The organism is Vibrio sp. MOR3, from assembly GCF_001557775.1.
Lineage (GTDB): Bacteria > Pseudomonadota > Gammaproteobacteria > Enterobacterales > Vibrionaceae > Vibrio > Vibrio jasicida.
In genome coordinates, this window is sequence record NZ_LNRD01000001.1 from 975,150 (window position 1) to 1,031,405 (window position 56,256).

46 protein-coding genes and 6 tRNA genes (1 of these 52 cut by a window edge) are annotated in these 56,256 nt (G+C 44.9%); 16 read left to right on the forward strand and 36 right to left on the reverse strand.

The window, feature by feature from the left end:
• A protein-coding gene (locus tag ATB76_RS04340; protein ID WP_045405367.1) for a DUF2955 domain-containing protein crosses the window boundary here: on the reverse strand, window positions 1–448 show its beginning. 566 nt of this gene lie to the left of the window's left edge; 448 of the gene's 1,014 nt are visible here — the first part of the coding sequence; the start codon lies at window positions 446–448; its stop codon lies beyond the left edge, outside the window.
• Complete coding sequence (locus ATB76_RS04345) at window positions 438–1,559, reverse strand: HlyD family secretion protein (RefSeq protein ID WP_054755327.1); 1,122 nt, start codon at window positions 1,557–1,559, stop codon at window positions 438–440. Before ATB76_RS04345 ends, ATB76_RS04340 begins: the two co-directional genes overlap by 11 nt.
• 148 nt (window positions 1,560–1,707) lie before the next feature.
• On the opposite strand from ATB76_RS04345, the gene ATB76_RS04350 reads away from it, so the two are divergent.
• Window positions 1,708–2,721 carry an AraC family transcriptional regulator gene (locus ATB76_RS04350; RefSeq protein WP_042601467.1) on the forward strand — a complete coding sequence of 338 codons (1,014 nt, stop codon included), beginning with the start codon at window positions 1,708–1,710 and terminating at the stop codon, window positions 2,719–2,721.
• Window positions 2,722–3,261: 540 nt separating this feature from the next.
• On the forward strand, window positions 3,262–4,524 hold the full coding sequence (locus ATB76_RS04355) for a hydroxymethylglutaryl-CoA reductase (protein ID WP_061034716.1): 1,263 nt from the start codon (window positions 3,262–3,264) through the stop codon (window positions 4,522–4,524).
• A gap of 125 nt (window positions 4,525–4,649) precedes the next feature.
• Here ATB76_RS04355 and ATB76_RS04360 read toward each other — a convergent pair whose 3' ends face one another.
• The gene (locus ATB76_RS04360) at window positions 4,650–7,118 is read right to left on the reverse strand and encodes a hypothetical protein (protein WP_061034717.1); all 2,469 of its coding nucleotides are present in this window, start codon (window positions 7,116–7,118) and stop codon (window positions 4,650–4,652) included.
• Window positions 7,119–7,699: 581 nt separating this feature from the next.
• Here ATB76_RS04360 and ATB76_RS04365 point away from each other — a divergent pair.
• Together ATB76_RS04365 and ATB76_RS04370 are read left to right on the forward strand one after the other, a co-directional pair.
• On the forward strand, window positions 7,700–9,262 hold the full coding sequence (locus tag ATB76_RS04365) for a DUF1800 domain-containing protein (protein ID WP_061034718.1): 1,563 nt from the start codon (window positions 7,700–7,702) through the stop codon (window positions 9,260–9,262).
• A gap of 9 nt (window positions 9,263–9,271) precedes the next feature.
• A complete protein-coding gene (locus ATB76_RS04370) occupies window positions 9,272–10,597 on the forward strand; it encodes a DUF1501 domain-containing protein (RefSeq protein WP_061034719.1) in 1,326 nt (441 codons plus the stop codon).
• An 87-nt stretch (window positions 10,598–10,684) separates the two neighbouring features.
• Here the strand turns inward: ATB76_RS04370 and ATB76_RS04375 are convergent, their stop codons facing one another.
• Window positions 10,685–11,782, reverse strand: coding sequence for a ketoacyl-ACP synthase III (locus ATB76_RS04375; protein ID WP_061034720.1), 1,098 nt, complete (start codon window positions 11,780–11,782; stop codon window positions 10,685–10,687).
• A gap of 165 nt (window positions 11,783–11,947) precedes the next feature.
• Between ATB76_RS04375 and trxC the strand changes: the two genes are divergently transcribed.
• Entirely contained in the window at window positions 11,948–12,382 is a 435-nt protein-coding gene (gene trxC, locus ATB76_RS04380; protein WP_061034721.1) for a thioredoxin TrxC, read from the forward strand.
• Window positions 12,383–12,558: 176 nt separating this feature from the next.
• A complete protein-coding gene (locus ATB76_RS04385; RefSeq protein WP_042603343.1) occupies window positions 12,559–13,719 on the forward strand; it encodes an MFS transporter in 1,161 nt (386 codons plus the stop codon).
• Between the two features lie 111 nt (window positions 13,720–13,830).
• Here the strand turns inward: ATB76_RS04385 and ATB76_RS04390 are convergent, their stop codons facing one another.
• On the reverse strand, window positions 13,831–14,730 hold the full coding sequence (locus ATB76_RS04390) for an AraC family transcriptional regulator (RefSeq protein WP_042604242.1): 900 nt from the start codon (window positions 14,728–14,730) through the stop codon (window positions 13,831–13,833).
• Between the two features lie 52 nt (window positions 14,731–14,782).
• Here ATB76_RS04390 and ATB76_RS04395 point away from each other — a divergent pair, with 52 nt between their 5' ends.
• On the forward strand, window positions 14,783–16,168 hold the full coding sequence (locus tag ATB76_RS04395) for an MATE family efflux transporter (protein WP_061034722.1): 1,386 nt from the start codon (window positions 14,783–14,785) through the stop codon (window positions 16,166–16,168).
• Between the two features lie 12 nt (window positions 16,169–16,180).
• Here ATB76_RS04395 and ATB76_RS04400 read toward each other — a convergent pair whose 3' ends face one another.
• A complete protein-coding gene (locus tag ATB76_RS04400; RefSeq protein WP_039976558.1) occupies window positions 16,181–16,576 on the reverse strand; it encodes a nitrous oxide-stimulated promoter family protein in 396 nt (131 codons plus the stop codon).
• A gap of 14 nt (window positions 16,577–16,590) precedes the next feature.
• A complete protein-coding gene (locus ATB76_RS04405; RefSeq protein WP_061034723.1) occupies window positions 16,591–17,100 on the reverse strand; it encodes a GNAT family N-acetyltransferase in 510 nt (169 codons plus the stop codon).
• 72 nt (window positions 17,101–17,172) lie between these two features.
• Between ATB76_RS04405 and ATB76_RS04410 the strand changes: the two genes are divergently transcribed.
• Window positions 17,173–17,367, forward strand: a complete 195-nt coding sequence (locus ATB76_RS04410; protein WP_045420274.1) for a DUF2986 domain-containing protein — start codon at window positions 17,173–17,175, stop codon at window positions 17,365–17,367.
• A gap of 72 nt (window positions 17,368–17,439) precedes the next feature.
• Here ATB76_RS04410 and ATB76_RS04415 read toward each other — a convergent pair whose 3' ends face one another.
• On the reverse strand, window positions 17,440–19,608 hold the full coding sequence (locus tag ATB76_RS04415; protein ID WP_061034724.1) for a TonB-dependent receptor: 2,169 nt from the start codon (window positions 19,606–19,608) through the stop codon (window positions 17,440–17,442).
• Between the two features lie 89 nt (window positions 19,609–19,697).
• Window positions 19,698–20,438: a siderophore ferric iron reductase gene (locus ATB76_RS04420; protein WP_061034762.1), complete on the reverse strand. Its 741-nt coding sequence runs from the start codon at window positions 20,436–20,438 to the stop codon at window positions 19,698–19,700.
• A 418-nt stretch (window positions 20,439–20,856) separates the two neighbouring features.
• On the opposite strand from ATB76_RS04420, the gene ATB76_RS04425 reads away from it, so the two are divergent.
• Window positions 20,857–22,188, forward strand: coding sequence for an anaerobic C4-dicarboxylate transporter (locus tag ATB76_RS04425; protein WP_038877310.1), 1,332 nt, complete (start codon window positions 20,857–20,859; stop codon window positions 22,186–22,188).
• A gap of 101 nt (window positions 22,189–22,289) precedes the next feature.
• On the opposite strand, the gene ATB76_RS04430 is transcribed toward ATB76_RS04425, so the two are convergent.
• On the reverse strand, window positions 22,290–22,778 hold the full coding sequence (locus tag ATB76_RS04430) for an NYN domain-containing protein (RefSeq protein WP_038865790.1): 489 nt from the start codon (window positions 22,776–22,778) through the stop codon (window positions 22,290–22,292).
• A gap of 127 nt (window positions 22,779–22,905) precedes the next feature.
• On the opposite strand from ATB76_RS04430, the gene ATB76_RS04435 reads away from it, so the two are divergent.
• Window positions 22,906–23,346 carry a DUF4174 domain-containing protein gene (locus tag ATB76_RS04435; RefSeq protein ID WP_042604246.1) on the forward strand — a complete coding sequence of 147 codons (441 nt, stop codon included), beginning with the start codon at window positions 22,906–22,908 and terminating at the stop codon, window positions 23,344–23,346.
• Window positions 23,347–23,367: 21 nt separating this feature from the next.
• Here the strand turns inward: ATB76_RS04435 and cobA are convergent, their stop codons facing one another.
• From cobA to ATB76_RS04485, 10 genes are all read right to left on the reverse strand, one after another.
• Window positions 23,368–24,126, reverse strand: coding sequence for a uroporphyrinogen-III C-methyltransferase (gene cobA / locus ATB76_RS04440; protein WP_061034725.1), 759 nt, complete (start codon window positions 24,124–24,126; stop codon window positions 23,368–23,370).
• A gap of 206 nt (window positions 24,127–24,332) precedes the next feature.
• Window positions 24,333–25,181: a formate/nitrite transporter family protein gene (locus tag ATB76_RS04445; protein ID WP_038865796.1), complete on the reverse strand. Its 849-nt coding sequence runs from the start codon at window positions 25,179–25,181 to the stop codon at window positions 24,333–24,335.
• Between the two features lie 184 nt (window positions 25,182–25,365).
• Complete coding sequence (gene nirD / locus ATB76_RS04450; protein ID WP_038877303.1) at window positions 25,366–25,689, reverse strand: nitrite reductase small subunit NirD; 324 nt, start codon at window positions 25,687–25,689, stop codon at window positions 25,366–25,368.
• Window positions 25,690–25,702: 13 nt separating this feature from the next.
• Entirely contained in the window at window positions 25,703–28,267 is a 2,565-nt protein-coding gene (gene nirB, locus ATB76_RS04455; protein ID WP_061034726.1) for a nitrite reductase large subunit NirB, read from the reverse strand.
• Between the two features lie 276 nt (window positions 28,268–28,543).
• A complete protein-coding gene (locus ATB76_RS04460; protein ID WP_061034727.1) occupies window positions 28,544–30,025 on the reverse strand; it encodes a nucleoside hydrolase in 1,482 nt (493 codons plus the stop codon).
• 77 nt (window positions 30,026–30,102) lie between these two features.
• Complete coding sequence (locus ATB76_RS04465; RefSeq protein WP_235860689.1) at window positions 30,103–31,455, reverse strand: diguanylate cyclase; 1,353 nt, start codon at window positions 31,453–31,455, stop codon at window positions 30,103–30,105.
• A 128-nt stretch (window positions 31,456–31,583) separates the two neighbouring features.
• On the reverse strand, window positions 31,584–32,078 hold the full coding sequence (locus ATB76_RS04470; protein ID WP_039976568.1) for a hypothetical protein: 495 nt from the start codon (window positions 32,076–32,078) through the stop codon (window positions 31,584–31,586).
• A gap of 351 nt (window positions 32,079–32,429) precedes the next feature.
• A tRNA-Cys gene (locus tag ATB76_RS04475) sits at window positions 32,430–32,503 on the reverse strand.
• Window positions 32,504–32,679: 176 nt separating this feature from the next.
• Window positions 32,680–32,753, reverse strand: a tRNA-Cys gene (locus tag ATB76_RS04480).
• A 135-nt stretch (window positions 32,754–32,888) separates the two neighbouring features.
• Window positions 32,889–32,975, reverse strand: a tRNA-Leu gene (locus ATB76_RS04485).
• A gap of 384 nt (window positions 32,976–33,359) precedes the next feature.
• Between ATB76_RS04485 and ATB76_RS04490 the strand changes: the two genes are divergently transcribed.
• On the forward strand, window positions 33,360–34,148 hold the full coding sequence (locus ATB76_RS04490) for a lipase (RefSeq protein WP_038874049.1): 789 nt from the start codon (window positions 33,360–33,362) through the stop codon (window positions 34,146–34,148).
• An 82-nt stretch (window positions 34,149–34,230) separates the two neighbouring features.
• Here the strand turns inward: ATB76_RS04490 and ATB76_RS04495 are convergent, their stop codons facing one another.
• From ATB76_RS04495 to ATB76_RS04540, 10 genes are all read right to left on the reverse strand, one after another.
• On the reverse strand, window positions 34,231–34,476 hold the full coding sequence (locus tag ATB76_RS04495) for a hypothetical protein (RefSeq protein WP_045422511.1): 246 nt from the start codon (window positions 34,474–34,476) through the stop codon (window positions 34,231–34,233).
• Window positions 34,477–34,613: 137 nt separating this feature from the next.
• Window positions 34,614–36,137, reverse strand: coding sequence for an alpha-amylase (gene amyS / locus ATB76_RS04500; protein ID WP_061034729.1), 1,524 nt, complete (start codon window positions 36,135–36,137; stop codon window positions 34,614–34,616).
• 319 nt (window positions 36,138–36,456) lie between these two features.
• Window positions 36,457–36,530: transfer RNA gene (locus tag ATB76_RS04505), tRNA-Cys, on the reverse strand.
• A 134-nt stretch (window positions 36,531–36,664) separates the two neighbouring features.
• Window positions 36,665–36,751, reverse strand: a tRNA-Leu gene (locus tag ATB76_RS04510).
• Window positions 36,752–37,000: 249 nt separating this feature from the next.
• Complete coding sequence (gene dld / locus ATB76_RS04515) at window positions 37,001–38,707, reverse strand: D-lactate dehydrogenase (RefSeq protein WP_038867630.1); 1,707 nt, start codon at window positions 38,705–38,707, stop codon at window positions 37,001–37,003.
• A gap of 446 nt (window positions 38,708–39,153) precedes the next feature.
• Window positions 39,154–40,056 carry a LysR family transcriptional regulator gene (locus tag ATB76_RS04520; RefSeq protein ID WP_045405391.1) on the reverse strand — a complete coding sequence of 301 codons (903 nt, stop codon included), beginning with the start codon at window positions 40,054–40,056 and terminating at the stop codon, window positions 39,154–39,156.
• Between the two features lie 166 nt (window positions 40,057–40,222).
• Window positions 40,223–43,510 carry a glycoside hydrolase family 3 protein gene (locus ATB76_RS04525; protein ID WP_061034730.1) on the reverse strand — a complete coding sequence of 1,096 codons (3,288 nt, stop codon included), beginning with the start codon at window positions 43,508–43,510 and terminating at the stop codon, window positions 40,223–40,225.
• 654 nt (window positions 43,511–44,164) lie between these two features.
• Window positions 44,165–44,238 (reverse strand) — tRNA-Cys (locus ATB76_RS04530).
• Window positions 44,239–44,482: 244 nt separating this feature from the next.
• Window positions 44,483–45,937 carry an ATPase RavA stimulator ViaA gene (viaA, locus tag ATB76_RS04535; protein WP_061034731.1) on the reverse strand — a complete coding sequence of 485 codons (1,455 nt, stop codon included), beginning with the start codon at window positions 45,935–45,937 and terminating at the stop codon, window positions 44,483–44,485.
• A gap of 9 nt (window positions 45,938–45,946) precedes the next feature.
• Window positions 45,947–47,608, reverse strand: a complete 1,662-nt coding sequence (locus ATB76_RS04540; protein WP_042601511.1) for an ATPase RavA domain-containing protein — start codon at window positions 47,606–47,608, stop codon at window positions 45,947–45,949.
• A gap of 271 nt (window positions 47,609–47,879) precedes the next feature.
• On the opposite strand from ATB76_RS04540, the gene ATB76_RS04545 reads away from it, so the two are divergent.
• From ATB76_RS04545 to ATB76_RS04565, 5 genes are all read left to right on the forward strand, one after another.
• Window positions 47,880–48,395, forward strand: a complete 516-nt coding sequence (locus ATB76_RS04545) for an NUDIX hydrolase (RefSeq protein ID WP_061034732.1) — start codon at window positions 47,880–47,882, stop codon at window positions 48,393–48,395.
• Window positions 48,396–48,419: 24 nt separating this feature from the next.
• The gene (gene ltaE, locus ATB76_RS04550) at window positions 48,420–49,424 is read left to right on the forward strand and encodes a low-specificity L-threonine aldolase (protein ID WP_009696116.1); all 1,005 of its coding nucleotides are present in this window, start codon (window positions 48,420–48,422) and stop codon (window positions 49,422–49,424) included.
• Between the two features lie 78 nt (window positions 49,425–49,502).
• The gene (locus ATB76_RS04555) at window positions 49,503–49,829 is read left to right on the forward strand and encodes a cytochrome c (RefSeq protein ID WP_061034733.1); all 327 of its coding nucleotides are present in this window, start codon (window positions 49,503–49,505) and stop codon (window positions 49,827–49,829) included.
• A 218-nt stretch (window positions 49,830–50,047) separates the two neighbouring features.
• Entirely contained in the window at window positions 50,048–51,580 is a 1,533-nt protein-coding gene (gene yfcC, locus ATB76_RS04560; protein WP_081094888.1) for a putative basic amino acid antiporter YfcC, read from the forward strand.
• 145 nt (window positions 51,581–51,725) lie between these two features.
• A complete protein-coding gene (locus tag ATB76_RS04565) occupies window positions 51,726–52,721 on the forward strand; it encodes a succinylglutamate desuccinylase/aspartoacylase family protein (RefSeq protein ID WP_038867648.1) in 996 nt (331 codons plus the stop codon).
• A 65-nt stretch (window positions 52,722–52,786) separates the two neighbouring features.
• Here the strand turns inward: ATB76_RS04565 and ATB76_RS04570 are convergent, their stop codons facing one another.
• From ATB76_RS04570 to ATB76_RS04595, 6 genes are all read right to left on the reverse strand, one after another.
• Window positions 52,787–53,308: a lipocalin family protein gene (locus tag ATB76_RS04570; RefSeq protein ID WP_042601520.1), complete on the reverse strand. Its 522-nt coding sequence runs from the start codon at window positions 53,306–53,308 to the stop codon at window positions 52,787–52,789.
• 56 nt (window positions 53,309–53,364) lie between these two features.
• The gene (locus ATB76_RS04575; RefSeq protein ID WP_061034735.1) at window positions 53,365–53,892 is read right to left on the reverse strand and encodes a histidine phosphatase family protein; all 528 of its coding nucleotides are present in this window, start codon (window positions 53,890–53,892) and stop codon (window positions 53,365–53,367) included.
• A gap of 27 nt (window positions 53,893–53,919) precedes the next feature.
• Window positions 53,920–54,348: a hypothetical protein gene (locus ATB76_RS04580; protein WP_061034736.1), complete on the reverse strand. Its 429-nt coding sequence runs from the start codon at window positions 54,346–54,348 to the stop codon at window positions 53,920–53,922.
• Complete coding sequence (locus tag ATB76_RS04585) at window positions 54,335–54,988, reverse strand: aspartate/glutamate racemase family protein (protein WP_061034737.1); 654 nt, start codon at window positions 54,986–54,988, stop codon at window positions 54,335–54,337. Before ATB76_RS04585 ends, ATB76_RS04580 begins: the two co-directional genes overlap by 14 nt.
• A 70-nt stretch (window positions 54,989–55,058) precedes the next feature.
• Window positions 55,059–55,304, reverse strand: a complete 246-nt coding sequence (locus tag ATB76_RS04590; RefSeq protein WP_061034738.1) for a hypothetical protein — start codon at window positions 55,302–55,304, stop codon at window positions 55,059–55,061.
• Window positions 55,305–55,421: 117 nt separating this feature from the next.
• Window positions 55,422–55,964 (reverse strand): (d)CMP kinase, encoded by a 543-nt coding sequence (locus tag ATB76_RS04595; protein WP_061034739.1) that lies wholly within the window; start codon window positions 55,962–55,964, stop codon window positions 55,422–55,424.
• Window positions 55,965–56,256 lie beyond the last annotated feature (292 nt).

The following is a 56,256-nucleotide window of genomic DNA, read 5'->3' on the forward strand; positions in this document are numbered from 1 at the left end:
AAATCGCCACCGATACCGCTCCAGAAATCGCCAAGCCACTCGCGAGAACCAAGGAAACCGCTGGATTGTTTATTGCCATAAACGGCAACATCAACACCGCAATCAACAAAATGGTCGCGAACAGATTCCATTTGGGGTCAGTAAACAAGTAGTAACCCCATGCCATCATCAAACCGACGGCAATCAGCAGAACAATTGGGTACTGAGTAATGCCTCCTGAAAGAAGCAGTCCCAATCCCATGGTGGCAATCAATGCCAGCAGCAACTCGTAAATCGTTTCTCTATGAAGGTTGGGCTTGTCGACCAAGAACTTCGCGGTAAATACCGGCGCAACAAACGCCAGTTGCCAATTAATCCAAGCAGCGAGAAACACCGCCAGACCGACACCAATGGTGAAGCGCAAAATCCGGCGTTGAGTTGCGTTATCAATGCTCAGATTATCGGACATAAGACAGTACGCTCAGTAGACGAATCCAAAGTTTGCCAAGGGTGTTAAACACGAAGTTGTCACCGCTGTAGACAATCACGTCTGCTTGCCCGCCAACGCGTAGCATTCCTGTTACCTCTTCACGATCAAACTCGATAGCGATTGGTAGCATTTGCGTTTGGCGTAACCAGCCTGTTTGTTGGTTGGCTTGCGCGAGCTTGCCCGCTTGTTGGTTTTGTCCCCAATCAACACCCCAGTCGATGCTGCTGACTTTGCCTTTGATGACTTTGCCAGGAACAAAATCGAGGGCGATTTCTACTTCATCACCAATGCTGACGTTGCCTAAACTGTTTTCACGGAAGTACGCTTCAATCCAGATGTCTTCTGTCGACACAAACGTCATGATTGGCTGACCTGCAGAAGCGTAAAAGCCTTCGGTCAAACTGAAGTTCGAAACACCGCCTTGAGTTGGCGCACGAATAACAGTACGTTCTAAGTTCAACTGAGCTTGCTCAAGTGCCAGCAATGCCGCTTTTACTTGGCTGTTATCTTCGCCTTCGGCACCCAGTTGTTGCTTCGCTTTTTCAAGATCCGCTTCCGCATTTACTACGTTCGCTCTTGCGGTTGCCAGTGATGCTCTCGCTTTGTCTGCATCCGATTTCGACACTACGCCTTTCTCTGCCATGGCAAGAACACGGTTGGCTTGCGCTTCTGTGTTTTGGCGTTCAACAATCGCTGAAGTTAACCTTGCTTGTGCCGAAGCGATTGACGCGGTTTGCGCTCCAACGTTTTGCCCTGCGATTTCAAGATTCTCTTCGGCTTGCTTCACTGCAATTTCATAATCTGACTTGTCGAGAACGGCGAGCTCATCACCTTCTTCAACAAGTTGGTTCGGACGAACCTTAATATCTAAAACGTTGCCAGAAACCTGAGGTTTTATCGGCACGATATAGCCTTTAACGCGCGCATTGTCAGTCACTGGAATGATGCGGTCTGACACAATGCTGAACCCGAGCATGACGACAATGAACAAAAGCAAATAGTTGGTGACCATCTTTACTTTGTCTTTTTTATTCGTCTCTTTGTTTTCCGCCACTTCCGTTGGCTGTTTTTGTTTTTCGTTCTCGGACATGTTATCCCCTTGCCATTGAATAGATTGAACATTTTAATAATATACCGTCCTGCCCGACCTTCAATTAATTGAATAATAAATAGCGAGCTGTATCAAAAACCGTCCGTTATGCGCTAAGATTAGTCGTTGATAAAGGAGTATCACCACAATGCCAAATCAAACGTTTCATTTACCTGTCATTCAGACTAACTATGCTCGTATTCTGGTCGAAGTCTTTGCCGACTATGGCTTGGACAAGCATAAGCTCCTTAGTGACGCTGGCTTACCTGCGGACTTATTCCAAACCGAGAGCGACTACATTCCGTCTGAATCAATAAAACGTTTGATTCATCTTACTTCTTCCCAACTTGGCGTAACGAAATTCACAGACTTATTGGTGTTAGTCTTTCGTCGCCGCGTTATACCCAATGTCTTGCATCAGTTTTTGCCATTTCAAACCATCGGTGAGTCAATGCAGCACATTGATGAAATCTTCAGTTTAGACTCGCCTGGCAGTAACGTTTCTTTCGAAACCCATCATGGCCATGCCTGGTTCTGTCGATATTCGGAACAAAAAGACACACAAATTGCTAACTGGTCTGAAGCATTTGCTGTGATTTACATCATTGAGCTCATCAGCATTTTGACCAAAACCGCTTGGTATCCAAGCAAGGTACGCCTGCAAGGCAGCAACAGCGATATCGTAAAAAGTGTTGTTCCTAGCCAGTGCCAAATATTTGTGGGTCAAGAGAAGACCGGTGTTTACATTCCCGCGGACATTCTTAACGTACCAATCCAAATATCGGACTCACAGTTAGGCGCTGAACCAAGTCAGATCCAGTGGCATACAAGTTTTACCGATAGTGTGTTTGAACTCCTGCGCCCTTATGTGCGAGAGCGTAATTTGTCGATAGAAGAAGCGGCTCAGTTGCTGAGTTATTCTGTTCGAACCTTTCAAAGAAAGTTAAAGAATGAAGGCACTTCTTTTCGGCATATTAAAGAGTCATTGATGTTCTCTGTTTCTTGCGAATTGATGGAAGAAGGACACTCTCTCACTTATATATCCAATCAACTTGGCTACACCAGCATTTCGCACTTTTCGCGCGCCTTTAAAAGAGTGTCCGGGTTATCTCCTAAAGTGTATAAACAGTCTATTGCGCTGAACGCATCCAGCACTTCGTGACGTTATACTGCTCAGTCCATTTGAGGCTTGGTAGTTGGTAATTGTTTGAGCTTGGCTTGCATTAGTGTTGCGAGGTCTATTTCATCACATAACACTTCTACGTCCTGAACTCGAAAGTAAACAATCATACGTTACCCTCAATTGAAAACGTGGGGCTATTATGCCGTGGCGCAAACCAAGTTATTTACCATTTTACGCCACCCGACCACATTCCAATCTCATTATTTGAAGTCTCAAATTAGAGTAGTTCGCCCACTTTGCACAATTTTTACAGAAAGAAGGAATTTCTATTTAATCTCTTCATTGCTCGATTTTAACCTTTCAAATCAGTCCATTCTTTCTATTCTTTTCAAGAATATAGAGAAAAAAGGCGAAAAACCAGACGCTTTATACCAAGCATTTAAACGGCTATTTATTCGCCAAATAAGATTTCAGTGAGTTTGAAGTTAAGCAGCCTTTTGTTGCAAAACGTATACGCGGGATTGTAATCACGTTTTGTATCACTACAATTCCAAACCAAATGAATAAAGAAACGTTTGTATGCCGAAATTAAATTTAGACAGCGCAAGGAATAGCTCTGCACTCTCTGATAATGAAACCTGCGAAAAAGTACAATCGGCATTAGAACCGAAATACCACAAGCCAGAAAAGAAACTTTGCCTCAGTGCGGGTCTGACGGAAAAGCACATTGAACGCCGTTGGAAAGTACTCGAATCCATGACGGACAAAGATCTTCTGCTGGATCCTTTCACACAATCGCATTACGACCAATACGCCAACAACATTGAACACTTTATTGGTACCGTTAACGTCCCTGTCGGTGTTGCTGGGCCTCTTCGCATTAACGGCTTGTTCGCGAATGACGACTACTTAGTACCACTCGCAACAACAGAAGCCGCTCTCGTTGCCTCTTATAACCGAGGCGCGAACTTGATTACCGCAGCTGGTGGCGCAAGTACGCTTTTGATCAGCGAAGGCGTGAGTCGTACTCCGGTGTTTGGTTTCCAATCACTTGCAGAAGCAGCGCAGTTCGTCAGTTGGGTGGTCACTCAATACGATATCTTCCGTAAAGAAGCAGAATCCACCACCACGCACGGTAAGCTTAAAGACATCAACGTCAACATCGAAGGCAATCATGTTTACTTGGTGTTTGAATACGTGACGGGCGACGCATCTGGTCAGAACATGGTGACCATCGCGACACACAAAGTCTTCCATTACATTCTTAAACACAGTCCAGTCGCGCCGGTTGATGCTTACCTTGACGGCAACTTATCTGGTGATAAGAAAGCCAACGTCCACACTTTACGCTCTGTTCGCGGTAAAAAAGTCTCAGCTGAAGTGACGATTCCTGCAGCTTTAGTCGAGAAATACCTGCACACCACACCAGATGCGATGGTGAAGTTTGGCAAAATGAATACTGTAGGTGGATTACTAAGCGGCACTATCGGTATTAACGCGCACTACGCCAATGCCCTCACCGCTCTGTACATCGCCTGCGGACAAGATGCAGCGTGCGTTGCAGAATCTGCGGTTGGTATTACTAGAATGGATGTGGATTCTCATGGCAACCTGTATACCTCTGTCACTTTGCCAAACATCATGGTTGGCACCGTTGGTGGCGGTACTGGCCTACCAACTCAGAAAGCGTGTTTGGATATCCTTGGTTTGCACGGCAACGGCAAAGCAAAAGCGTTAGCAGAAGTCGCTGCCGGTTTATGCTTGGCAGGTGAGCTTTCCATTGTTGGCGCATTCTGTGCCGATCATTTTTCTAGAGCGCATCATAAGCTAGCGAGAAAATAAACCGTTCAGCCTAAACCGTTAAAACAAAAAGCCGCGCACTCGTGTTAATACAATGAGTGAGCGGCTTTTTTAGTTTAAGCTCTTGTGTTTATTTCGTTATTGATGCTACAAACACCTTTGCTTTTTTACTCTGGTTGCGGTGGTATGTATAAATCCACAGTATCGACAAAATACGTACTCCACATCTCGTTCATACTTGTATCTGAGTACTCGTCAAAGATAATAACTGCAGCGCCATATTCACCTTTGAAGTAAGGCGCAATCAAACGGACAAAATCGTCTCCTTTGCTTAACCTTAAGTAACCTTCTGAGGTGATACTCCAATCCCAACCGAGGTTTTCAGTATTACCATCGGCTTTCCAAGTCTCGCGATCGGCCATACCGCCTTCATAGATGTCCCAGAAACGAACTTCGACTCCGTTTCCTTTGCGTCTCGTCAGCCTTGAATCGACAACGTCATCCGCCGTTAATGGTTGAAGGCCACCACAGTTTGTCAGCTCTGTCGCCAACAAAGCGGCATTAACTGATGCACCAGTTGCATTGACCTCGCAGTAATCGTAACCCTCACTGCGACTCACGCCACGGATAGACTCACCAATGACTCGCAACCATATCGCTTGTTCGGACAGTCCTTCTTCGATCCAGCCGTCGACCTGTTCGCCTAAGTCTTCAATATAAGGACCAACGTACTCAGGATAACCGGTGTAATTGTCGTTGATTAGAGTGCTGTATTTTTGTCCACCATCATTAAAGGTGTAGTCATACCCTTCAATTGCAAAGTGTTGCCATTCAACATGAGTACGAATATCTGTCTCTGACCAATAGGTTTTCACTTCGTCCCAACGGTTGAACATCATACCATCGCCACTTTCATCAACTTTCTTGACCGCGTTAGCTTCATCGAGAATATATTTGCCGCCGACACTCGTTTCGATTTTCTGACTGTCGTCGTTGACACCCTTGGTATAGGTATATTCTTCCCAATAATTGACTTGGTATTCGAAGCTAACTGAACCATCCCAGTTCCTAACCGGACCTGCTTTCGTGTATGATTCAGAGCCATCGGCATTATTCATACTTGTTGTCGTTTCATTAACTGAACCGTCTGCATCCCAATCATGCATGATGACTTCTTTGTTACCACCATCCACATAGTCCCATCGTTCACGAACTTGCGCATAGGTAGCCGCTTCTAGAGGTACTGCAGCGTCTAGGTCGTACTCTTTAAATTCACGAGATTCGTAATCGTATTCAGTCGTTGTTTCTCCCCCCTCAACCATGGTCTGCAACAGGTCTACACCGGACATTTCACCCGCCATGATGGCTTCTGCGAACAAATCAACCGTGCTGTAGCTTAACTCTCGCTCTGGGTCATCGGTAGTGACGCTGTCACCACCAGAGTCTGCGGGGTTAGATTCATCAACGTAACGGGTAAATTCCCACTGACCGCGAGTATCCCCCTCATCTGCGACACCGACATCATATACGTGGCTGGTAAAATCAAACTCGCCATCGAAGTTCAAGTCTGCTTTAAACGTTATCTTGGCCGTGAAAGTACCGTCATCGAGGTTCTGCACCGCTTGCTCTGTGAGTGTACTGAACACCGTTTTTACGCCAGCTCGTTGATAATATTCTGTAGCCGTGGCTTGATAGGTCAATGTGTTCGCGGTTTCATCGACAATTTCCGTTTCACTGCCTTCGACCGTGAAGTCTAATGAGATATCCATGTTGTCCGGCGTACCGTAGTAACTGTCTGTATACGAGTAATGGGTCACCTTACCGTCGGGGTATTCATCTTCTAGCTCTTCGGCAACTCGCTCATCCGATACGCGCTCGTCGACTTTACTTTCAGCTAGTTCGAGAATTTCGCCTGTGTCGCCTTCAGCGATAAAATCCCCCATCAAACGGTATTTAAGTTCTTCATCGGTCAAGGTGCTGTCTTCGAGCTCTTCTTTTAACTCGTCGACTGCATCGTCAATTGCTTGGTTCACTAGGCTTCCAAGCGCAACAAGCAGCGCTGCTATTTCCTCATCACTCAACTCATCGAGGTTTTGATCTTCCAGAACGGCGCTTACTCGAGATGTCAGCTCTTCATGAACTTGGGTAGTAAAAGGGTTGATGACCTGACCATCGAGTTCACCGTCTTCAAGATCATCAAAGTCGGCTTGTGTTAAGGGTGGCATCCCAAGAACAATGGCGTGTCCTTCTTCAGCATCTTCAAAAACTTTCTCTGCTTCATTGGCAGCAATTTTCTGCTCTAACTCTTCCATCGTGGTTGGGGGTTCAGTCCCCACATCGACAGAGTCGTTTGTTAACTGAGCCAAAATTGGCACACCTACTAAGGCGTCCTTTTGTGCTTCTGAAATTTGAAATGAATATGTACCATCAAGACCAGTGTTTGCCTGAGGTTCATCGGCACCTGGTTCACCATCTCTATCGATGTCCATCCAGACTAAAGCGTTATAGATGTACCCATCTACGACGGTACCATTAAGTGTGTACGTTTGACTGGCGCTCTCATCATTGTCATCACTGCCACACGCAGCGACCGTAGATGCAATAACAACAGCGAGCATAGTTTTGCGAGCTTCCATGTGTGCTCTCCTATCCAACATTTATGGTGCAGCTATTACCTCTCCTCTTTACTAGCTGCGGATTGAATTGTGTCGAACTCATCGACCCGGTAAATGTTAGCTATTGGTCGCATTTATTTGTGCAATTTATGTACAATCGTGAGCTTATTCACGCTTTATGCAACTTAATTAATAAATCGATCAGTAAAGTAATCACTCTGGCATGTTTTTTATAGATCCAATTGTCTTAAAAGCTCACAATCATCAAACTAACTGTTATATCAGTATGAAGTCAGACTTGATCTCTGACATGTTACCCCGTCCAATATTTCTACGTATTCAAAAAAGTTTCACATTTTATTTGAGTTCGATCACAACGGATTGGTAGCAATACTATTCAGTCACTTATCCGTTTTTTCTTATCTTAAATTAAGACCTAGCCAGACTATTTTCTGTAATTGATAGCTTTGATAGTGATTTTTACCGTCTATAATCCGTCTTGCAGCTGCTTGATTTCACTAAATTTATTAATTAGCTCATTTAGAGCTTCATGACTCCCGTTAAATGGATTTAAGTCGTTCCTTTGGGTAAGCGAGTTAACTATGAGACGTCAGAAACAAAACGAAATTTCTTGTTGGGTGCTTGGGTTTGTCGCAATGCTGCTGTTCTTTGTTGGTCCGGTTTCAGCTGATGAAGATGACCCAGATTTAGCCGATGCCCGCTTTATCTATCAAACCACATTTGGTCCTACTCCTGCTTTAATCGACCAAATAAACCAAACCAATTACGAGGATTGGATTACAGAACAAATACTTCTCCCTCCTACTTATCACAGTGATCTTTACTTCACGCCTTTTAGTAAAGGTGCGCAAGCTAATCGAGAAAATGCGTGGTATCAAACCGTTCTCACCGCGGATGATCAGTTGAGACAGCGAATGGCATACGCACTTAGTCAAATTTTGGTCGTGTCCCGCTATGGAGGAATTCTTTCTAGCAAACCCGATGGTTTAATCAATTATTACGATTTGTTGGTTGAGCATGCATTTGGCAACTATCGAGATTTGCTTTTACATACGGCGAAACATCCAGTGATGGGCAACTATCTCTCAATGATGGGCAGTGCAAAAGAAAATACCGTGACAGGCGCCCTACCTGATGAAAACTTTGCTCGCGAATTGATGCAGCTTTTCACTATTGGGTTATACCAACTCAACCTTGATGGTAGTGTTAGATTTGACCAAGAAACCGGACAACCGCTTGCAACATATTCGCAAGCAGACATACAAGAATTGGCTCGTGCCCTTACAGGTTGGAACAAGTCAGATACTTTGTTTGTGAAGCCAATGCGCGTCATTAACGGCCGTCACGATACGGGCGAAAAAACGGTATTGGGCACCATCATCCCAGCCGGATTGACAGCAGAGGAAGAACTAAATCGAGTTGTTGATCTCTTGATGGCGCACGACAACATTGCGCCATTTGTGTCTAAGTTGTTGATTCAACGATTTGTGACTTCCAACCCAACGCCAGAATACATCGCAAGAGTCGCCTCAGTGTTTAACAACAATGGTAAAGGAGTGAAAGGCGACTTGAATGCCGTGATCAAAGCCGTTTTGCTCGATGACGAAGCCAGAGGTTTAACCGCTCATCGCCCCATGAAAGTCAAAGAACCAATCCTCGTACTTACTAATTTTCATCGCGCTGCGGGGTTCACCCTAACCGCCACGCGATACGATGGCGCAGTGACATTAATGAACATTGCAAACCAAGGACCTTTGCGTTCTCCTTCTGTATTCAACTTTTATTCTCCCAATTACCAACCTTCATCGGATTTCGTCTTTACAGGTATGGTCTCACCCGAATATGAACTGTTTGACTGGTCTGTCTACAGTGAACTGGTCAATTTTATGCTCTATAGCGTACGCAAAGAATCCGGCGCCACTTATACGCTTGATATGGACGAGCTCTACAGCTTGTTAGACAACCACCCCGCGCTAGTAGACGCGATTGATGCGCGTTTCTTTGCTAACACAGCGTCTACTGGATTGAAGCAAGTAATGCTCGATGTCCTCGACAACTATCAAACCAACTATGTACCCAAAACCAAACTTGCCTTGGTGATATTCACTGCGGTATCTGGCAATGAATTTTATATTCAAGATTAGGAGCGAATTATGGATACTTCACGTCGAAACTTTATCAAAGGAACCGCTTCTCTTGGTGCATTGGCAACGGTTGGGCTACCAGGTTACACACTTGCCTCACCAAACAACGATTTTCGAGCGTTAATCTGTGTTTATTTAGCGGGTGGTAATGATGCGATTAACACCATATTACCATTGTCTGATTTTCATTATGACCAATATGCGAATGTCAGAGGCAAACTGTCTGTCGCTAAAAATACGATCATTCCGATTGGCCTCAATGCAAAAGACAACCAAGGTAATACCGTCCCTTTAGGAATGCACCCTAAACTTGCACGACTATCTGAGATGTTTGATAACGGTGACGCCACCGTCGTGCTCAATAGCGGAATTCTAGAACAACCAATGACGAAACAGGCGATCGAATCTGGTGATGTCCCGTTACCAGATCAACTGTTCTCACATAATTCTCAAACAAACTCTTGGTTGCGCGGTGGCATGGACGAATTTACCAACCTTGGCTGGGCAGGCAGAATGTTGGATGTAATGAGCCCTTCTTCTGAAATAACGCCTCTTTATAGCGTGCATGGTGATTCACTTTGGCTGCGAGGATTAGAACAACGTCAAACGGTATTGAAAAAAGACCGAGCAGTACAGCTAAGTGCCTTGAGCAATCCTTTATACAAAGAGATTTACGACCAACTTCAATCGACACCGACAAACAATCCATTCAGTGGCCATTTCAATCTCATGGTGGATGAGTCGATGACCATGAGCGGTGTTTTATCTCAACAGTTAAATGATGTCGATAACGCCCCTCTGTTTACGTCCAGTACATTGGGGAAACAAATGCAGACAGTCTATAAATTGATTGCTAGCCAAGGAGTGTTGAATCAACAACGCCAAGTCTTCTTTGTTAAGCACACCGGTTATGACGTCCATGATTCACAGTTGTCTAAGCACCCTGCATTACTTGGCGATCTCGCCACAAACCTCTTTGCTATGTATCGAGCTATCGAACGCTTGGGATTGAGTGACAATGTCACGACATTTACGATGTCTGACTTTGGGCGAAGAATGACAAATAATGGTAACGGTACCGACCATGGCTGGGGCGGGCATCAGTTATTAATTGGCGGAGCCGTAAAAGCTTCCCAACCTATTGGAACTTGGCCTGAGCTGGTCTTAGGTGGCGAAGATGACTATTCCAAAGGTCGTTTGATTCCGAAAATAGCAGCGGACCAAGTTGGCGCTACACTCGCACAATGGATGGGGATTGGTGACAATGCAGCGTTAGATTATGTGTTCCCAAACATTCGAAGCTTCTCTTCATCAAATCTTGGTTTTATGTCTTAACGCCTGCGAAGAAATAGGTACAAAAAAGGGAGCCTTGTGCTCCCTTTCGCTTATTGCTTGTTTTGACCAGTTAACCGCGAGCGCTAGTTATGCGTCTTCACCACGTGGGCGTGCGTTACAAAGCTTAATAGCACGCTCTAGTAACTCAAGTGCAGACTTGTCACTTTCAGGTAACACAGCGTCGCTTTCTGCAATTGGCGTTACGCGGTCACCCCACTTCAGCACCGCAGCGCCCCATGTTAGGCCAGCACCGAACGCTGCTAATAGCATGTTGTTACCTGGCTTAACACGGCCTTGTTCTAGCGCTTCACATAATGCGATTGGCACCGTCGCTGCCGAAGTGTTGCCGTAGTTTTGGATGTTCACAAACGCTTTTTCTTGCGGGATACCAGAAAGGTCACACAGTGTTTGGATGATACGAATGTTTGCTTGGTGCGGGATTACCACGTCGATTTGATCTGTGGTTAGTTCTGAAGCTTTCAAAACCGTTTTCGCCGCTAGACCCATGCCTTTTACGGCACGTTTGAAGATCTCTTGACCTACAAAGTTGAAGTCCCAGTAACCGTTGTCTTCCGCAAAGCGATCCATGCATGTACCAAACTTAGGCACGGAAAGGATGTCGCGCCCTTTTGCATCACAACCAATTTGCGATTGCAGTAGACCTGTTTCTTGCTCTGTACGGGTCAGAACAACTGCCCCGGCACCATCGCCGAACAACACAGCAGTGTCACGCATTGCCCAGTCAATGTAAAAAGAAAGACGCTCAGCACCAATAATGATTGCGTTTCGGTAGTTGCCCGATTGAATCAAACGTGTGCCTGTTTCAAGGCCGTATACGAACCCAGTACATGCCGCGTTTAAATCGAATGCAGCAGCAGAGCGAATACCAAGGTTTTGCTGAACCTTAGAAGCAATGTTTGGAATAAGAGAGTCAGGAGAGCATGTCGCAACAATGATCAGGTCGATGTCACTCGCTTCTACACCTGCACGAGCCATCGCGTGTTGCGCGGCTACCGTTGCCATGTCAGACGTGTTTACGTGGCTGATGCGACGGTTTTCAATACCAGTACGGGTGCGAATCCATTCATCTGAAGTTTCAAGGAAAGTGCTAAGGTCATCGTTAGAGAGCGTGGCTGGTGGAAGACATTTTCCCCAACCGGTAATTTCAGCGTAGTAATTTGTCATCGCAGACCTATTTATTGTTGTATTTTAATGAAATTTCTTAGAACCTGTTCAGGTCCAAATACAGACTTGCCGTCTTATAATTCGGCAGGCTAAAAAATAAGTATACAAATTATGAGGCTGACTGGTAAGTCATGTTTTCATCAAGTTGTCATAAAGGAAGAAGTCATGTCATCGTTTAAAACTCGTTGCCCGTCTTGTGGCGGTTTAAATCGTGTCCCTAATGAGCGAGTTGCAGAACCTGCAAGTTGCGGCAAATGCAAAAACGCTCTATTTGATGGTGCACCGATAGAAGGCACTGTCGATAACTTCTCGGCGCTGCTAGAAAGTAACACGCCAGTTGTGGTGGATTTTTGGGCACCATGGTGCAATCCATGTGTTGGTTTTGCGCCTGTTTTCTCGGATGTGGCACAAGAACAGACCGGAAACGCTCGTTTTGTCAAGATTGATACCGAAGCGCAACAGCAGCTTGCCGCTCAATTTGGTATTCGTAGCATCCCAACCATTATGGTTTTCAAGAATGGCCAGCGCGTTGACATGATCAACGGAGCACTACCGAAAACTGAATTCGATCAGTGGTTAAATCAAGCACTTAGTAAATAATCCACTTCGCCAGCCTCGTTTACAGGCTGGCGTTTTTATGCAGCATTTCTTCATAGAATTTCGATAAATATCTTTTATCGAAACGACTGAAATATATCGTTTTACTTGCCTATTAATTAGCCTCATATTCGCGCCGAATAACCCCTTAAATTTACTTAACTAATAGGCGCAAAACATTGGAAAACACAGTCGTTCCCGCAGCATCACCACGAGTCACAGTTCCGGTCGTAGCACTGTCTCTTTATGCAGTGGCATCAGGCTATTTGATGAGCTTGATTCCCCTCATGCTTGGTGAGTACAACATCTCTGCTGATTACGCGAGTTGGTTGGCGAGTGTGTTCTATGGCGGCCTATTAGTTGGTGCGATTTTCTTTGAGCGTGTCGTGCGATCCGTTGGGCACCGCAAAGCGTTTGTTGGATGTTTGGCGACCTTTTCTTTAACGATTATGGCAATGCCTATTCTTCCAAACGGTATGGTGTGGCTTGTTGCCCGCTTTATCGCAGGTATGGCGGTCGCTGGCGTGTTTGTGATTGTTGAATCATGGCTGATGTCTGGTGATGAATCGTCTCGTGCGAAACGTTTAAGCCTGTACATGCTTTCTTTGTACGGTGGTTCTGCACTTGGTCAGTTCGGTATTGGTATCCTTGGTGTAAGCGGCGGTGTACCTTTTATCGCAATCACAACGTTGATCCTAATGGCAATGCTAGTATTGCTGTTCATCGATTGTGAACAACCAAACAGCCACGAATCAACCGCACTATCGTTTAAACAAATTTCTAAGCTAAGCCACGCTGCAATCATTGGTTGTATTGTTTCTGGCTTAACCTTGGGTGCAATCTACGGTTTAATGCCTGTAGAGCTAGCAAACCGTAAAATTAGTCACCAAGATATTGGTACCCTAATGGCACTTGTCATCCTTGGCGGCATGTTGGTTCAACCTATGGTGACCACATTAAACAAATACATGGCTCGTACAGTCTTGATGGCGTTCTTCTGTATTTTGGGTATTTTCTCTATTGGTCTGACGTTTGTTTCTACCTCAGCGGTGGTTCTAGCAGTAGCGCTGTTCCTATTGGGAATGGCAACATTTGCACTGTATCCAATTGCAATCAACTTGGGTTGTGAAGGTTTAGAAGAGCGTTTCATTGTATCCGCAACACAAGTGATGTTGTTTAGCTACAGCATCGGCTCAGTTGCTGGTCCTGTAGTTGCTGATAAGTTCATGGGCCAAATGCACGGCTTGTTGGGCTACCTATTTGCAGCTTTGCTTGCGACTTGCATCTACATGCTCATCGCTGCAACAAAATCAAAGCATCAAATGGCTGCAGGTTTGTAATTCAAACCTCTGCAAAAAGACAAACAAGAACGAGGGTCAATGCCCTCGTTTTTTTGTTTCTGAATTCTCTACTTTATCGATCATTAGGTGATCATTAGAAATCAAAACGACTCATTGGTTTTGATTCTCCAGTAACCTCTTGCGATAACGTGTTGGCGAAGTGCCGTAGAACTTTTTAAATCGATGAGTGAAATTGTAAGGGTCACGATACCCCAAACGGTTGGCAATCATTGCGACTGACCAAGCTGGATACTGCAATAAGTCTGCGGCCTTGTGCATACGAAGCTCAATTAACTTGCTTCTCGGACTCATATTGAAAAGCTGTTTAGATAAACGGTTGAACTGTTCTTCACTGATAAAACACTGCTTGGCCATTTCGGCAATGGTCCACGGCAAGTGTAACTGACCTTCAACTTCGTTAAAGAGTGTTTGAACGCGCGATAGCGATGTACTGATTGGGGTTTCAACACTTTTTACCAATCGTTGCACTTCACTGATCAACAACTGACGAAACCCCGTTCGTCCCCCTATTTCGTTGTAGAGTAAGGTCATCAGTGACCATACCTGCTCAGAGCCCCTAAACGGCACCACGGTTTGCCCCAAGTCAGAGAGATACTGCCAAGCCTCTGTATTTTGGGGCAGAAGCCAAACCATCTTCCAGAGTCCTTTGCTTGGATTCATTTCAAATCGAAAACACGTATCTACGGGCAAAATAGTCAGCGTATAAGGCTCAATTTCTTTAACAAAATCCGGTGTAATCAAAACACCGCCACCTTCAATGGTAAACAGCAAGGTATGAACGCCCACTTTGTCTCGCTCGACATGGTAACCATCGCGCAGTTCAGCAAGCCCCGCCATAAAGATATCGGCTCGTTTCCATTCGGGGATTTCAGTTAGAGTCAGGAATCGTTCTTTACATGCGGGTGCTAAATGCACATCGTCGTGCCACTCTGTTTTGATGGCAAATTGTTCGATGACGGATTTGCACAGGTTTTGTGGTTTTTCGCACATGTATTTCTGTCCCTATTGGCTTTATATTCCTCACAAATTTCGAGGAGTAACTATGACGAACAATATTGGCATCAAAAACAGCGACAACTCTTTATCTAGCGGACTACTTAAGCAGATCGTCCGCTTGGGTTTCCCTGTCGCGATCCAGAGTGCGTTGGTGGCTATTCTCGCCTTGGCTGATGTTCTCATGGTTAGTGACTTTGGTAAAGAAGCAACCGCCGCTGTGGGAATTGCCTCAAAATGGTACTTTGTTGCAATCATGATTATGGCTGGCTTAGCATCGGCAAACGGCACACTCGTTGCTCAATATTGGGGACGTGAAGACGCGGTAAGCGCCAAAACCGTTACTGGTATAGCGATTCGGTTTGGTTTAAAAGTCTTGATTCCTGTTACCCTGATAATCACAGTCGGTAGCGAACTTATCATGCGTCTACAAACCAACGATACGCAAGTCATCGAACTCGGCTCCACTTACCTTTGGTATGCATTTCCTGTTCTGTTACTCACTCATATCATCATTGTTTTAGAAGCGAGCATGCGCTCTTCTGGTGACACCGTCACTCCTTTACTTTTGGGGGCGGTGACGATTGTTCTCAATATCGCACTTAACTTCTGGCTCATCAAAGGTGGTTTCGGTGTACCAGCAATGGGCGTTGCAGGTGCGGCTTTGGCGACAACGATTTCTCGCCTGTTCCAAGTGCTTGCAATGGTTGGTTACATGCGTTGGCGTAAGCATTGGTTATTGGAAGTGAAAGAAGGTTCTGAGCGCCCTTCTTTGTGGCTCTCTTATCGCCGTTTGGCGCTTCCAATGACGTTAGGTGCATTGCTTTGGGCAATTGGCACTATGGTGTATCAAATGATCTTTGGGCATATGGGCACAACAGAACTGGCGGTATTCAGCATGTTAGGCCCGTTTGAGTCGCTATGTTATTCCATCTTCTTTGGTATTTCGGTGGCGTGCTCTGTGATGATTGGCCAGTCGTTAGGGCGTGATGCTTTTGAACAAGCTCAGTACATGGCAAGCTTCTTCATTAAAGCGGTTTTTGTGTTTGGTATTTCGATTGGTGCGTTACTGCTACTAAACCGAGAATTAATCATTGCTGCTTTGAACTTAGACAACCCTGAGCTCTACCCACTTGCAGCACCTGCGGTGGTGATTTTATGCAGCGCGATTTGGCTACGCATGCTTAACATGATTATCATCAACGGTATTATCCGAGCTGGCGGAGACAATGTATTTTGTTTGCGTATGGACTTTATCGCGATGTGGATGACAGGCTTACCTTTGTGTGCGGTTGCTGCGTTTGCACTAGGTTGGGAATTCAAATACGTTTACGCGCTGATGATCACCGAAGAAGTGGTGAAATTAGCATTGTGTTATCGCAGATACACGCAAAAGTATTGGATTAAGAATTTAACGGTAGTGACAACTTCTTAATTCTTATGTTGGCTAGGATTTCTTACCCTCGCGCTCTGCACTCATCCGTTTGTGGCGATTCGACGCATTGGCAGCAGGTTTTTCAGGCACCTCGCGTTTCTCATGCATCAAGTGTCGAATTGCCAAGATTGGGTGTTTAAGCAACATTCTCGGCCCCGAATAACGCATCACTAGGCGCATTTGTTCTTTAGGCTCTGGCTTGTAACAGTGAATCGGACATTTGTTGCAAGTCGGCTTGTCTTCTCCGTAAGGACAACGATCAAGGCGCACTTCTGCATATTCTAATAATTCACGACATTCTGTACACAACTCACCTTTCGTACCATGGTGATCTTTGCAATAGACCTCAACCATAGCTTTAACGGTTTTAAATTCAGTGGCGAGTTTGCCCAGTAAAATGTCGCTCATTGTTCACCCTTTGATTACAGCGTCATGGTGTAGAGTTGTAAAGTTCGGCCATTATCGTAAGTCTGCTCAATACGTTCAAACTGAAAGCCCAATTTTTCTAGCAAACTTATACTACGATTATTGTCATTATTGGTGATGGCGACCAAGTTTTCTATTTTCATCTCGCCCCGAGCAAAATCAACCACGACACTCGCCGCTTCTTTTGCGTAACCTTTGCCATAAGCGCTAGGTAGATAACCGTAACCAATATCAAACGCCGTTAATGTGTCGCGTTTGACCAAACCACAAATGCCTATAGGTTGTCTATCATGATTGGTTTCTACCACCAGCAAACTGACGCCCTTGAGTTCTTGCATCCTTAACATGTTGTCTTGAATGTAGCGTTTTGCTTCTTCTAAGGTGCGAATCTGCTTGTCACCGACGAAACGATAAAAGTCAGGTTGATTGTAGAGTTCTAAAATAAAAGACGCATCTTCTACACTAACAAGGCGAAGTGTCAGGCGTTCTGTAATAAGTGTTTTCATAAGGAATCCATTAGGCTTGTAACTTGGTGGAAAAATCACTATCCTGCCCCGCTAAATTAAAGGACCAACACCATGAACCGCAAGAAGAAAATCAACTCGATCTTAAAAGCGAAGTTGAAAAAACAAAATGCAAAGCTTCATAAGAGCAACAAGCCTCGCTACATCTCAAAAGCAGAGCGTGCGAAGATGGAAGCCGAAGAGCAAAACCAGACGGCAGAACAAACGTCTGAAAATGTGGTTGAAACGCAAACCACTGATGAAGCTTAAATAAGAAAAGCCGCATAATGCGGCTTTTTTATCCAAATTTAACGTGCTTATTTGTATTTCGAATACTGACGTCTAGTACTCAAGGCTGTAGTTAAGCGTGAACGTACGACCTCTTCCCTTGTAGTCATAAGCAGAAGACTCATAGTGAGTCGCATACAGGATTTGCGCACGTTGTCCCCACACCGTGGTGTAATCCTCGTTAAATAAGTTTTGGATTCCGAATCCTAACTGCCCCATAGGTAGCGTCACGTTACCCAATAGATCAAACGTTGTGTAGCCGTCTAACTTGTTATTGGCATCATCTTCATAATCAAACATGGTTTGGCTCTGTAGGCGTAACGCGTAGTCGTTTTGATACCAGGCCGCCCAAGCATTCGCCTTTGATGAACTTGCTTTGCCTGCATTTAAATCTTCCCATTTGCCGTCAGTTTTTAGCTCAGACACCACATAGTGACCAGATGCACCGACGAGAACATCGCTAGTCACCCAGTAGTTGATGTTCGCTTCAGCACCGTAGACGCGTTGTTCATCATCGACATTCGTAATCAAAAGTGTGTTACGGTCGTATTTGATTGAGTTGTCGGATAATGAATAGTAACCCGCGGCTTGTAATGAGAGCGCATCTTTATCCAGTCTGTAACCAATCTCATAACTGTCCGTTTTAATACCAGACATTTTTGAATCAGAGACGTTAATACTGTCTTGCAATACATAATGACCATTTGCATCGACCGCTTCATATGTCCCTTGACCATAATACTTCGCGGGGTCTGCTAATTGGAAACCTTGCGAGAAGTTCGCCCAAACTTGCGATTCATTATTGATCTGATAAATCGTGCCTAGGTTAAACAGACTTACCGAATAATCAGTACTGCCACCCGGTACGGAATCAGCAGATGCTCCTACGCCCGCCGCAATTTTCTTTTGCACGCTGTATGCGACAAAATCATCAATCTGGTTATCTATATATTGGTAGCGATAACCAGCTTGCACAGACCAATCGTGGTTAATTTGGTAATCACCTTGAACAAACAACGCATAAGAAGACACATCGACACCAGGGTAACGACCGACTTGAGCGTATGTTTTATTTACTAGGTTGCCAGAGTCATTTGCAATGGTGGGATTAAACAGTGCTTGGTTGCTGTCAAATCGGTCTAGGTAGGCATCTACCCCATAAACTAAATTGAATGACTGCCAAGCCTTCGCTAACGCTAAGCGACCAGAAAAGACTTCGGTTTCTTGTTGAGATGCACTTTGGAAATAGGGAGTAAACGTCTGGTCTTCACTACGGTAAGAAACCTCACCAATTAATTGATGACCAAATACCGCGTCATGGCTGTAGCTGGCGCTTAAGAGCAAACGCTCTGTGCCGTGTTCACGATCTGAATCAAACCCTTTACGTACATCCACAAAGTCGCGCCCGACAATGTACAAACCATACGGCGAATCTTGCTGGCTATCGTAATACTGGGCAACAAGATTAAGTTGGCTGGTTTCAGACGTTTGAATTTCTGTTGACCCCATGACATCGAGCGTTGAATTATACTGAAGTGATCCTTGAGAGATATCTGGTGTGACAATGTGACCGTTCCCATCGTAAAAACCTTGCGTTTCACTGTACACGACGGCGCCACGTGCTGTGACTTTTTCGGTGCCATCAGAAATAGACTGTGCGACTTTGTAATCGAAGTCTTCACTGCTGTTAAAACCCGATGTACCACTAACAAAAGACTCAAATGCAAGATCTTCAGAAGCCGCTTTCTTAGTTACGATATTAATCACACCACCTGTCGCGCCAGCACCATAAATCGATGTGGCTCCTGAAAGCACTTCAATTCGTTCAATATTAAATGGGTCTATGGCTTCAAGTTGACGGCTGATGGGGCGAGAAGATTGCAGCGATACCCCATCTATCATCACAAGCATGGCTCGGCCGCGTAAGTTTTGACCGTAGTTGGTTCTTCCGCCGGTACCAACGTCCAATGACGGAATTGTCGCAGAGAGAATATCACCCAGCGTTTTACCCGCTCGATATTGTTGAGAAATTTGTTCTTGATCGACAAACCAAACGGAGCCGGGTATATCCGAAATGGATTTAGGAACAACGCTACCTACGACCACCATTTGCTCGTCGGCATTTTTCTGTTGAAGAATAGATTGGTCAGCGAGGGCCTGTGCTGCATAGCCACTGCTCATCGCGAGCACGATGAGATTAAGAGAAAACTTCCTTTTTATCATTGTCTTTATCTTTTTATAAACTTAAAGAGATGACAATAATACTCATTCGCACTCACATATCGAGCATTGTTACATATGTTATCAATATGTTAGCCCTGCATATTTCTCGATCTGATTAACTGTTTATTTTTATCCGTTCTTGGGCAGTCTTCGCAGAGTTGTCTTCCTTCACATTTGTAAACCAGACAACAGCTCTTGCGTACTAATTTTAGTGGCTGCTCTTCGCCTACATTATACAAAGACGAGACGTTGGTCGTATTCAATCCAAGCGCCTCTAACCACAAATTGGCTTGGGCTTGAATCATCTCATTAGTAAATTGCGGAAAGTTTTGTTGTAGTCGTAGTAAGCAAGACATAACGCCATCAGACATCAATTGTTGAGTAAACCCGGGGCGAATTCTTGTCCATTCGCTCATTTGAATTTGGTAAAAGTCGTAAACCTCACGTATTTGCCCACCCGCTTCTTTTATTAAGTCCTCAATTTCCCCGTGAACATGTTGTTCATCAGGGAAACGGTAACCCGTGACAAAACCAGAGTGAACGTACTGTCCCATGCCTCTTAGGTTAGGTAGCGTGTGAAAGCCATAAATAGAAATGAATACCACAAACATCGGTTGCCAACACAGTAAGTCCCATGTTCGAGTAAGCCAATAGGCTTTACCGGCCTCTGGATGCACCTTTGAGAGCGTTTGATAGAGTTCTTGAACAATTGGATTGATGTCATTATCGAGATGGATAGCACCCGGTTCAATTACACCAATACTGCCATGTAAATAAGGCGTGACCTCTTTAGAGTAATGAAATAGTTGTTGGAAAAATTGTTCAGACATGGCTGTACTTACTGACGCTATCATTTGCAAGCAGTTATACTCAAGCATCAAGGCGAATGCAAATGGTTATCAGTATGATTTATTCCTTTGCACTAATAATCAAATAACGATCAACAGAAAAAACTCGCTGCTTTTATTGAGTCCAAACTCAAGCCAACAAGCATATAGAGCAAAATTCAAACAGAAATAACTCCAATCAGTGCACCAAAATGGACAGGTTTAACCTTAGACACGGACGATTCAAACATTCCAACAACACCCTTTCAATGCATCATTAACACTGACACGGCTCAGCGTGAGTTATTCCCAATTATTGGACATTGCTGTTTCCTATAAAACAGAATGTGAACAAAGCTAAGTATTTTTTCCTTGAATACCGAAACAATAGAAGTCCCTGTTTCTAATAAGGAAATTAAACATGTTGTATCTTGAGTTTCTATTTTTGCTCGTGATGCTGTATATCGGCTCACGGTATGGCGGCATTGGTCTTGGTGTCGTTTCTGGTATTGGTTTGGTCATTGAGGTTTTCATCTTCAAAATGCCTCCAACCTCTCCGCCAGTGACCGTAATGCTGATCATCCTCGCGGTGGTCACTTGTGCCTCCATTCTTGAAGCCGCAGGTGGCTTAAAATACATGTTGCAGGTGGCAGAGCGCGTATTACGTAAGAACCCTAAACGCGTCACGCTTATTGCGCCGTTCGTGACTTACTTTATGACTTTCCTACTTGGTACTGGTCACGCGGTTTACTCTATCATGCCAATCATTGGCGACGTTGCGCTTAAAAACGGCATTCGTCCTGAGCGCCCTATGGCAGCAGCATCGGTTGCTTCTCAAATCGCCATTACTGCATCACCAATTTCAGCAGCAGTGGTTTACTACCTTGCACAATTGTCTGATATCCAACACGAGATCACCCTACTTTCTATTTTACTCGTTACTGTGCCTGCCACATTGTTCGGTACTTTGCTGATGTCCCTTTACAGCTTAAAACGCGGTAAAGAACTTGAAGACGATGAAGAATACCAAGAACGTCTAAAAGATCCGGTTTGGAGAGACAAGATCCTGAATACAACCGCAACTTCGCTCGATGAAATATTGCCCGTAAGCGCACGTAATTCAGTATTGCTATTCATTCTATCGATTCTCGTGATTGTAGTGATTGCTATGTGGCCGGAAGTTCGAACTATTGTCGACGGCGGCAAACCAATCAGTATGGCGGTGGTTATCCAAATGATGATGCTCTGCTTCGGCGGTATCATTCTGCTTGCGACAAAAACCGATCCACGTGATGTTCCAAACGGCGTGGTCTTCAAATCCGGTATGGTGGCGGCGATTGCGATCTTCGGTATCGCATGGATGTCAGACACCTACTTCCAATACGCAATGCCTCAATTTAAATCCGGCATCGTAGAGATGGTAACTAGCTACCCTTGGACCTTCGCTCTTGCACTATTCATCGTATCGGTTGTGGTGAACTCTCAAGCAGCGACAGCGCGTATGATGTTGCCAGTCGGTTTAGGTCTAGGCTTGGAGCCAGCATTGCTTATCGGCTTGATGCCAGCGGTTTACGGCTACTTCTTTATTCCAAACTACCCTTCGGATATCGCAACTGTGAACTTCGATACCTCAGGTACAACTAAGATTGGTAAGTGGTACTTCAACCACTCATTCATGTCTGTGGGTTTAATCGGCGTGATTGGTGCGTGTTGTTTGGGTTACTTACTAGGACAAATGATCATTCCTTCGTAAATCATCTGAATCAGAATAAGGGGCGAGTCATTGTACGTTTGCGTACAGCCTGAAGTGACTCGCCCTTTCTTTGATTCTCGAAGCTATACAGCTAGGCGAGATTAGAGAAGAAAGTCTTCATCGATAGCGACGAAGTTATCGGCACAATCGATCAAGGTTTGAGACGTAAGCCTAGGTACGCCATACACTGTGACTCTCTTATTGAAGCGCTGCTGAATTCGCTCAACCAGCAAGCAAAAGTCACCATCACCAGAGACCAATACGACTTCATCTACGTCTTGTGCTACTTCGATGGCATCAAGTGTAATACCCACATCCCAATCGCCTTTTGCACTACCGTCACGTCGCTGAATAAACGGTTTAAGCATGACTTCGAAGCCTACACCACGCAGGATATGATGAAATTGACGCTGCTTCGGGTCATTACTCGCAATCGCATAAGCTTTTGCACTCGCCACTTCTTTCCCTTGTGTCGCAACATACCAAAACTGGTTGTAATCAAAATTGCTGCGGTACGCTTCGCGGCAGGTGTAATACACATTCTGCACATCAACCAAGATGGCGATCTTTTGTTTGCTTTCCGAATTCATCAAGTTCTATGCCTTATTTGTTTGTGCCATACCCTAAGCGAACTTGCGCCAAAGCACAATGAACTAATTCCACTAAACTTATCGTATAACCTGATAATCGGAGTTTCGCGTTTCAAGGAGGGAAACCATGAACAAGCCTACTATAGCCCTGTTGCTTTCATGCCTCATATCAAGTGCCGCGTTTGGTTACCCTGCCCACTCTCAATATTGGCCACACCGCAGCGTCTTATATTTTGCGCCAGAAAACGACAATCATGTGAAACAGTTTTTGCTAGAGGCTTTAATGAATGAGTGTGAACTTGAAGACAGAGACGTGATAACGCTCGTCATTGCAGAAGATGGGTATACAGAGCCGTCTTGGTTGAAAGAAGAGTTTGACCTTAAGATGCTAGCCAAACTTTACGAAGTGAAACAAGGCCAACACACGGCGATTCTATTAGGTAAAGATGGTGAAGAGAAACACCGCTGGGGAGCGAAAACCGATTGGCAATTCATCAACAATCTGATCGATGAAATGCCAATGCGTAAAAGGGAGATGCAGCAGAAACGCAGTCCTTGCGCGATCTAACGCTTAAGATTAAGTCTTCGGCTACTTGCCGAACCAATCCAATTTGTTGTGCAGCTGAGTAACGCTACCAACCACAATCAATGCCGGGCTCACGGCTTGCTCTGCCATGCTCGATAGCTCGTTCAACTTTCCTTGGAACACGCGCTGCTCTGGTCGCGTACCGTTTTCAATAATGGCGCATGACATCTCAGGATCTAGCCCGTGAGTGATCAGCTTATCCATAATGTGGCCGCTTTGCTTCAAACCCATGTAGAACACAAGTGTGTTATTGGATTGTGCTAGAGAACGCCATTCAATTTCGCGCCCATCTTTTTGTACATGACCTGTGATGAACTGTACGCTTTGTGCATGGTCACGGTGCGTTAATGGAATTCCGGCATAAGCCGTTGCACCCGCCGCCGCCGTAATACCCGGCACCACTTCGTATTTGATGCCAAATTCTGCCAGCTCTTCTAGCTCTTCACCACCACGGCCAAAGATAAATGAATCACCGCCCTTTAGACGCACAACGCGTTTACCTTCTTGCGCTTTCTGCACCAAGATTTGGTTGATTTGATCTTGAGGTACGCAGTGAAAGTCCAACTTCTTGCCAACATAGATCATCTCTGCTGATGCGTGAGCCAATTCCAGAATGTCTTTCGACACCAATCGGTCGTAAACCACAACTTCAGCCGCTTGAATGGCTTTTAAGCCTTTTACGGTAAGCAGATCTGGGTCACCAGGACCGGCACCAACAAGAGAAACAAAGCCGCTGTTTAAAGATGAGTTAACAGTAGTCATATCAACGCCTATCGAAAAATTTAGATATAAAGAGTAACACTCGCGTTATGCACTTAGGGTTAAAACCACTCTAAGGAGTTATTACTTTTTATAGCTAAACCAATAAATATGTCGCGAAAGCGAAAGTTAAAAATTGAAATCCAGGTTGGTGAATGGTCCCGCCCATCCAGAAGCGGGACCATATTAAGTGTGTTACCGGTGAATGGTTATTTAGCCATTGCTGGCTGTGCTTTTACTTCTTCTTCAGCATTGATAGAAGGCGCAGTTTTTGCGTGAGTTAGGTACAGTGGAATACAAGTCATCACTAGACCACCAACAATATTACCTAGGATGGTTGGGATAAGGTTGAAGTTCAACCAAGTCGCGATACCAAAATCAGCACCTAGGATCATACCTAGTGGGAATAGGAACATGTTTACTACTGTGTGCTCAAATACTAGTGCGAAGAAGATGAAGATTGGGAACCACATCATTGCTACGCGACCAGACACTGAACGTGCTGTCATGTTGCCGATAACGCCTAGACACACCATTAGGTTACAGAAGATGCCGCGTACGAAACACGTGATCCATCCGTCCATCCCCATGTTTTCAAAACCAAGGCTACGCGCGGTAGAAACAGCGACAAATTTCTTCGCTACTGCGTTCAGTTCTAGAGAGAAGTTACCTGTTAGAGAGATAGCAACTAGGTAAGCAACGATTAGAGAACCGATAAGGTTACCCAAACCGACAAGCCCCCAACAACGGAAGATGCGGCCCCAAGTGATGCCTGGGCGGTTTGCAAACTTAGCTAAAGGAGCAAGACCGAATACGCCAGTAACGAGGTCGTAACCCATCACACTTAGAATCACGAAACCAACAGGGAAGACAAGTGCACCTACAATACCAACGCCAGTTTGAACGATAGTCGTAATCGCAACAACGACCGCAAGTGACAGGATAATACCTGCCATTGTGCCGCGAAGTAGCAAATCGCGAGTGCTGGTGTTTGTTTTCGCTTCACCCACGTTAATCATGGTTTGTACGAATTCAGCAGGTTTAAAGTCTGTAGACATGAATGTGTCCTTATTCAAAAGTTGAAAGTTAAAAATTAAAGATTGAATAGAGAAAGGCTTCCCGTTAACTCAGTAACACCTTGCTTCCTTGTCCCCCGCAGGTGAACATCGAAAAACCTTTACCTATTAAATCTAGATTTCGGTTCATTCCCTCCCCCGAAGAGAAGGGAATTTAACCAAGCTCTTATGCTGAGATTTCGACTTTGCCTTTTGTTACACGCGTTTTGTACGCTTTCACGTTAAAGTGTTCGTCTTCCATGCACGCACCTGTTTTCAGGTTAAAGCGTTGTTTCTTAAGTGGGCTTGCCACCCAAAGCTCGCCTTGGTGCTCACAGATCAAACCGCGAGAGAGCACGTTTGATTGGAAAAAAGGGTCTGTGTTGCTAATCGCTAGCACTTCTTCCGCTTCAGTTGGACGAAATACCGCTACTTGTTGACCATCAACCAGTGCACAAACACCTGTGCCCGGTACGATGTCGCTAATTTGGCAAATCTTTTCAAATGACATAATCAACCTTCCCTTATGCTTCTGTAATCGCTACGTGTAGGATGTCGCCTTTCGCTTCAGGGTGCTTCTCCGTGAAGGTTGCTGGGCGGTGCTGTTCGCGTTCTTGTACAAAAACAACATTGTCATCGCGTTTATCTGAGTTAACGAAGTGTGCAAAACGAGTCAGCTGTGATTCATCATTGATGGTTGCAGTCCACTCACACTCGTACTCATCGACTAGTTTCGCAACATCAGTTTCTAGCTGAGCATTAATGCCAAGTTTGTCGTTAACAATCACTTCGCGTAGGTAGTCAACGCCACCTTCCATGTTTTCCATCCAAACTGATGTACGTTGTAGTGGCGCAGCAGTACGGATGTAGAACATCATGAAGCGGTCGATGTACTTGATCAGAGTCTCTTTGTCTAAGTCGCTCGCTAGTAGGTCTGCATGACGAGGTTTCATACCGCCGTTACCACATACGTACATGTTCCAGCCTGCGTCAGTCGCGATGATACCAAGGTCTTTACCTTGCGCTTCCGCACACTCACGAGTACAGCCAGAAACACCGAACTTCATCTTATGAGGTGTACGAATGCCTTTGTAACGATTCTCGATGTAAGAACCTAGGCCAACAGAATCTTGAACGCCGTAACGACACCAAGTAGAGCCAACACATGTCTTCGCCATACGAAGTGCTTTTGCGTACGCTTGACCTGTTTCGAAACCAGCGTCGATAAGCTTGCGCCAGATCTCTGGAAGATCGTCTTTTTGAGCACCAAACAGACCAATACGTTGAGCACCAGTTACTTTGGTGTATAGGTTGTATTCTTCTGCAACAGCGGCAAGCACGCCCAAAGCTTGAGGCGTTACTTCACCACCCGCCATACGTGGGATTACTGAGTAAGTACCGTCTTTTTGGATGTTACCTAGGAAGTTATCGTTCGTGTCGTGCAGCTTAACCAGTTGTGGCTTAAGAATGTGCTCACCCCAACAAGAGGCCAAGATTGAACCAGCCAGTGGTTTACAAACTTCACAGCCATAACCTTTACCGTATTTCTCTAGAAGCTCATCAAACGTTTTGATCTCTTCAATGCGGATTAGGTGGAACAACTCTTGGCGTGAGTATGCAAAGTGCTCACACACGTCGTTCTTCACTTCGATACCAGATTTAGCAAGCTCAGCATTTAGAACAGAGGTCACTAGAGGAATACAACCACCACAGCCTGTACCTGCGCCTGTTACTGCTTTGATGTCGCCCAATGTGTGGTGACCATCAGCAACTGCTTGTGCGATCTTGCCTTTTGTCACGTCAAAGCATGAACAAATAACCGCGCTCTCCGGCAATGCGTCTGCACCCAAAGAAGGTTTTTCAGCCCCTGCGTGTGCTGGTAGGATCAACGCATCTGGGTGTTCTGGTAGGTCGATTTCGTTCAGCATAAGCTGTAGAAGATCACCATAGTCAGACGTATCGCCAACCATTACTGCACCTAGCAGTTTCTTGTTGTCTTCCGATACGATAAGACGTTTGTAAACTTCTTGTTCTTCGTTTTGGTAAACGTAACTCTTACAGCCTTCAGTGCGACCGTTCGCATCACCGATAGAACCAACTTTCACACCAAGCAGTTTTAGCTTCGCAGACATGTCAGCGCCTTCGAACTTGCTTTCCGTGTTTCCAAGTAGGTGATCCACTGCAACCGTCGCCATCTTGTAGCCAGGAGCCACAAGACCGTAGAACATTTCGTTCCAAGATGCGCACTCACCGATAGCGTAGATGTTTTCATCAGACGTTTGGCAGTAGTCGTTAATGGCAATACCACCACGTGGCGCAACGTCTAGGTCCATCTGACGAGCCAGTTTGTCTTGAGGTCGGATACCTGCCGAAAATACAATGAAGTCTGTTTCTAGTTCAGTGCCGTCAGCGAAACGCATAACGTTGCGTGCGCTTTCCCCTTCTGCTGCAATCTCAAGCGTGTTTTTGCTGGTGTGAACGTTCACGCCCATACGCTCGATTTTTTGACGAAGCTGATTACCACCAGCAAGGTCAAGCTGCTCAGCCATCAGTTTTGGTGCGAACTCAACCACGTGAGTTTCCACACCCAGAGCTTTTAACGCGCCTGCAGCTTCAAGGCCTAGAAGACCACCACCGATAACCACACCAGATTTGCTTTTCTTCGCACACGCTTCGATCGCTTTTAGATCTTCGATAGTGCGGTAAACAAAACAGTCTTTGCTTTCATGACCTTTGATAGGCGGTACAAATGGGAATGAGCCAGTAGCAAGAATCAGCTTGTCATATTTAATTTCACGACCTGTGCTTGAATAAACAATACGGTTTTCACGGTTGATGTTAATCGCGCGCTCGCCGATCAACATATTGATGCCGTGTTTCTCGTAGAAGCCTTCTTTTACTAAAGAAAGTTCATCTGCAGTATGGTGAGAAAAGTAAGAGGAAAGGTGCACACGGTCGTATGCGACTCGAGGTTCTTCACAAAAAACCGTGATATCCATATTAGAGACATCGGTTTTCTCGACTAAGTCTTCGATGTAACGGTGGCCTACCATACCGTTACCGACGACTACTAGCTTCAACTTGCTCATTGTACTTCCTAAGGGTTAGGTTCTTAACTGTCTGCATTGTTAATTGTGAAAGAAAATTAATACATGATGTAAATCAATTACGGAATTAAACTACCCTAAAGGGGTAGGAGCACTTTTTAACCCGTATTTAAACCTTTGCTTTCGTAACTTCAACAAAATTAATGTAACCCGAATAAAATAAGATCACCCTTTTTGTCATATTTCTTAATAACAAACAAAAAGCAAGCACCAAAGTGCTTGCCTTCTCTGTTCAAAAAATTATTTAAATTCAGTCAATTAGACAATGCCTCGAGACGTACCTACCCTCCGCCCTTCTTCCATTTCCCATTGAATGCCGTATTTGTCTATCCAGTAGAAGAAGGAAATCGGGAATCCGTCGAGCTTTTCAGGATGATATTCATCCGACGTATTGATCATGGTTACCCCTTCTTGTTGTTTTAAGTAACGGAAGACTTCACCACAGTTTGAAACTTCTAGCGCGACATGACGAGGGCCGCCTAAGTCATAAGTTTTTGGTTGAGGGGGGATGTCTTTTGTCCCGATTGGTGTGTGATATTTCATCAATTCAAGATAGACCGACGCATAAGGATGCTTCACAAACAGCACGTCAACGACAACATCTTGTCCAGCTAAACCTGCATCTTGGTTGAACTCGGCCATACTCACACCGCGGTAATCCATTTTTTGCCGCTGAGCATCAAGTGCGCGTTCAAAGCCGAGTACTCGCTGGTAGTAATCAGCCGCAGCATCAACATCATCGACAATGACATTGATATGAGATAACCCAAGTACAAATGCACCAATGTCGCGCTCCGCTAAACGCTTGAGCATTTCCGGTTCAGCATCTGGCGATACTTCAACTACATAGTCGACCTCTCGTCCCTGCTCTATCGATTCATTGCAAACCAGATAGGCTTTCTCTTTGTGTTTGTCCGTATCACTTGCCGCGATCTCCAGCTTGGCCTCCCAAGAATGAGATACAAACCATTCTGGATTCACCACATAAGCTGCAGCAACCATATCGAAAGGGATGAACCCTTCTTTTGCACCAAAGAGCAGTTTCCACTCTGTCCACCAAATCATTGAGTGTTGTTCCAGAAAGTGGCTTAAACTGCTGGCGTGGCTCATGGCTCTTAGTTCAGAAAAGTTCACCCAGACATCCGCACACACCTCAAAAGGAACCAATGTTAAAGGTACATCGCTACTTAAAAGTACTTCGAAAGCCGCTTCGTCGACCTCAAAGTTGAGATCGCGAAATGGACGCGTTTGATGTTTGCTCGCGACAAAATGCTGGTCGGTACTGCGGCGGCCTGCAACACAAACGATCTTTTCGATGTTGTGAAGCACATCAGGGTAATGTTTAATCAGCAGTGCAATATTGGTTAACGCACCAATTGCCAAAATAGTCAGAGGCTCTTGTTTTAGTTGATCAGCAAGATCGGTAACGGCTTTTGGAACCCCCACAGCAGAGTCAAAGAAGCTTGCACTTCCCTTTGAAACACTCAGATATGTCGGACCAAACTTTTGGATAAAAGACTGTGCGATTTCAGTCGTCACTTCAATATCGTCGCAGTTACCCAATGTAGAGCTTACTCCAACAATATCCACTTCTTGGCTTCGAAGTAACAAGCCCAGTGCATACCCGTCATCGACATCACATGGCTTTAAACCACTCTTGTGACCAATGGTGATATCAGTATCCACCCATAAACGTGTTTGTGAGCCGCAAAACTGTTTATCTTCCCCAATATGATGCATGGAGACTCCTTTCTCTTTGCTATTTTTTGAATTTAGTTTGGCCAGCGTGGGCCGGTGAAAAACTGGACAAATACCAGTTAAATTTGGATAGGCTTCGCCATGATCACCGTATTTCGGCCAGTGTCTTTGGCGGTGTATAGGTTTTTATCTGCAATTTCAAAAGCACGCTCTAGTGCTGCCTGACAGGATTCAAAGGTTGGTTCTTGTGCTGAGAGTGTTATTGGAACAGCGCCAACAGAGATAGTAACTACACCAGATGGTTGATTCTTCATATGTGGTATAGAGAGTGTTTCTACGGCCTGCCTTAAACGTTCGACTTTAGAATTCAGGACGTCAGGATTGTTACCATAAACGAGCAGAGCAAACTCCTCCCCACCCAAACGATAAGACGGCTGGTCTGCCCCAAGCTGTGAACGGAATACTTCCGCCACGTCACAAAGTGCGTTATCCCCTTCGGTATGGCCATAGGTGTCGTTAAACTTTTTAAAGTTATCGATATCACACAGAACAAAGCAGACGTACTCCATAGTCTTGAGTGAATCTCGAACAAAGAACGGCGCGCTACGTTTATACAAAAACCGAGAACCAACCCCTGTCAGCGTATCAGTATCTGTTTGTTGACGAAGCACACGAAGTTGATTTTTGATCTTGGTGATCAAGCTAGAATATGAGCGTGCCAACTCGCCAATTTCATCAGAACGTCGGATTTCCGGAATATGGGATTGATCTATTTTCTCAATGTCTTTCTTCATCGAAGTAGACAAACGCTTTAATGGGCTAACGATCCACATCGTAACGACATAGATAAGTATCATTGAAATCAAGATGGCAATGAGCGCTTCACGACTTAGCTCTTTGATGAGGTTTAACTTGATATGGTCGAGCTGGCTTGCATCCAACACTGCCCAGATGTAGCCACCGTTATTGTTACGAAGTGGTAGGCAAACATGCAGCACTGACAAGGTAGAATCGTAATAGAAGTCAGTTTGACGTAGCACATCCTTATTCCAAGGTAATTCCGTCTCCCTGTTTAAACGCTGGCTATCTTGCAACGCATCGAGGTCGATGCTCGTTTTGTTTACCAGATATTGGAGCTTATTCCGTTTTATCTCATCTTCATCAGGCGTCATTGAAAGCATACGAAGTAGATTATCTTTTTGTCCCTTTAAGCTGCCTACTTCGTAATCACTGACATCAATCCGCCATACTTGGTTGGTTTGAGCGAGGTAACGCACAGCTACCTCTTGAGTTTTGTAATCCGATACGCCAGACACTTCGACGAAAAGCAAATCATCGATAGCATTCAAATTTGCCTTAGTAGATGGCATCATTAAGTTTGCGTAATTCCGCCCTGCGATCGATCCAGACAAGAAGGTCATTTGAGAAGAAAGGTGAGTTTTTGCCATGGTCGCAGCATGTTCAATGCGCATATCCCATTCGCTCTGGAACCGAGTCAATGACAAACCAAAGATAATCGACATCACTAACACCAGATGCGAAACAAACAACATCTGGTTAATCGTAAGCCAACCAAAAACTCGCGTGCTCATTTTTGCTACTACTTGTCTTTGTACACACCTAAGACAGGCTCTGCACACGTTCCGTTGATACAGATATCTTGATAGGTCGTGTGACAGCTTTGACAAAAAGAAGGTTCGAGAGATGGATGAGTATGACTGATGTCTTTTCCTTGACGATCATAACTTCCGTATATCGCCATACCGCCAATGTGCTCTGTTACCCAAACGATGCCATCGACTTCAGAAATGGCAACGGCTGTTGGACCATCGGTATATGGTCCGTGGGTTTTATATTGTTCTAGTTTTGCTGGGTTAACTCGGATCGTCAGTGGCGAACCCTGACCATTATTGATCCAGCTATAAGCTCGAACAGATTCTTGTATAAAAAGAGAAGTATCTGGAGGTAGAACCGTGTCTGCTGGTAGGTTTTGTGACTCTTTTACAACAGGCCAATCGAGCCACCCTTCTGGGTAACTGGCCATTGAAGCAGCGAAAGTTGAACAAGACGCAGCACTTAACACCAAGGCTAGCATTCGCCTGCTTTTACGACTAAACACGTGTTTTTCTCCCTAAAACAACAATGGGCTCGTCCTGAGCCAAAATCAAACAATGTCATATATTAACAATACGTTATATATGATGTTATCAATTAGCCTTTAGTAATGCACCAAGTTTATAATTAACAACGTTCTGTTAATAGAGTTGAATGTGCAAAACTGGAACATAAAATTGTGGTGTTAAGTCGAAAATGAGGATTACGTCGAATTTGACGCAATAAATATCGGTTACTGATGAGTAAATTTATGAACAAACGTCTTAAATTTTGACTTATTGAGTGAATGGTCAGAGGTCTTAAGTGAAGTGATTGTGTATTAAGAAGAAGATGGAGGCGCCTCCCGGAGTCGAACCGAGGTCCACGGATTTGCAATCCGCTGCATAGCCACTCTGCCAAGGCGCCATTTTATCGTTTCTAAGAAGAAACATTGAGGTTTTCGTTAGGGTTAACCTTTTCGATGGTCAATGTGACAGATTCTATTCAAATTTTCTAGAAGCTAAATCAGCCTCAAATAATTTAAATAAACACACTAACCTAATCGTACGTTCGATAATGAGATGCGATGGTACTCAATCGAATGGAGGCGCCTCCCGGAGTCGAACCGAGGTCCACGGATTTGCAATCCGCTGCATAGCCACTCTGCCAAGGCGCCTTACCGATTTTTGTTCTCTGAGACTTTAAAAATCTCAATCTACGAGAGATGGTGCCCCAGGCCGGAATTGATGGTCCGACACTCGGCCGGTCAACTCGACGGCGGGATGTTAAATCCACGCACTCAATTTGCGGATGGTGCCCCGGGCCGGACTTGAACCGGCACAACGCGAACGTCGAGGGATTTTAAATCCCTTGTGTCTACCAATTCCACCACCAGGGCAACGCAATCATGCGATGGCAACACCACCTGCTCTAGCGACCTGTGCCGCGAGAACGAGGCGTACTTTAACGGATTCAGATTTTAGATCAACAGATATTTTGTCTTTTTCATTCATATGGTTAAAAAGGCGACTCACATGCACAATCTACGATCATTTTGCGCAATTCATATACACAGCGAATGGCATCTTCCCTAATCCCGGTCTTGCTTGTACAAACAAAAAACTTCAAAACCCTCCTACATTGAATGAATACTGACGCAGTACTCTGCTTTCACTGGCCCTTGAGTAATAACGCTTCGCCAACCTCTGTTCATTTCTCATCTTCATCTATTTTTCATATTTCACGTCTAGAGTTTACGTTGACCAAGAGACAGAAAAATAATGTGAAGCCTTTAAAACGATATCAGTACGAACGCTACGCCGTCCTTTGTAATCTCGCCTACCCCAGAGTCTTTAAACAGACCCGCTATGGGTTTGATCCTAATGGGCAGCGCATCATTAAAAACGAGTTTGGCAAAACCATGATCCGTGTTTTATGGAGCAAGAAGCGTACGGAAGTCGTCGTGGTAATTAAAGGTTCGCATAGCATGACCGATTGGCTGTTGAACTTCGCGATGTGGACACGCAGCTGCAAGCGCTTGGGGCTAAACTATCGAATCCATGCAGGCTTCTACCATTTGTTATTTCAAGAAAGCCAACCTTCTCGAAATGAAGATCGTCTTGGTTTGAGTGTAATTGAACGATTAGAAGCCACTATTGTACCTCTAATTCTACAAGGCAAGCGCATCACCATTACTGGGCATTCATCGGGCGGCGCAATTGGTAGCGTGTTTGCCGATTATATCGAAAGAAAGTACCCGAAAAGCATCAAACGTGTGGTGACATTTGGTCAACCAGCGATTGGTGATTGGACATTCAAGAAACGCTATCGTTTAAGTCACAAAACCTATCGAATCTGTTGCGACATCGATATTGTTACCTTTATGCCTCCGGTGCCTTTTCTCTACTGGCATGTGGGCAAAATGCTTTGGCTTTATAACGGTAGGATTTACGAGAACACACCAACGTTGATGCGGCTTGGACGCTCTTTGGTGAGTTGGTTGATACGCCCTTTTTCTTATCACTTGATGAGTAAGTACATTCGAAATAAAGACTTCTTTGATGAACGGTAATCCATTGCTTCGCTTTCTAGGGATTAAAGGACGGATACAAAAAGAGCCAGTATTAAACTGGCTCTTTAGTCTTGGTTCAGAATTACAAGGACGCAATTTCTTTATCAAGTTGGTATTTGTTGTCGGTAACGATGCGCTCTAATACTTCAACGCGCTGTTTGAGCTCTGCGACTTGCTTGTTCAAACCATTTCGCTCTTCTTCACTCATCTGATTGCGTTCAGAGACCTCTAACGCTTTTACTTCCTTACGATGGTTAAGAACCAGCTTAACGATACCACCACCAAATATTGCACTGAATACAATCGCAACAATCAAAACGTCAGCCATAGATTCCTTTCCTTAATCTGCCTACTGATAATGCTCAGGTATAAAGTTACGCATATGTTTCATGAATATCAAACAAGACATTAATTAAATGCGCGCTATTTTCGAAATCGGTCACACCTGCAAGTCTATGAGCCTGATTATTTAACGCCGACCCAAACAGAAACCGAACCGCCGTTTACTGGGAACTCCGCCCATCCACTAGCGTTAGTCCAGACTTCTTCGGTGCGAATACCTAACTTATCGATGTAACGCGTACTCGGTGAACCTGTGTACATCCATTTTGTTCCGCCAGGACCATCACTCATGATAACCGCCATTGAGTTCGGGTGTTCCGCATCCCCTTCTCGTGTCCAACCAATCACATCCCAATGATCAAGGTAGGAGTGCTGCTTGCCATAAGCATAATCTTTACGTGCTTTCACCAACTGCTCAATATACGGCACTTTCACCATGTTGATGTCGTGTCCTTTATCACTGTATTGTGCGCCGTAGTAATCCGCGTAGAACACTGACGGATAACCTTCTTCACGAAGCAAAATGAACGCGTACGCAAGAGGCTTGAACCACCAATCCACCGGAGACTCCAGCGCTTGCAGTGGTTGCGTATCATGGTTCTCGACTAATGTTACCGCTTTCACTGGGTTGTCCTTCATCAAGGTGCCATCCATGATTTGGCGCATATCGAAGTTGCCACCCGAGCGTGAAGCGTTATAGAAGTTCATGTGTAGCGGTGCATCAAACAATGACATGCTGCCAGAAGTCTTAGTGATAAAGTTATGCAGGTTGTTCACGTCGTAGTTCCAGTACTCACCCACAGTAAACAGCTCTTTGCCTGTCTTCCAACGTAAGTAATCGATCCACTCTTGTAGGTACTGATATTTGATGTGTTTAACCGCGTCCATTCGGAAGCCATCCACACCCGTCATGTTTAAGTACCACTCGCCCCAGTCTTTCAACTCTTGTTTGACTTCTGGGTGATCCATGTCTAAGTCTGCGTACATGAGGTAGTCGTAGTTGCCTTTTTCAGAACTGACTTCCCAATCCCATGCTTTGCCGTCACCTTTGAATTTGAAGATCGCTTTTTCTTTACCTGCGTCATCCCAGTCGACCCCGTCAAAGTGATACCACGTCCAATGGAAGTCTGAGTATTTATCGTTACGTCCTGGGAAGCTAAATTCGACCCAAGCTTCAATCCATTTGTCGCCGAGTTCAATGTTTCGGTTGTTCCAATCGACTCGCTTGGTGTCGACCCACGATTTACCATCCGCACCGCCACGGTGGTTAAACACCACATCACCATAAATTTGAATGTTGTTTGCGTGTGCCGCGTTAACAGCATCGAGGTATTGGTCTTTGCTGCCGTACTTGGTTCGTACCGATCCTTTTTGATCAAACTCGCCTAAGTCATACATATCGTAAACACCATAACCTACGTCATTGCTACCACCGGCACCTTTGTAGGCAGGCGGCAGCCATAACGCGGTAAAGCCGTTGTCAGATAACGCTGGTGCGTTGTTTTCAACTTGTGTCCAGAGTGTGCCGTCATTTGGCACATACCAATGGAAATACTGCATCATGGTTCCATTTTGTGCCGCCATAACCGGCGAACTGAGCAGCAAAGTTAAAGGTAAAAGTGTGGGTTTAAGGTTGAATGTTTTCATTATTTTTCTCTCACGTTTTAGAACGAAGTTCGAACTTAGAGAGCTAACATGACAGGTAGAAGAGATCCAACTAACCGTCTGTTGTACAACAAAAAGTTCGGACTACAATCATGGAGAAATTATCACCAATCACCCTCTACAATTATTGAGTTGCGTAACATTTATAAAATCAATGACTGATTGAACACAATTATTGAATCCCGATCAAATAACGAGGGAGGAGATAATTAATAAACAGGAGAAAGAGGTATTAAAGCACGTCAATTCCATTGCGCTAAAACGAAGAAAGCCCGTCATAATGACGAGCTTTCGAAAAGAATGGAGGCGCCTCCCGGAGTCGAACCGAGGTCCACGGATTTGCAATCCGCTGCATAGCCACTCTGCCAAGGCGCCTTACCGAATTGTTGTTCTCTGAGATTATTTAATCTCACTTTATGAGAGATGGTTCTCCGACCGGAATTGATGGTCCGACACTCGGTCAGTCAACTCGACGGTGGGATATAAAATCCACACACTCAATTTGCGGATGGTGCCCCGGGCCGGACTTGAACCGGCACAACGCGAACGTCGAGGGATTTTAAATCCCTTGTGTCTACCAATTCCACCACCAGGGCAACGCAATCAATGCGATGGCAACACCACCTGCTCTAACGACCTTAGCCGTGAGAACGAGGTGTACTTTAACGGATTATATTTCTAGGTCAACAATAAATTTATTCTTTTTGATTCAGATGGTTAAAAACACTACTGAATGTATGGGAGTTGAGCGATTCGATTAAAACTCACACGCAATCTTAACGACCTCGCCCATAAAATAGAGCCCCTATATTAGCGACTCCCTATCTACTCTCTCAATGAAAACGTTATGCACAACAGTTACAGTTGCGCTTGTAGCGGTCCATTTTACCTATGCCTGGGTTAAAGGTGTTGGTCGGATCAAGTTGATGGTAGAACGTTTGCAGCGAGTTTTCCGCTTCGTACAGATGCCCTACGTTGTGTTCCGCTGGGTATTTAGCGCCGCGACTGTTCAGGTGTTCCAACATTAGCTTCTTCATCAGCTTGGTGTCGGTGCCCTTTTTGAATACATAGTCTTGGTGGAAAACATAGCACATAAAGTGCCCATAATAGAGAGACTTAACGAGGTTCTTACTCACTTCCTCAGGTAATGTTTCTAACCATTCCTCATCGTTACGTCGTAACGCGATGTCGAGAGCCACAATGTCTTCCACTTCCTTGCGGTGAATGGTTTCGTAACGAATGGCTGCACCTGCCGCAGCAAAACGGTGTAGATATGCTTTCTTGCCCTCTTCTGGTGTACATTCGAAGAAGTCACTATCGTGCTCAGCACCCCAAACTTCTTTAAAATATTTTTGTGCTTCGGCAATACCGCCGTCACTCATTTTAAGTACAAGATGGTGCTCGTACTTATCACGGTATTCCAACATCCGCTTAGGAAGATGCTGCGGGAACAACTTGCTTGCGTAATACAGAATAGTATCTGGCAGGTATTTACTGACTAACGGAACTCGCTCTAGGAAGTTTTCGACCTTAGCTTTAAGCGAGAACATCTTAGGCAGATTGTCTGTGCCCAATAGATCGATAGAAAGGAAGACGTCTTTACCGTACTTCTCCGCCATGTTGAAGATGTCACGATGAAGGTACTCACCCATTTCTGGCAAGTTTTCAAACTGAGTAAGGAAGTCTTTTCTCAGCTTGGTCAGTTTATCTGGATCGTTAGTACCTAAATAGAACACCTGCTCTTTCTCAGGAATAGGATAGCTATCGACTCGAACAGCGAACACGCCCAGTTTACCTGCACAACCACTCGCCTCGTACAGACGACGCTCATCCGCATTAAAGCGCGATGGGATATCAGAAGTCACATCACGAACACGTTCGTCGTATTCTTTGTCCGACGCCATGCGTTCATCATGAATCACTTTATCTGGGTCGAAGTTACCATCCTGGATGTTCTGTAAGATCTCTTCAGGCGTCGAGCCTAATCCTTCAATACCAAGGTGGTTTACAAGATTGAGCTTACCGTCCTTGTCGACCTGAGCGAATATGGCAAGCTCTGTATAAGCAGGACCACGTTTAACCAAAGCGCCACCAGAGTTGTTTGCAATACCGCCCACAACGGTTGCGCCCAGAGAAGAAGAACCAATCACCGAATGCGGCGCGCGATTAACTGCTCGCAACTCTTTTTCTAGTGAATGTAAACTTGCCCCCGGAAGGCAAACCGCTTGCTTACCGCCGTCTAACAGATAGATTTGCTTCATCTTGGTAATATTGATCACCACCACATCGCGGTCGTAATCACTACCACTTGGCGCAGAGCCTTCGGTCAGACCCGTCTTGGCTGCTTGCATGATGATGATGCAATTATTGTTCACACATTGTTGGATGACCTTCCACTGTTCTAGCAGAGTCTTAGGAAAAACCACCGCCAACGCCGTGCCGCCTCCTGAGCGAAAACCGCTGCGGTAATACTTGGTTTTGATTTGATCGGTAAGGACATTTTCTTCCCCGACAATGGTGACAAACGCGTCGATGAGCTGCTTCTGTTTCATATCCGTATCTCTAGTTATTATGCCCAGCCAATATAAGTAGTCCGAATCTGAACGTCCATGCCACCAAAGTCCGATAACGACACCCAGACAAAATTAACTACTTTAATTACCCATATATTCAATCACTTAAGTTTCGAAGAACTATAAAATCAACAAAGAAACTTATCGTTTCCAAAAAGAAACAATAGCAAAGTGTATTGTTAACAAATGTGCACAACATCCAAGAAAAGCAAAGTCAAAAGAATCACAAGGCTTTATATACCTAACCTTGATAGAATATTGAGTTAAAACAAAACCACAACATGTGAACACCATGACGTTATCGCAGCGTTATATCACTGTGACATTGTTGATCGACAAAGAAAACAGATAGGTTGTGGAGTTTTAAATTTAGAGCGAATCCCTTCGAACAAAGGAGAATCACTCCTTTGAGAAAAGTTGAACCACTAGAATTGATGGCTACGACGTTGAAAACACTGATACAGATGCTCAATAAAGATCTTAATCTTTTCTGGTTGCTGACGTGTGTATGGGTACACGGCATAAATGCCCAAGCACTTAGCGGTTTCGTCTTTAAACAACTGAATCAGCTTACCTTGCTGCAAGTCTTCATAAACCAGTACCCGAGGTACATAAATGATACCTTGCCCTAGCAAAGCGACGTTACGTAGCGCAGATGAGTTATTGGTACATAGATTCCCATCTACCTTAACCTGATACACTTCATCATGACGCTTGAAAGCCCACTCACGTGCACCTGTCTCTTGATAGGCATAAACCAAACAGTTGTGCTTAGTGAGATCGTCCGGCATTTTTGGTTTGCCATGTTTGGCGACGTACTTAGGCGATGCACACACAATCCAGTTTGCATCAACAAGCTTACGTGCGATTAGGCTTGAGTCAGGCAAAACCCCAGTACGAATGGCAAGGTCAAAACCTTCGTTGACGATGTCGGCGAATCGATTGTCCAGTTCCATATCAATGTTGATATCTGGGTAAGCTTGGTTGAATTCAGAAATGACGGTAGGAAGGATAAGTTCACCAGAGATGGTCGGAACGGTAATCTTGATGTTGCCGGATAGGCTCTTGCCTAAACCAACAATCGACTCTTCTGCGGTTGCGACGGCTTGATAAACGCTGCGAGCATGTTCGAAGAAGGACTGCCCTGCTTCTGTCAGTTTAAGCGTGCGTGTGGTTCGATAAAGCAGTTGAACACCTATCTCCTGCTCTAATTTGGCAATGCGCTTACTGACAACCGACTTAGTGAGTTCCATTTGTCTTGCAGCGGCGCTGAATGAACCTTGCTCAACCAAATGATAGAAAATAATGTAGTCGTCGGTATTTCTCATGTGTCTTCACTGCTTCCTTGTCGAAGAAGACATTCTAAAGAGATTTCACACAGATTGCCGCAAGAAAGTTCACACTTGGCTTTTAAAGGCTTCCCCAACTAGAAAGGCGAGCTAATAAGGCTCGCCTTGTTACTACTCAACCGAGTAACTTTCTTAGATGATCTGTTTATTTCGTGAAGTGAATATCACTGATTTCAAATTCCACACCTGCTTGGGTATTTGCCCATGCGGGGAAGATAGTGAACGTCTTAACAGTTTGCGCCCAATACTTGTTATCGAACTTATCTCCAAATTTGGACATTGGAACCGTAACGGTAACATCAGAGTTTAGTGCAAGATTCGCAGCAGAAAGTTCCGGTACAAAAACATCTCCCGTATCGCCATCCGCATTAGCAAGTTTCAGCACTAAGCCAGTTTGATCATTATCAGGCTTTTGTGAGCCAAAGGTAGTGACATTCACTGTGAAGACTAGTGAACCCGCTTCCGCAAAGTTTTCCAAGTTTTGTGCATCAAAGTTGAAGTGCAATAATCCTTTGTAAGCCTCTGGACTAGCACTGTTATACGTGACTGTTGCCCCATCTGTTACCGGGGTTACTGTCATGTGTGTTTCCCCATCAGGAATTGGCCCCCAACCTTCAGTGGTATATTGGTCTGAAGCATTTATCTGCGCATTGAAGTCAGCGAATAGGTTATAATTGTCACCCGTTAGTGGTGGCAACGCATCTTCTAGCATGTCTTCACAACTTACCGCATCAGAAGGTAATCCTTCAGGGTTTGGAACGTAACGGATCTTACCTAAATCAAACTCCACTGCCTCCGTTGCGTACATCAAGAAAGACGTGTTCAACATTTGGAAACTCATGCCAGTATCTTTCAAGCATTGAAGCGGCACTTTGATCGTCGTCCAAGTGCTTTCTGACGGTTCTGGTAAGACTTTGTTAATGTTAACCTCACCGCGACAAGGATACTCACAGTGAGTCGATAGCACTAAGCTCTCTGGCGCTGCAGTTACCATGCGAATATCAAACTCCAAAGTCGAATCCGCATTCATGTAGCTGTTGTAATCAACACCCTTTTCATCTGGGGTTTGCATGTAAATTTGAGCGGCTGAATTGCCAACAAAATCACCAGTCTCTCCCGAGAACTTCACATTGATTGCTGACTGCTGCATGCCATCGTAGTTGATGCCTTTCGTTGTTACTGAGCCGATTGTGGTGGTGTCTTTGCTGATTTCCAGTCCAGACCAACCATTCGCACTGCCTGACATACGTGCAACAAACTCTCCTTTTGCATCTTTACCGAAGATCTCTAATGGGAACTCAGCGATGCCGTTATCTGGCTCGTCCATACCACAGCCATAATCACGAGGATCAAGCGGGATATCGTTCAAGTCTTCATACAGAGCAGGAACTTCGGTCTGATTTGCATAGTTCAAACCATATCCATATGGGAACAACGGCTTGTGTTCGCCTTCGATATCTTGCTCAATCAACTCACCATTTATGCCATCAATTGGTGTCGTGTAGTTAGGGATATTGAGTGCCTTGCGGTTGATTGTGGTCGAACACTTCTTAGCGCCCCACGAATAAGAGAGCTTACCTTTGAAATCCGCACCATCTTTTGCGAACAACACATCAGTAATACCTAGACCTTCCGTACCCGGCAACCAAGCTGCAACGAACGCATCTGAGTTGTTGAGCTCTTCATTGACGTAAAGTGGACGACCAGAGAAGAATACCGTGACCACTTTGTATCCCTGCTCTTTTAGCGCTTTGATCGTATCAAGATCCGCTTGATAAGAGGCTTTTAGCTTCGAAAATTCAAGCGTTTGTGCTTTGCTGATGTCACCGAACATTTCTGCATAAGGATCTTCACCGATAACCACAAGCGCAGTAGCTTCTTCTGGTGTTGTTGCTGAAGCATCGGTAAAGACGTTTTCTTCACCAACTTCTTTCTGCATTGCCATAAGCACCGTTTGTGCATTCGGGAAGTCTTTCTCAATGGTATTGCCATCACCTTGCCAAGTCATCGACCAACCACCTGTTTGTTTGGTGATGTCGTTGGCAGCCGAACCTGTTACCAAGAATTTCGAATCGGATTTCAAAGGTAGGGTTTGGTCTTGGTTTTTAAGCAATACTAAGGATTCAGATACCGCTTGGCGTGCAATAGCAACGTGTTCTGGCGCGCTCAATACGGATTGTTCGCCTGCCAGTGAACGTTCTGAAGGCTGTGGTTTTTCCCAAAGGTTTGCTCGCATTTTCACACGTAAAATACGCGTCACGGCGTCATCGATACGCGACATTGGAATGATGCCTTCGTTTACTTGGTCAATCACGTTTTGATAGAACGCTTGCCAGTCATTACGCGACGTCACCATAAACACATCATTACCTGCGATTACAGCTTGCGGACAGTTTGCTGCTGTACAGCCGTTGATCTCACCTTGGCCGTTCCAGTCTGTGACGACTAAGCCGTCAAAGCCTAATTTGCCCTTCAAGACGTCAGTAATCAGGTATTGTGAGCCGTGGATTTTCTGGTTTTGCATGTAATCGCCACCATCCTCAGCACCGTCGATACCAACCATAGGATCGTAGTTGGCATCATTCCACCAAGAGTTGAACGACGACATCACCACTTGTGCGCCTGCATTCAAGCCACCGATGTAGCCCATTGCATGAATATTGCGTAGGTACTCTTCTGTGTAACGGTTCTCACCATGGTCAACACCACCCAACGTACCACCGTCACCGACCCAGTGCTTCACGTTAGAGATTACGTTAGTGTCCCCTTTTAAGCCTTCTTCACCACCTTGAATGCCTTCCACCATGCGCTTCGCGTATTCATACACGATTTCTGGATCTTCCGAGTAGCCTTCATATACACGTCCCCAACGATAATCGCGTGGTGTCGCAACGGTCGGTGCGAATGTCCAATCAAGACCTGTCGCAACAACCTCTCTTGCGGTCGCTTTTCCTATTTCTTCAATCAGATCAGGGTTGCGAGCTGCACCTAAGCCAATGTTATGAGGAAATACCGTCGCCATGAAAACGTTGTTGTGGCCATGTACTGCATCTGTCGCCCACATAAAGGGAATTCGGAATCCTCGGTCAGCATAAGCGTCTTCCAACGCTAACCAGTATTTATCCGCTTCGTCCGCCCAATCTTGTGCGGTCGCGTATTTATCATTGTTTGGAAAACCGCCACCACCGTTTAGGATTGAGCCAAGCTTATAGGTTTTCGCCTCTTGTGGAGTGACCTCACGAAGGTCCGGTTGTACCATCTGACCGACTTTTTCTTCTAACGTCATTAATGCAAGGATACGTTGGATTTCTGCTTCCATCGCATCATCTTTTTTAATAGCACTGTCGACATCCTTCCATTCCGCAAAGTAAGGAATAGGACTGGTTGAAATGGTGTCACTGTCTGAATCATTGCAGCCTGAGATCATCGCCATTGAAACGAGAATACTGACGATTGTTTTCTTTGTTCGTAGCACGTTATTGCTCCTGAAATATTTTGTTATCCAACGGGACCACACGCCAGAGACGTGCTAGTCACCACTAATTTTTCACTACAGGGGTTTTATTTAGACTACTGAAATAAATGATAAATAATTCTGTGTTAGTCACAGAAATATGCTGATTGGATACACGCATTAGTTCATGAAACAAATAAAGATATCGTTAACAGTTTGATTGTTCGTTAAACGAGAAGGAGTAAGGCTTGTTGCACTTTTGTATGATATGCATGGTATTTCGCAGATTCATAGAAATGTGATTTGATTTCAAATCTTGAAAAAACGTATTAGTGATAGATGTTCCATATTCAACAATTTAAATTAGTGCCAAATTGCATAAGTTTGAAGCATATTCACACTATGTGGCGTTATTAATTCTTCTCGCATCTTAAGTTCACGAAGTAGCAAAGTAATAGCGCTACCACGAAACCGAGAGAACTCAGAAGTGAAGCTCTACTAAGTCGCAAAGCACGACACATGTGAAACAGTAAAGAGAAAACAAAGTAGTGATTGACGGCGGCAAAAGGAATTGATGGAACAGGAATTTTAGATACAAAAAAAGACGCCCTAGGACGTCTCTTTTTATGAATTTGGAGGCGCCTCCCGGAGTCGAACCGAGGTCCACGGATTTGCAATCCGCTGCATAGCCACTCTGCCAAGGCGCCAAATTGTTTACGCTAAAAGGCTCTGCCCCGTTGCGTTGGGTGCTACTTTACGGATTCAGGAAATATAGTCAAACAAAAATCTTTTATTTCCGCTTCGTTTGCTTTGTTTTAAACCAAACAGTCGATAATTCGATCTAATCGGTGCCTTATTACTAATGGCTTTATTGCATATCACCGAACAAAAAACGACAAAAGCGACCGCTTAAGCCGCTTTTGCTTGTCACTTTTATACTGTTCGATGGTGTTAGCCGTTTGCGACGCGTTTCAATAAGCGCCCCACTACATTTGGATGGTAAGACCAAGTGTGGTCAAACATCGACATTAACGCTGGGTTGCCATACTTCGATAAGCTAATGGCATGAAAACGGTTCTTCTTCGCTTTTAAAGCATCGACTTTTGCAAGTAACTCATCTTGCTGTTTTGGTGCAATGAAGTCTGAGATAACAACCATGTCGGCATTTTTGTATTTGTCGCTGTTCATTAGATCAATAGATTTAATTAACGTTGGCTCCAAATCCGTCCCACCATGGAAGCTGTAAGTTAAAAAGTCAGCGGCTTCACGTAAACCATCCTGACGCGTTAGCTCGTAAGTAATGTGTTCAGTGGAGAAGATGATCACATAGCAATCTCGTTGTTCAGCCAGAGCGATTTGCATAAGTGCGTAAGCCATGGCTTTGGCACATTGCTCCGGGAATCCACTCATCGAGCCTGACGCGTCAACACAAACGATAAATGGGCCTTTTTCAACGTCCACCGCTTTATGATCGGGTTTATGCGCTTTCACTTTACGTAGTGTGCGAGACTTACCTTGCGTGCGGTAGTTCATCAAGCGTTTATCAACCAAATGCTTGTAGAACACGACTTCCAGCTCTGGATACGCTAAAAACATGGTTTCGTTAGGTAGCAGTTTGTTGAGGTCGTCACTTTCATGAATACCAACGATATCGTCTGTCGCTTCGTCACTCTTTTCCTCAACCATTTGCAGCTCTTCTGCTGGTGCGCGGTTGAGGTCAGGATCATTCACTTGCCCCGCCATGCGACCAAGTTGCTCTGCGATCTCTTGCAAACCTTTGTGCTTTTTAAGGAACTCTGCGTGGCGCTTCATCACGATTAAGTCAGTTTTACTCAACTTAGCGGACGCCATATCCCACAAACGCCCAACGCTTTCTTCGTCACCAGACTCCGTCACTTTATCCATGTTACGCATGGTTTCCATACGTTGATAAAGATCGTTGAGGACTTTTTCTTTGTTCTCTTCAAGCTCAGAGACTTGCGCTTGTTTGATTGCTTCTGCAAGGCTTTGATACCACTGGTCACAGAAGTAATGAGGGAACATTGGGTTGTTCACCCCCTTGTTCTTCTCCATCATGCGACGCGCTTGCATGTAAAACGCCGAGTGCCATTCAAGCTTTTTGATCACGTCATCAATTCGTTCGAAAAACTCGTTTTCATCCCAATAAATCACTTCTTGATAGAGTGCGAGTTCCTGTTGAAAACGTTCTGTCTCACAGACTTTCGTCATGCGCTTTTTCACGTTGCCACGCCATTTAAGTAGATGGTTTTTCACCGAGGATTTCATACCTCGATTTTCTGCCATCATCATGACTTGTGAGCGCGCCATTAAATCGTTAACCGCACTATCAATGATGCCTGAATCTGCCACCATAAGTGCTAAGCTGAGTCCGTCTGCACCTAACATGTCGTCTCCTTAAGAGAAAAACTGATGTAAGTTTTTAAAGCGCTGAATGATCTTCTCGCTTTCACCTTGGATAGACTCAAGTCTCTGGCTCACCTGTTGCAGACTCGACTCCATTAGACGTGGTAACTCTGGATCCACGAAACTGTGAGGTAATGCGCCATGAAAGTTGGCTTTAACCTTACGCATATGATGTTCAGCTTCACTCAATTGGCTGACTGCTTTTTCGCTTTCTGCCAACCATTTTTGGTAAAGCTCAACGTCTAAACCTTGTTGGGTAACCAAGCTCACCAACACACCACGGTTTGCAATGTCACGGATCACTAGGTTATTGGCGGCATCGACATCAAACCGCAGACGACACATATTGGTGTTTTGGTTCACGTAGCCATACACATCGCCATGACCTTCTTTGATCACTCGATCAAGCTCGTCTTTTGGCACGTATACCCAGCGGCTGTCACCCTTCTCTGATTCAGATACCGACATGTTGCTTTGCAGAATAACCAGCTTAACCAGATTCACCGCCGCGCCTACTTTGTAAGTTTTCGCTTTGGATGTATCGAAGCTCATGGTTTCTTTGCGAAGCAGTCCCGTTGCCGCTTCAGCGTTTAGCGTCATGCGATATTTGTCTTCAAGTTCATGCTGCACATCAACCAAAGATTCACGACAGTATTCGATCTCTTGCTCTGCTTCTTGCTGATCAAAGGCATGTTTTAGTGCGAACTCTTGAATCACACTGCGAACGACATCGCGTGACTCAGGGCTATTCCATAAACAATCTTGCAGTAGCAAAAGATCAAGTGGGTTGATTTCATCACGACCATTGAAAAACGCGCTCGCTTTAAGCAATTTGACCGCTTTTTTCCAACGGCGGTCAGACACGTACATATCTGTTAATGATGCGTCGCCAAACTCAGACTCTACTTTCGTTTCCAACATAGACTTAAGTTGGTATAGCTTTTCGAATGTATTGTCGGTGAGAGTCAGCTTATCGAGCTGTTGCTGCCAGCGGTGGTATTCTTCGTCTGTGATCGCCAAACCCTCTGGAACCTGCGCTTCTTGAGACGTACCCACTGTCAGCATGGATTTGAAGTTTTGCTTATCCTGAATGCGGTTTACAAACACGCGCACCAACATGCGGTCGTAAAGTGCGTCTAAACCACTATCTTCGTCTGGTAGTTCGTTTGATGCAGAAACCAAAAGGCGCATCGGTACACGTTCAATTTCACTGCCGTTTTTGAACGTCTTTTCGTTCACAACAGTCAAAAGCGTATTCAGAATCGCAGGACCTGCTTTCCAAATCTCATCAAGGAAAACCACCTGTGCCGTTGGTAAGTAGCCTTGAGTAAGACGGACATAACGACCGTTGTCTTTTAGCTCTTGAATGCTCAATGGACCAAACACTTCCTCTGGTGTTGAGAAGCGAGTCATTAAGTACTCAAAGTAACTACTGTTATCAAATGCTTGGATAAGACGTTTGGCGATTAAGCTTTTTGCAATACCCGGAGGACCAAGAAGGAAGACGCTCTCACCCGCTAGAGCGGCAAGAAGACAAAGTTTGATGGTGTGTTCGCGTTCGTAAACGCCGTCGGTCAGTGCTTTAGCCAGCTTGTTGATACGCTCTGAAAGAAGCGCCTTTTCTGCATTTGATGCGAAAGATGGTTGAATCATAAAAGCTCCGGCTGTTGAACTGAGGCTGTATATTTAATTTTATACATTTGTTATCACTTTGTTACAAGTGTATTTTTTAGTGAACCTCGGTTATACCAGATGCTCTTCGCGCGCGTGCGCGGGCAACCATAGTTTTCATTTATGAGACATAACTCACTGAATGTGCTGATTTCATAAGAGTATGAAACCATTTTCTACTTTTGTTTCACGCGGTTTGTGGTTAATGTGCAAGACACGTCAACACGCGGTTACCGCTAGGATCCACAACTGCATGAGCAATACAATTCATACATGGAAGCAGATTTCTCTGGTCGAAGAGGAAGTTAAACTACCAACTGGTCGGATGATTACACATACCACTATCCAACACCCCGGTGCTGCCGTAATCTTACCTATTACTTCAGATGGCAACATCGTTCTTGTTAATCAATTCCGTCCCTCTCTTAACAAATGGCTGCTTGAATTGCCTGCTGGCACACGTGAAGGCGATGAAGATCCGTTGCACTGTGCTCAAAGAGAGTTGGAAGAAGAAACAGGATATAGCGCCGAAAAGTTCACATCGCTTGGTCAAGTTACTCCTCTTGCTGGTTTCTGTGATGAAATCCAGTACTTGTTTGTTGCCGAACAACTGAACAAAACCAATCGATACGAGTGTGACGACGACGAAGTGATTGAAGTAGTGACATTGTCACGAGAAGAACTCGAACAACAAATTATTCAAGGCATTATTACGGATGCCAAAACTATCGCTTGCCTAAGCAAAGCTCGTCTTTGCGGTTATATTTAGGTCTTTTCGACCGAGGAGAGAATTATGGACTTTCGATCAGATACCGTTACGCAACCTACACAAGCAATGCGTGAAGCAATGTTTACCGCTCCTGTCGGCGATGATGTGTACGGTGATGACCCAACCGTTAACGAGTTAGAGCAATTTGCGGCTGAGCTTGCGGGCTTTGAAGCGGCAATGTTCACAACCTCAGGCACACAAGCAAACTTACTTGGCTTAATGGCGCACTGTGAGCGCGGTGACGAATACCTATGTGGTCAGCAAGCGCATAACTACAAGTACGAAGCTGGTGGCGCTGCGGTACTGGGGTCTATTCAACCTCAACCAATTGAAAACAACCCAGACGGTACTTTGCCATTCGATAAGCTAGAAGCTGCTATCAAGCCAGATGACGCGCACTTTGCACGTACTCGCCTACTTAGTTTAGAGAACACCATCAACGGTAAAGTGATTCCTCTTTCCTACCTTGCAGAGGCTCGTGAGTTTGTGAACAAACATAACTTACAGATGCACCTAGATGGCGCTCGCGTATTCAACGCAGCTGTTGCGCTTGATGTTCCAGTGAAAGAGATTGGTCAGTACTTTGATTCAATGACTATCTGTTTATCTAAAGGTTTGGCTGCCCCTGTCGGTTCATTGCTGCTTGGTAGCAAAGAGTACATCGCAAAAGCGCGCCGCCTAAGAAAAATGGTCGGCGGTGGTATGCGCCAAGCGGGTATTCTTGCTGCAGCCGGTAAACTAGCCCTTACCGAGCAAGTAGAACAGCTAAAACAAGACCACATCAACGCAAAAACCTTGGCGGAAGGTTTAGCGGAATTGCCTGGTTTCTCTGTTAATCCAGAGTTTGTTCAAACCAACATCGTTTTTGCCAAGCTTGATCCACAAGTGGATATCGCTGGTATCGCAGAAAAGATGAAGGAGCAAGGCATCACGATTACCCCAGGAAACCCAATCCGCTTCGTGACGCACAAAGATATTTCAGCACAAGACATCGATACCTTCCTATCTAGCCTTAAATCTCTGCTTTAACTTGATTTTGATCATTGAGCTTCCCCTAAGGGGAAGCTTTATTCTATGCGCTTTCAAGAACTACAATGAGTGCATTCAATGCTTAGATACGTGCTTCTAACGTCTCTTCTTCTCTCTTCCTCTGTTGTGGCGAAACCTTTTGGTGACGTTGATATAGGCAAACTTAAATCGCCAAGCTGTGTTTACTGTCATGGTTCGAACGGCATGACGACAAACGACGCTTACCCTAACCTAACCGGTCAGAATGCTCAGTACTTGTATGATTCTATGAAAGCCTATCAAGATGGGCTTCGCTTAGGTCCTTTGGCTGAGATGATGGCAGCCCAATTACGCATGCTAAATGATGAAGATTTGCGCGATGTTGCCGCGTTTTATTCAGAACAAACATCTCATGCAGAAAAATGAATAATTATGGGACTTGTGAATCACCACAAGTCCTAACTCTGTTTTCATTCGCACAACATCTAACCAAAACAATTAACCATTAACTCATTGATAAGCAACTCAACCCTCTTCAGATCAAATTATTGATGAATTTATAGTTCATCAACTCAGTTAATATTGACTTTTTATTCTATTTTATCGATATTTCATGCTTTCTATAATTCGACGTGAAATAGGTTATGTCTCACACACACGCTCAGCCATCGGAATCGGCGGCTACCCCTAAATCATGGCAGATGCCTGATACCCTCATTTTGATCTTCATTGTTGGTATTCTTGCTGCGATTCTTACCTACTTAATCCCTGCTGGTCATTTTGATAGCCAACAGGTGACCTACATGGTCGACGGTGCAGAAAAAACTCGCACAGTTATCGATCCATCTTCTTTCTCTTATGCAACCGATGAAAACGGTGAATTGGTTTACAACAAGGTTGGACTATTCGCTTCAGGTGGTGGCATTGGTCTAATGAACTTCCCATTCGAAGGTCTGGTTTCAGGCTCTAAATGGGGCAGCGCGATTGGCGTTATCATGTTCATGCTGGTTATCGGTGGTGCATTTGGTGTGGTAATGCGCACAGGCACGATCGACAACGGTATCTTACGCCTTATCGACAAGACCAAAGGTAACGAAGCGCTATTCATTCCAGTTCTGTTCTTGCTGTTCTCTTTGGGCGGCGCAGTATTTGGTATGGGTGAAGAAGCCGTTGCATTTGCGATTATTATCGCGCCACTAATGGTTCGCCTTGGCTACGATGGTATTACTACAGTAATGGTGACCTACGTTGCGACTCAGATTGGTTTTGCAACATCTTGGATGAACCCATTCTCGGTAGCAATTGCACAAGGTATTGCTGGCATTCCTGTTCTGTCCGGTATGACTGTACGTATGGGTCTTTGGGCGGCGTTCACCGCGATTGGTATTGCTTTCACTATGATTTACGCATCGCGTATCAAAGCAAACCCTGAGCTTTCTTACAGCCGTCGTACTGACAAATACTTCCGTCAGCAAGAGCTAGGTGACCACGATTCTCGTTGGAACCTAGGTGACACCCTAGTTATCCTTACGGTTATTGCAACGACAGTATGGGTTGTTTGGGGCGTAGTAGCTAACGCATGGTACATTCCAGAAATCGCGTCACAATTCTTCACTATGGGCTTTGTCGTTACGATTATCGGTACGATCTTCCGTCTGAACGGCATGACGCTAAACTGTGCGGCTGACGCATTTAAAGAAGGTGCAGCAATCATGCTTGCTCCTGCTCTTTTGGTTGGTTGTGCGAAAGGTGTATTGCTTATCCTAGGTGGCGGTACTACTGATGAAGCAAGCGTACTGAACTCGATCCTGAACAGCGCTGGTGGCGTAATCAGCGGTCTTCCTGACGTTGCTGCGGCTTGGTTGATGTATGTTTTCCAATCTATCTTCAACTTCTTCGTGACTTCAGGCTCTGGTCAAGCAGCACTGACTATGCCTCTATTGTCTCCTCTTGCAGACATCGCTGGCGTTACTCGTCAGGTTGCGGTTCTAGCATTCCAACTTGGTGACGGTTTCACTAACGTTATCGTTCCAACTTCAGCGTCGCTAATGGCAACACTGGGTGTATGTCGTATCGACTGGGGTGACTGGGCGAAATTCTGCTGGCGCTTTATGCTATTACTCTTTACCCTATCGAGCATTGTCGTCGTCGCAGCTCACGTGATGGGTTTTGCGTAAACTGATTACCAATATCCCTAAGCACTTAAACATGAAAACGTAGCTTTGGTATAAAGAATAAGGCGAGACAAAGTTCTCGCCTTTTTTAATTCAAGCCGTATGGCAAACAAGCATCAAAGTAAGATGTTTTGGAGTGACAACTTTAATGGCAACACAATTTCTGGATGACGTAATTCAAGGTCATCAAGTCATTCAATCTCTTGACGTAACAGACTTACCTGCAGGCGAGCATAAGTTTTGGTTCCGTATTGCAACCAACGCCCTATCTCAATGGCAACATTTGCCTGTGTTAGTCTTCAAGGGCGAAAAACCGGGTAAGAAAATCATGATCACAGCTGGTGTTCATGGTGACGAATACAATGGTGTTTTAGCGGCGCAAAAGACCGCTCGTGAACTGATTGGCAAAGACATCGCGGGTACTGTAACTGTCGTTCCGACCATCAACCTGACGGGTATGCTGAACCACAGCCGTGACTTCTTCTCTGCGGATCCAGATGCATCTCCTGCAAACTTAAACCGTTTCTTCCCTGGCGATGCAAATGGCAACGAAGCAAACCGCTTCCTATTTGCTTTGTGGAATAACCTTCTTAAACCGAACGCAGAACTGGCGATTGATTTGCACACTCAAACCACTGGTGCTGCTTACCCGCTGTACGTGTTTGCTGACTTCCGTATTGAGCAATCTCTGGAAATGGCTCGCCTCATTAACCCAGATGCGATTCTTAACGATCCGGGTGACGCTGGAGTACTTGAAACCGTCTGGAACAACAGCGGCATTCCAAGCATCACCATCGAGGTGGGCATGGGTCGTTACACAGAACAAGAGCTGATCGACCGTACCGTGACTGGCATCTTCAATATCCTTGCTCGTCATGACGTAGTGACCGGTGAAGTTGCAGAGATCACGCCCTGCCTAGAAGGCAAAGACATCATCAGCATTCGCGCTGAATTAGGTGGTTTTGTACTACCACAAGTGAAGATGATGGATAAGGTAGAACAAGGTCAATTGGTTGCAATTCAATACGACAGCTTTGGTGATGAGATTCAGCGTTACACAGCGCCGACTGAAGGTACAGTGCTGAGCCACAACATTGAATCGATCCGAGCACCAGGTTCATTAGTTGTTCGATTAATTAAGTAATACAGCACTCAGTTAAATACATGCCCCACTTTTTGTGGGGCATGTTTCATTTGTCGCTGTAAGTATTACTTTGTTTGCTCTACGAGAATTAATTCGTCCGACGCAAAGCCTTTCTCTTTTGCTACTTGTTTGAAACGCTCGACCGTTGCTTTATCGACAGTTGGTGTGCGTGACAGTAACCATAGGTAGTCGTGATTGAAACCAGAGATAAACGCGTAGTCGTAGTTTTCACCTAGCTCAAATACGATGTAAGACGAATAAAACGGCCCGAAGAAAGACACTTTAAGATGCCCTGTGTTTTCACCATCGACGAAATACGCTTTGCCGTCAGCTTGCGTCCATTCTTTATCTTCTTCTGAATAGCCTCGGTTGATAACCGTTACGCCACCATCCTCACGTAACTCGTATTCAGCCGTCACATTCGATAAACCGCGCTCAAAAGAGTGATCAAGACGCGCAATTTCATACCATTTGCCTAGATATGGTTGAAGTTCAAAGTTGTTGACTGGCTCCACGCCGTCCGGTTTAGACGTACAGCCAAACAACGTTGCAAGAGACAAAAGTAAAAGTGTTTTAAGAGATTTCATACAGCAACCTGAAATTAAATTAGTGTCTGATTTTACTATAGAAGATAAAAATTCGATCAAAAATTAATGTATCGAAATTCTCCACAGGACAGTCCTACGTCTTGGAAACCTTGTAGTGCTTCAAACACATTAAAGTGGCTCACGACAACAACCTTTTGATATTGGCGGTAACGATCCAGCACCAACTCAGCCCGTGCTTTTAGCTCATCAACATGTTCGTAGCGACTGTCGGTCATTGGAATACCCGCTTTTAACAACTCTCGGTATTCGTGCCAGCGTCGGTCTCTTTCATTCAATGTAATGTAGCCACCTTCTTTGTCCGCACGCCACTCTCTCAAGTCATGCTCAACAAACAAAGGCAAATCGCGATGACGATTGAGAATTTCTGCTGTTTGAAGGGCTCTTGTATAAGGAGAGCTGATGATGATATCAGCATCGTCAAATACTGCATGATTGAGTTTTTCTTGCAGCACGGGCAAATACTCTCGACAAAGCGGCGCATAGTCCTTCTCAAGTTGAGTCATCTGCCGCTCATCCGCTAACGTAAAATCTGGCACGCCATGCCTTACAAATACAATATCCATATTGTGGTGCTCGTCCTTGTTAAATTGCTATTGAGAAATTGGAGTCAGTTTTAGATAGGAGTGCACTTCTCCATTTTTGTATTCAATCGCAGAGTGGATGGAAGGTTCACGGTTTCCCACAACAGAAAGTTCATAAGTGTTTTCACCTTTGTAGATCGTGATATGAAGTACACCAGCCTCTAGCTCCCAATGCCCTTTGGTATGAAGGCGTCCAAACAAGGTGTATTCATCGAGTGAACCATCCGCATGCAAGTGCACCTCTGTGACGTAGCCACCCGTGCAGCTCTTGATCCAGCAACGATCACTGACTTCTTCGAGGCGTATTTCTCTTTTGCTTACCTTCCATTTTGAGAAACGTTCGGACTCTGCAAAAGACACTTCGATATCGGAATGTTCTTTGATGGGCGCACCTTCAAGCTCGCGTAAGCAAAGCTGAATCCAACTAGTTATTTGCATGGAATATCCTTAAGGTTTCAATTGCCCTTTTTACACCTAAACGTGGGCTGCTTAATACTGGAATGCCGACATCAACTAATGATGCAGCACCTGACATCGAAGCTTGCGCCAATACAATTACGTCATAATCACGAGCCTTTCTCTCTATTACTGCTTTAATCTTGTCGTAATAGCCTTGGTTATCTTGGTCGAGAAAGCGTTCCCAAGCACCTTCAACCACAAACGTATCTAACTGACGGATACAATTGCCCTCACTCGTCTCAAGTAACGCCAAGCTGGGCTCAATGGTTGTCGATAATGCCGCGAGTAACAACACTCGCTCATGAGTTACAGCTTGGTCACCCATCGCGCGGTCTATACGATGAACGTTAACACCCTGCTCTGTAAGCGATTCAGCAAAGCGACCAATTGAGGAGCAGGTACAAACCACCAAGTTTGCTTGTTCAGAAAGCTCTCGTACTTTGTCTTGTACTGATTGCTTCACCTTAGATACGTCCTCTCCATCAACCAAACACTCCAACAAGTCAGCATCGGCAAAGTGTGCGACTTTTAAATCAGGTGCGAGCTCTGTCATCAGTTCGGAGAAAGGTGGAATGTGTACGGGTGAAGTATGAAGAAAATATAGGTCGTATGGCTTCATGCTAAGTTGTCGATTTTTAGTTCAATTTCGACAACTTAGCACAAGGCGATGGGAATTAATGCGATCAGAGTTACTGTTGTGCTTCCCAAAGACCAAGAAAGTACTTGCCGTAAATCACTTCAGTTTGCATATGCATAATCAGTAAAAATGCAATCAAAGCTAATATAAAGCGATTGAAATAACGGCTGACTTTGGTACGAACTTTTATATCGAATACTCCAATATGAATACCAACATAGGCAAAGGGGTAAATCAACAAAACAGCGAGTAACCAACCTAGGTAGCCGGATATCGCCATTTCTTCGTAACCGATCATAATACCTCCACAATGAATACGACGGGAACGTGGTTAGTATTCATCATCTAACGGAGGCGGAATGTCAGGATTTACACAGCTGCGAGCCGTTGCCAAAAAGTCCCTTAAATAAGTTACTTATCTATTTATAAAATCTTGTGAGCCAAGAAAATCTTGTGCCATTTTTGGCGAAGTGATGTGGATGAACTTGATAGGCGAACCTTTTAAGTCACCTTTCAGTTTTAAATAACGCTTCCGATTCTTTCGGTAATTCTTAACCGACCACCAAATAATCGAATCCTTACTCAAAAATGCTTTTCTAAAACTTTCTCTATTGCCAGTTCCTTCCCAGAACTCTTCTTGAGTCCATGCCCTTTTGATAGCACGAGTTGCGGAGCGATAAGTGGTGATAGAACGTGAATAATCGAGCCAGATGATGGTATCGACTCTTTGCCATTTGTATGGTTGTGTTCGGCTGTAGTTCCCGTCGAGTACCCAAGCGTCTTGTTGAGTTACGTCCACGACTTTATCGAAGAACGTCTCATCATCGAGTTCTTTCCAATCGGGAAGCCAGAACAACCTGTCCATTTCTATGTACGTGACACCTAATTTCATTGCGAGCTGCTTTGAAAACGTCGATTTACCGCTTGCACTGCTGCCTACTACATTGATCCTTTTCATTAAATCCTCCTAGGTGACCGTACCAAATTGACAAAGAGCGACGCATTCCAACTATAGGTAAGTCTGGCAAATGCGGAGGCGGGATACTAATGATTACGCTTTAAAGTTCTAGTGTAGGTTCAATAAGATGTGAAGTTACGCGCATAAAAAAGCCTCCAGTGAAGGCTGTCTCTTGATCACAAGTCTAGTGATCAAGAGACATTGCGAGTTCGTAGCCTTCAAGGATGGTTTGTAGTTTAAACCACCCTTCCCAAAGCACCTTTATTGAAGCTCTACCCGTCCTCTTGGTATC

Excerpts from the sequence above, each read along its gene's own strand:
- ATB76_RS04370 (WP_061034719.1), top strand. The coding sequence starts at position 9,272 with ATGGATACTTCACGTCGAAACTTTATCAAAGGAACCGCTTCTCTTGGT.
- nirD (WP_038877303.1), bottom strand. The coding sequence starts at position 25,689 with ATGTCATTTGAAAAGATTTGCCAAATTAGCGACATCGTACCGGGCACA.
- ATB76_RS04585 (WP_061034737.1), bottom strand. The coding sequence starts at position 54,988 with ATGAAGCCATACGACCTATATTTTCTTCATACTTCACCCGTACACATT.
- amyS (WP_061034729.1), bottom strand. The coding sequence starts at position 36,137 with ATGAAAACATTCAACCTTAAACCCACACTTTTACCTTTAACTTTGCTG.
- ATB76_RS04415 (WP_061034724.1), bottom strand. The coding sequence starts at position 19,608 with ATGATAAAAAGGAAGTTTTCTCTTAATCTCATCGTGCTCGCGATGAGC.
- ATB76_RS04545 (WP_061034732.1), top strand. The coding sequence starts at position 47,880 with ATGAGCAATACAATTCATACATGGAAGCAGATTTCTCTGGTCGAAGAG.
- ATB76_RS04425 (WP_038877310.1), top strand. The coding sequence starts at position 20,857 with ATGTTGTATCTTGAGTTTCTATTTTTGCTCGTGATGCTGTATATCGGC.
- ATB76_RS04525 (WP_061034730.1), bottom strand. The coding sequence starts at position 43,510 with ATGGCGATGATCTCAGGCTGCAATGATTCAGACAGTGACACCATTTCA.
- ATB76_RS04580 (WP_061034736.1), bottom strand. The coding sequence starts at position 54,348 with ATGCAAATAACTAGTTGGATTCAGCTTTGCTTACGCGAGCTTGAAGGT.
- ATB76_RS04365 (WP_061034718.1), top strand. The coding sequence starts at position 7,700 with ATGAGACGTCAGAAACAAAACGAAATTTCTTGTTGGGTGCTTGGGTTT.
- ATB76_RS04355 (WP_061034716.1), top strand. The coding sequence starts at position 3,262 with ATGCCGAAATTAAATTTAGACAGCGCAAGGAATAGCTCTGCACTCTCT.
- ATB76_RS04345 (WP_054755327.1), bottom strand. The coding sequence starts at position 1,559 with ATGTCCGAGAACGAAAAACAAAAACAGCCAACGGAAGTGGCGGAAAAC.
- ATB76_RS04410 (WP_045420274.1), top strand. The coding sequence starts at position 17,173 with ATGAACCGCAAGAAGAAAATCAACTCGATCTTAAAAGCGAAGTTGAAA.
- ATB76_RS04565 (WP_038867648.1), top strand. The coding sequence starts at position 51,726 with ATGGCAACACAATTTCTGGATGACGTAATTCAAGGTCATCAAGTCATT.
- cobA (WP_061034725.1), bottom strand. The coding sequence starts at position 24,126 with ATGACTACTGTTAACTCATCTTTAAACAGCGGCTTTGTTTCTCTTGTT.
- ATB76_RS04360 (WP_061034717.1), bottom strand. The coding sequence starts at position 7,118 with ATGGAAGCTCGCAAAACTATGCTCGCTGTTGTTATTGCATCTACGGTC.
- ltaE (WP_009696116.1), top strand. The coding sequence starts at position 48,420 with ATGGACTTTCGATCAGATACCGTTACGCAACCTACACAAGCAATGCGT.
- ATB76_RS04575 (WP_061034735.1), bottom strand. The coding sequence starts at position 53,892 with ATGGATATTGTATTTGTAAGGCATGGCGTGCCAGATTTTACGTTAGCG.
- ATB76_RS04430 (WP_038865790.1), bottom strand. The coding sequence starts at position 22,778 with ATGAATTCGGAAAGCAAACAAAAGATCGCCATCTTGGTTGATGTGCAG.
- ATB76_RS04520 (WP_045405391.1), bottom strand. The coding sequence starts at position 40,056 with ATGAGAAATACCGACGACTACATTATTTTCTATCATTTGGTTGAGCAA.
- viaA (WP_061034731.1), bottom strand. The coding sequence starts at position 45,937 with ATGTTAGGTGCAGACGGACTCAGCTTAGCACTTATGGTGGCAGATTCA.
- ATB76_RS04395 (WP_061034722.1), top strand. The coding sequence starts at position 14,783 with ATGACGAACAATATTGGCATCAAAAACAGCGACAACTCTTTATCTAGC.
- yfcC (WP_081094888.1), top strand. The coding sequence starts at position 50,048 with ATGTCTCACACACACGCTCAGCCATCGGAATCGGCGGCTACCCCTAAA.
- ATB76_RS04390 (WP_042604242.1), bottom strand. The coding sequence starts at position 14,730 with ATGTGCGAAAAACCACAAAACCTGTGCAAATCCGTCATCGAACAATTT.
- ATB76_RS04435 (WP_042604246.1), top strand. The coding sequence starts at position 22,906 with ATGAACAAGCCTACTATAGCCCTGTTGCTTTCATGCCTCATATCAAGT.
- ATB76_RS04460 (WP_061034727.1), bottom strand. The coding sequence starts at position 30,025 with ATGCATCATATTGGGGAAGATAAACAGTTTTGCGGCTCACAAACACGT.
- ATB76_RS04465 (WP_235860689.1), bottom strand. The coding sequence starts at position 31,455 with ATGCGCATTGAACATGCTGCGACCATGGCAAAAACTCACCTTTCTTCT.
- ATB76_RS04400 (WP_039976558.1), bottom strand. The coding sequence starts at position 16,576 with ATGAGCGACATTTTACTGGGCAAACTCGCCACTGAATTTAAAACCGTT.
- dld (WP_038867630.1), bottom strand. The coding sequence starts at position 38,707 with ATGAAACAGAAGCAGCTCATCGACGCGTTTGTCACCATTGTCGGGGAA.
- ATB76_RS04570 (WP_042601520.1), bottom strand. The coding sequence starts at position 53,308 with ATGAAATCTCTTAAAACACTTTTACTTTTGTCTCTTGCAACGTTGTTT.
- ATB76_RS04470 (WP_039976568.1), bottom strand. The coding sequence starts at position 32,078 with ATGCTAGCCTTGGTGTTAAGTGCTGCGTCTTGTTCAACTTTCGCTGCT.
- ATB76_RS04590 (WP_061034738.1), bottom strand. The coding sequence starts at position 55,304 with ATGATCGGTTACGAAGAAATGGCGATATCCGGCTACCTAGGTTGGTTA.
- ATB76_RS04595 (WP_061034739.1), bottom strand. The coding sequence starts at position 55,964 with ATGAAAAGGATCAATGTAGTAGGCAGCAGTGCAAGCGGTAAATCGACG.
- ATB76_RS04540 (WP_042601511.1), bottom strand. The coding sequence starts at position 47,608 with ATGATTCAACCATCTTTCGCATCAAATGCAGAAAAGGCGCTTCTTTCA.
- ATB76_RS04350 (WP_042601467.1), top strand. The coding sequence starts at position 1,708 with ATGCCAAATCAAACGTTTCATTTACCTGTCATTCAGACTAACTATGCT.
- ATB76_RS04405 (WP_061034723.1), bottom strand. The coding sequence starts at position 17,100 with ATGAAAACACTTATTACAGAACGCCTGACACTTCGCCTTGTTAGTGTA.
- ATB76_RS04495 (WP_045422511.1), bottom strand. The coding sequence starts at position 34,476 with ATGGCTGACGTTTTGATTGTTGCGATTGTATTCAGTGCAATATTTGGT.
- ATB76_RS04375 (WP_061034720.1), bottom strand. The coding sequence starts at position 11,782 with ATGACAAATTACTACGCTGAAATTACCGGTTGGGGAAAATGTCTTCCA.
- ATB76_RS04445 (WP_038865796.1), bottom strand. The coding sequence starts at position 25,181 with ATGTCTACAGACTTTAAACCTGCTGAATTCGTACAAACCATGATTAAC.
- ATB76_RS04420 (WP_061034762.1), bottom strand. The coding sequence starts at position 20,438 with ATGTCTGAACAATTTTTCCAACAACTATTTCATTACTCTAAAGAGGTC.
- nirB (WP_061034726.1), bottom strand. The coding sequence starts at position 28,267 with ATGAGCAAGTTGAAGCTAGTAGTCGTCGGTAACGGTATGGTAGGCCAC.
- trxC (WP_061034721.1), top strand. The coding sequence starts at position 11,948 with ATGTCATCGTTTAAAACTCGTTGCCCGTCTTGTGGCGGTTTAAATCGT.
- ATB76_RS04555 (WP_061034733.1), top strand. The coding sequence starts at position 49,503 with ATGCTTAGATACGTGCTTCTAACGTCTCTTCTTCTCTCTTCCTCTGTT.